Source organism: Cryobacterium frigoriphilum, assembly GCF_004403305.1.
Taxonomy (GTDB): domain Bacteria; phylum Actinomycetota; class Actinomycetes; order Actinomycetales; family Microbacteriaceae; genus Cryobacterium; species Cryobacterium frigoriphilum.
In genome coordinates this window covers 1-46,867 of sequence record NZ_SOHE01000047.1, presented here as the reverse complement: position 1 = coordinate 46,867, position 46,867 = coordinate 1, and the positions used below count along the sequence as shown (strand labels likewise).

The 46,867-nt window shown below is 63.9% G+C and carries 31 protein-coding genes and 3 pseudogenes; 28 read left to right on the top strand and 6 right to left on the bottom strand.

The window, feature by feature from the left end; genetic code table 11:
• Together E3T55_RS20610 and E3T55_RS10775 are read left to right on the top strand one after the other, a co-directional pair.
• Positions 1-294 (top strand): hypothetical protein (locus E3T55_RS20610; protein WP_206751384.1); only part of this gene is annotated, 294 nt, incomplete at its 5' end.
• A gap of 44 nt (positions 295-338) precedes the next feature.
• Positions 339-8,888, top strand: coding sequence for a beta strand repeat-containing protein (locus E3T55_RS10775; RefSeq protein WP_166791750.1), 8,550 nt, complete (start codon positions 339-341; stop codon positions 8,886-8,888).
• Between the two features lie 395 nt (positions 8,889-9,283).
• Here E3T55_RS10775 and E3T55_RS10770 read toward each other — a convergent pair whose 3' ends face one another.
• The gene (locus E3T55_RS10770) at positions 9,284-9,631 is read right to left on the bottom strand and encodes a DUF7882 family protein (RefSeq protein ID WP_134519579.1); all 348 of its coding nucleotides are present in this window, start codon (positions 9,629-9,631) and stop codon (positions 9,284-9,286) included.
• A 346-nt stretch (positions 9,632-9,977) separates the two neighbouring features.
• Between E3T55_RS10770 and E3T55_RS10765 the strand changes: the two genes are divergently transcribed.
• A complete protein-coding gene (locus E3T55_RS10765; protein ID WP_134519578.1) occupies positions 9,978-10,529 on the top strand; it encodes a hypothetical protein in 552 nt (183 codons plus the stop codon).
• 24 nt (positions 10,530-10,553) lie between these two features.
• On the opposite strand, the gene E3T55_RS10760 is transcribed toward E3T55_RS10765, so the two are convergent.
• Entirely contained in the window at positions 10,554-11,327 is a 774-nt protein-coding gene (locus E3T55_RS10760; protein WP_134519577.1) for a CPBP family intramembrane glutamic endopeptidase, read from the bottom strand.
• 103 nt (positions 11,328-11,430) lie between these two features.
• On the opposite strand from E3T55_RS10760, the gene E3T55_RS10755 reads away from it, so the two are divergent.
• From E3T55_RS10755 to E3T55_RS20270, 4 genes are all read left to right on the top strand, one after another.
• Positions 11,431-11,982, top strand: coding sequence for a type IV toxin-antitoxin system AbiEi family antitoxin domain-containing protein (locus tag E3T55_RS10755; protein WP_166791749.1), 552 nt, complete (start codon positions 11,431-11,433; stop codon positions 11,980-11,982).
• Complete coding sequence (locus tag E3T55_RS10750; RefSeq protein WP_134519575.1) at positions 11,979-12,896, top strand: nucleotidyl transferase AbiEii/AbiGii toxin family protein; 918 nt, start codon at positions 11,979-11,981, stop codon at positions 12,894-12,896. The genes E3T55_RS10755 and E3T55_RS10750 overlap by 4 nt, the downstream gene beginning before the upstream one ends.
• Before the next feature lie 247 nt (positions 12,897-13,143).
• Positions 13,144-14,604: a tyrosine-protein kinase domain-containing protein gene (locus tag E3T55_RS10745; protein WP_134519574.1), complete on the top strand. Its 1,461-nt coding sequence runs from the start codon at positions 13,144-13,146 to the stop codon at positions 14,602-14,604.
• Positions 14,604-14,747: a hypothetical protein gene (locus E3T55_RS20270; RefSeq protein WP_166791748.1), complete on the top strand. Its 144-nt coding sequence runs from the start codon at positions 14,604-14,606 to the stop codon at positions 14,745-14,747. The genes E3T55_RS10745 and E3T55_RS20270 overlap by 1 nt, the downstream gene beginning before the upstream one ends.
• A 649-nt stretch (positions 14,748-15,396) precedes the next feature.
• On the opposite strand, the gene E3T55_RS10740 is transcribed toward E3T55_RS20270, so the two are convergent.
• Complete coding sequence (locus tag E3T55_RS10740) at positions 15,397-16,878, bottom strand: HNH endonuclease signature motif containing protein (protein WP_134519573.1); 1,482 nt, start codon at positions 16,876-16,878, stop codon at positions 15,397-15,399.
• A 1,814-nt stretch (positions 16,879-18,692) separates the two neighbouring features.
• Here E3T55_RS10740 and E3T55_RS10735 point away from each other — a divergent pair.
• The 6 genes from E3T55_RS10735 to E3T55_RS10710 are packed head-to-tail and all read left to right on the top strand — an operon-like array spanning position 18,693 to position 26,085.
• The gene (locus E3T55_RS10735) at positions 18,693-20,267 is read left to right on the top strand and encodes a sugar transferase (RefSeq protein WP_134519572.1); all 1,575 of its coding nucleotides are present in this window, start codon (positions 18,693-18,695) and stop codon (positions 20,265-20,267) included.
• Complete coding sequence (locus E3T55_RS10730; protein ID WP_134519571.1) at positions 20,264-21,493, top strand: glycosyltransferase family protein; 1,230 nt, start codon at positions 20,264-20,266, stop codon at positions 21,491-21,493. The genes E3T55_RS10735 and E3T55_RS10730 overlap by 4 nt, the downstream gene beginning before the upstream one ends.
• A gap of 13 nt (positions 21,494-21,506) precedes the next feature.
• Positions 21,507-22,769, top strand: a complete 1,263-nt coding sequence (locus E3T55_RS10725) for a lipopolysaccharide biosynthesis protein (RefSeq protein ID WP_134519570.1) — start codon at positions 21,507-21,509, stop codon at positions 22,767-22,769.
• Positions 22,766-23,515, top strand: a complete 750-nt coding sequence (locus E3T55_RS10720) for a hypothetical protein (RefSeq protein WP_134519569.1) — start codon at positions 22,766-22,768, stop codon at positions 23,513-23,515. Before E3T55_RS10725 ends, E3T55_RS10720 begins: the two co-directional genes overlap by 4 nt.
• Before the next feature lie 54 nt (positions 23,516-23,569).
• Positions 23,570-24,742 carry an acyltransferase family protein gene (locus tag E3T55_RS10715; RefSeq protein ID WP_134519568.1) on the top strand — a complete coding sequence of 391 codons (1,173 nt, stop codon included), beginning with the start codon at positions 23,570-23,572 and terminating at the stop codon, positions 24,740-24,742.
• Entirely contained in the window at positions 24,739-26,085 is a 1,347-nt protein-coding gene (locus E3T55_RS10710; protein WP_134519567.1) for an O-antigen ligase family protein, read from the top strand. Before E3T55_RS10715 ends, E3T55_RS10710 begins: the two co-directional genes overlap by 4 nt.
• Here E3T55_RS10710 and E3T55_RS21260 read toward each other — a convergent pair.
• From E3T55_RS21260 to E3T55_RS10700, 3 genes and pseudogenes are all read right to left on the bottom strand, one after another.
• A pseudogene (locus tag E3T55_RS21260) lies at positions 26,044-26,289 on the bottom strand (acetyltransferase); the annotation flags it as partial. The gene E3T55_RS10710 and the pseudogene E3T55_RS21260 sit on opposite strands and share 42 nt — an antisense overlap.
• A 525-nt stretch (positions 26,290-26,814) precedes the next feature.
• Positions 26,815-27,420, bottom strand: a pseudogene (locus E3T55_RS21180) (glycosyltransferase); the annotation flags it as partial.
• A gap of 383 nt (positions 27,421-27,803) precedes the next feature.
• On the bottom strand, positions 27,804-28,367 hold the full coding sequence (locus tag E3T55_RS10700; protein ID WP_134519565.1) for an LbetaH domain-containing protein: 564 nt from the start codon (positions 28,365-28,367) through the stop codon (positions 27,804-27,806).
• Positions 28,368-28,463: 96 nt separating this feature from the next.
• On the opposite strand from E3T55_RS10700, the gene E3T55_RS10695 reads away from it, so the two are divergent.
• The 15 genes and pseudogenes from E3T55_RS10695 to E3T55_RS10635 form a co-directional block, all read left to right on the top strand.
• Complete coding sequence (locus tag E3T55_RS10695; RefSeq protein WP_134519564.1) at positions 28,464-29,729, top strand: glycosyltransferase; 1,266 nt, start codon at positions 28,464-28,466, stop codon at positions 29,727-29,729.
• A gap of 7 nt (positions 29,730-29,736) precedes the next feature.
• Complete coding sequence (locus E3T55_RS10690; RefSeq protein ID WP_134519563.1) at positions 29,737-31,542, top strand: DUF4012 domain-containing protein; 1,806 nt, start codon at positions 29,737-29,739, stop codon at positions 31,540-31,542.
• 98 nt (positions 31,543-31,640) lie between these two features.
• Entirely contained in the window at positions 31,641-32,189 is a 549-nt protein-coding gene (locus tag E3T55_RS21030; protein ID WP_134519562.1) for a sortase, read from the top strand.
• 244 nt (positions 32,190-32,433) lie between these two features.
• Positions 32,434-33,873: a tyrosine-protein kinase domain-containing protein gene (locus E3T55_RS10680; RefSeq protein ID WP_134519561.1), complete on the top strand. Its 1,440-nt coding sequence runs from the start codon at positions 32,434-32,436 to the stop codon at positions 33,871-33,873.
• An 8-nt stretch (positions 33,874-33,881) separates the two neighbouring features.
• On the top strand, positions 33,882-34,553 hold the full coding sequence (locus tag E3T55_RS10675; RefSeq protein WP_166791747.1) for an arsenate reductase/protein-tyrosine-phosphatase family protein: 672 nt from the start codon (positions 33,882-33,884) through the stop codon (positions 34,551-34,553).
• 230 nt (positions 34,554-34,783) lie between these two features.
• The gene (locus tag E3T55_RS10670) at positions 34,784-35,533 is read left to right on the top strand and encodes a hypothetical protein (RefSeq protein ID WP_134519559.1); all 750 of its coding nucleotides are present in this window, start codon (positions 34,784-34,786) and stop codon (positions 35,531-35,533) included.
• 145 nt (positions 35,534-35,678) lie between these two features.
• The gene (locus E3T55_RS10665) at positions 35,679-37,079 is read left to right on the top strand and encodes a sugar transferase (RefSeq protein ID WP_134519558.1); all 1,401 of its coding nucleotides are present in this window, start codon (positions 35,679-35,681) and stop codon (positions 37,077-37,079) included.
• Positions 37,080-37,293: 214 nt separating this feature from the next.
• Positions 37,294-38,472, top strand: a complete 1,179-nt coding sequence (locus E3T55_RS10660) for a glycosyltransferase (RefSeq protein WP_134519557.1) — start codon at positions 37,294-37,296, stop codon at positions 38,470-38,472.
• 296 nt (positions 38,473-38,768) lie between these two features.
• Positions 38,769-40,064, top strand: coding sequence for an O-antigen ligase family protein (locus E3T55_RS10655; protein WP_166791746.1), 1,296 nt, complete (start codon positions 38,769-38,771; stop codon positions 40,062-40,064).
• 342 nt (positions 40,065-40,406) lie between these two features.
• On the top strand, positions 40,407-41,372 hold the full coding sequence (locus E3T55_RS10650) for a glycosyltransferase (RefSeq protein WP_166791745.1): 966 nt from the start codon (positions 40,407-40,409) through the stop codon (positions 41,370-41,372).
• Positions 41,373-41,629: 257 nt separating this feature from the next.
• Positions 41,630-42,787, top strand: a complete 1,158-nt coding sequence (locus E3T55_RS10645; RefSeq protein ID WP_166791744.1) for a glycosyltransferase — start codon at positions 41,630-41,632, stop codon at positions 42,785-42,787.
• Between the two features lie 140 nt (positions 42,788-42,927).
• Positions 42,928-43,830: a glycosyltransferase gene (locus E3T55_RS20265; RefSeq protein WP_166791743.1), complete on the top strand. Its 903-nt coding sequence runs from the start codon at positions 42,928-42,930 to the stop codon at positions 43,828-43,830.
• The gene (locus E3T55_RS10640) at positions 43,788-45,293 is read left to right on the top strand and encodes a lipopolysaccharide biosynthesis protein (RefSeq protein WP_166791742.1); all 1,506 of its coding nucleotides are present in this window, start codon (positions 43,788-43,790) and stop codon (positions 45,291-45,293) included. The genes E3T55_RS20265 and E3T55_RS10640 overlap by 43 nt, the downstream gene beginning before the upstream one ends.
• A 401-nt stretch (positions 45,294-45,694) precedes the next feature.
• Positions 45,695-45,820 (top strand): hypothetical protein, encoded by a 126-nt coding sequence (locus E3T55_RS20950; RefSeq protein WP_255455391.1) that lies wholly within the window; start codon positions 45,695-45,697, stop codon positions 45,818-45,820.
• 120 nt (positions 45,821-45,940) lie between these two features.
• A pseudogene (locus tag E3T55_RS10635) lies at positions 45,941-46,417 on the top strand (transposase); the annotation flags it as partial.
• Positions 46,418-46,867 lie beyond the last annotated feature (450 nt).

The following is a 46,867-nucleotide window of genomic DNA, read 5'->3' as shown; positions in this document are numbered from 1 at the left end:
CTCGCACGGTCCGGGCCGCATCGGGTGACGGATGCCCCGCCCCGCGCCCGCGCATCCGTCACCGCGTACCATTCGACGGAACTTGACCACTTTTTGGGTGAAAACCGGCCCCGAGGCCCCCTGAATCCGCTCAACTCCGTCGAATGGTACGCAGCGAGCGCCGGGGCGGAGGTCACCGAGCGAGAGCGTTTTGCTTACCTCATGGCCGGCACGTCGCCAGACCACATCGCTGCCCCCAAGCGAGTGCCCGCTGAAATGCCGACTGGCCGATCACGTCTATATGCCCGACACTGACTAGGTTGCGTCATTTGTGTCGCTACATACTGGGGGATATCCACGTGAGAAGAATTCGCGCCGTTCGTCGTGCTCAGAGTCGAGTGCTCGCTTTCACCACCACGATGGCTCTGCTGCTGGGGCTCGGTTTCACCACCGCAGCCCCCGCCCTCGCGACCGAAACCCCCACCCCCGAGGCCACCGCCTCCGCCACCGTCGAGCCCACGACCGCGCCGTCGGCCGAGCCCGAGGCGACAACCCCGGCGACGCCCGCCCCCGCCGCATCCGCCACCCCCGAACCCACCCCCGAACCCACGGCCACCCCCACCGCATCCGCTGCCCCCACCCCGACCCCCACCCCCACAACAGCCCCCACCCCCGACGCCGCGGCATCCGTCGCAGCCGACGAAACCAGCCTCACCGTCTTCGGGCGCCTCGTCGACTCCGTCACCAAAGCCCCGCTCGGCGGCCTCAACGTTGAGCTGCAAATGAACTTCGGCGACGAAGACACGGTCTTCAACTCGGCGGTCACCGACACCGACGGAACGTTCACGATCGCGGATTCCCGCGCCGGCGAGTTCTACATTTTCGGCGACAATGACGCGCTCGGCTACGTGGATTTCTGGTCCGACAACACCGGCAGACTCGAGCTCGGCACCCAGCACGACGTGGGCGACATCACCGTCGTCCAGGGCGGCATCCTCAGCGGCGCAATCACCCCGCCCGCCGCACTGACCTCGCCGTTCACGAACTTCGTCACGGCTTTTCCCGCCGGCTCCAGCTCCGGATCGGGCTCCAACTCGGCGCCCATCGAGATGCTCCCCGGCACCGCCGCCACCCCGTTCACCCTCGCGGTCGTGCCCGGTAACTACAACGTGCAGCTCTCCAATGGCTACAACACTGAAGACCTCTGGTACAACAGCACCGGCAACGTCTCGACCCAGGCCGAGGCCACCCTCGTCAGTCTTGCCGCCGGGTCGGTTCTGAGTGACCTGAACGCCACCCTCAGCTACGGTGTCCGCACCATCAGCGGCACCGTGACCGATGCGCAGAATAAGCCGCTGGCCGGGGTCTACGTCTACGCCACCGACCCGGTCACCTACTCCCAGACGTCGTCGGCGACGACGGATGCCGACGGAAATTACATCCTGGGCAATCTGGGCGCGGGTTCCTTCGTCGTGTCATTCTCTCCGCTCACCGGCAGCGGAATTCGTCAGTACTACAACAACAGTGCAACGAGCACCGACGCGCAGCGGCTGGTCTTCACTGCTGGTGTGGCACAGGCCTACACCGGCATCAATGCCACGATTCAGCAGGGCAGCAGCATCAGCGGCTCCGTGACCCTGAACGACGCTCCGAGTTCGTCCGTGCAGGTGAGCGCAGAGAAGTCCAACGGCACCTCATGGAACACGAGCGTCGCAGCAGACGGAAGCTACAGCTTCATCGATCTTGCAGCAGGCGACTACACCATCAGATTCACGGCCGGCAGCGTCGTGGAGTATTACGACAACGCCACTTCACAAGCGGATGCCCAGATCATCACGGTCGTCGACGGTACCCCCGAAGACCACACGGGTATCAACGGAAGCCTTGAGGCCGCCACGATCTCCGGCACGGTCTCCGTGCCCTCGGGCTCCTACTACCAGCGCGTCGAGGTGCTCAGCAGCAGCTCCCAGGTCGTCGCGAGCGCATCCGTCAGCAACGGCTCCTATTCCGTGAGCGTCGCGCCGGGCGTCTACACCCTGCGTCTGGCCGCCTACAACTCGGTCAGCCAGTACTTCGGTGGTGTGTTCACCCCGGCCGACGCGACCACGGTGTCCGTCGAGATCGGCGATGCCTTCACGGCCGATTTCACCCCCATCGGCGGTGTGCTCACTGGCACGGTGAGCGGCTACTCGGGCGGCTCCAAGACCATTGAGGTGCTGACCGGCACGTCCACCACCGTTCTGGCGAGCGTGCAGACGGTCAACGGCGTGTACTCCGTCAACCTCCCCGCCGGCGAGTACATCGTGCGCATCAACAACGGCAGCGCCATCACGGAGTACTACGACGGCGTCTTCACTCGCTCCGCTGCCACCCCGGTGACCGTCACGACCGGCGACAGCACCACGGCGAACTTCACCCATCAGGGCGGCACCATCACGGGCGCACTCTCGGGCTTCAGCAACTCCTGGCCGACCATATCGGTGCGCGACAGCACCACGAATGCCGTGGTCGCCTCGGTCTCCACCAGCAACAGCTCCTACACCGTCGATGTGCCTGCCGGCAGCTACATCGTCTACGTGGAGACGCTCAACTCCGTCACCCAGTACTTCGACGGTGGTTTCGACATCGCCGATGCCACTGAGGTCGTCGTCACCCCGGGTGCCACCAGCACCGCGAACCTCACCAGCCACACCGGCACCATCATGGGCTCCCTCGGCGGCGACAGGTCCTCGTCCTCGAAAATCGAGGTGCTCGACGCGGTGTCCCACGATCTCGTTCTCAGCAGCTACGCCTACGGCAGCTCGTATTCGGTTGCTGTTCCCGCCGGCAGCTACATCGTGCGGCTGCTCACGTCGGGCGGAGCAACCCAGTACTTCGACAACGTCTACGCCATCGGCGCGGCGACCGTGATCGATGTCGCCCTCGGCGCATCCGTCACCGCGAACTTCCCCGCACCCGGCGGCCAGATTTCCGGCATCGCAACGGATGCCTCGGGCAGCCCCGCGGTCGGCGCCGAGGCCCGGCTCTTCCGCGCCAACGACCTCACCAACCCGTACAAGACCACCACGGTCAACGCTGACGGCAGCTACGCCTTCCCCTCGTTGTCGCCCAACAACTACGCGCTGCAGATCGACGCCGGCGAGTCTCTGTTCCTGGGAGCCTGGTACGGCTCCACGGGCAACAGGGCCGACGCGACCGTCATCGAGATCACCGACGCGACGAACTACGACGTGCCCGTGATCACGCTGACGCTGGCCGGGGGCATCTCGGGCAGCGTCAGCATGCCCGACACTTCCGCGTCGTCCTACTCCTACGTCACCATCAGCACGGCGGATGGCCAGGAGGTGCGCAGCACCTACGCCTACCCGGACAGCACCGGTCTCGCCCCCTGGACCATGAAGGGCCTGGCCGACGGCGACTACTACGCCGAATACCGCGGTTCGGGCTCGTCGACGGGCCTGTGGTGGAAGAACGCTGACTCTCTCGCATCCGCCACGGCGATCTCGGTGACCGCCGGAACACTCACCACCGGCATCGACTTCGCCGCCGCGGTGTCGATCAGCGGCACGGTCGCCAAGACCGACGGTCAGAACCTCATGAACGGCTACGTGTCGGTCTACCCCGAGGTCGGGCAAGACGGGTACTACTACTCACACAGCGTGCGCACCCTCGCCGATGGCCGGTACGCCTTCACCGACCTGGCCCCCGGCGACTACAGCGTGAGCTTCACCGAGAACGCCTGGGACAACACCGACTGGCAGACCCAGTGGTACGACAACGTGTTGACCCAGGCGGAAGCGACCCTGGTGACCGTCACGGGCGACACGCCGGCGACCGGCATCGACGCCACCCTGAAGCCCACGCCGGCCTACACCGTTTCGGGCCGGGTGACGGATGCCGCCACCGGCGACCCGATCGCCAACACCTACGTCTACGGCGGCCTGACCTCCGGCACGACCGATAACGACGGCAACTACGAGCTCACCGCGGCCGTCGGCAGCTCCAGCCTGTACACGTACAGCACCACGACGCACCTGGCGGGCAGCCTCCCGATCACCGTGTCCACTGCCGGACTGAGCGGGGCGAACATCGCCCTCGTGGGTGGATCCAGCATCTCGGGAACTGTGAGCGCCGCCAACGGTGAAATCGCCCTGGACCGCGTTGACGTGCGGGTCTACCCCGCCGACGACGTAGAGAACTCCTCGAACAGCTACACGAGCACCAGCTCAGACGGTTCCTTTTTCACAGAGGCTCTGCTGCCCGGCAGGTACCGCATCGAGTTCGTCAACAGCCAGGGACTCTACGTCACCCAGTGGTTCGACAACTCCGCCAGCGCGAACGGCAGCACGGTCGTTGAACTCGGCACCGAACCCCGTACCGACATCGACGCGAAGCTGTCCCTCGGCGGCGTGATCGTCGGCCGCATCGTGGATGCCGAAGGAAACGGAGTTCCCTACGCTCGCGTCGGTCTGGCGAGCGCTGTGAGTAACCCGGTGGCACGCTTCTTCCGCTCGCTGTTCAGCACGAATTCCACGGCTGGAGGTGAGATCCTCGGCATCGAGACCACCACCGACGGTGACGGCAACTACGAGCTGCCCACCATCGAACCGGGCAACTACGCCGTCTACGTCTACGACGACGAGCACCAGACGACCTGGTACAACGGCAAGGCCACCCTCGCCGAGGCCGACGTCATTGACGTCGTCGCCGGCGAAACGGTGACCATTAGAGAAGAGGTCGCCCCGCTCGCCGAGGGCGAAACCGCCCTGCAGCCCGAGCAGACCATCACCGCCGACTTCGCCGTGACCGAGCAGCCCGTCAACCAGAGCGTCGAAGAGGGCACCTCCGCCACCTTCACCGCGCTGGCGTCCGGCGTGCCGCTTCCCAGCATCCAGTGGCAGAGCAACGCCGATGGTGAGTGGATCGACATCGAAGGCCAGACCGGCACCAGCTACGACATCTGGAACCCCGAAGTCGGCATGTCCGGCACCCTCTACCGTGCCGTCTTCACCCACAACAACGCGGGCAACACCGAGACCCTGACCACCGATGAGGTCACCCTGACGGTCGTTCAGGCCGCCACCGCCCCCGACGCCCCGGCCACACCGACGGTCAGCGCCACCACCTACACCGGGGCGACCGTCACCTGGACCGCTCCCGGCGCGAACGGCGCGACCATCACGGGCTACGAACTCACCGTCTACCGTGCCGGCGACAACACGCCGCTGCACACGGTCCCGACCGGCACCGCCCTCACCACGAAGCTCGGCACCCTCACGGACGGCACCGCCTACGAGGTCACCGTCACGGCGACCAACAACCGCGGCACCAGCGCCGAATCCGAGCGCGCGGTGCTGACGACGCCGGTTGCCCCAACGGCTCCCGGCGCCCCCGCGGCACCCGTGCTGAGCGACGCGACCAACGGCTCGCTCCTCGTGACCTGGACGGCTCCGGCCGACAACGGCGGCGCCGATATCAGCGGCTACGAGGTCACCCTGCAGCAGGCCGGCACGGTTGTCGACAGCACGATCGTCGATGGCAGCACGGTCACCTTCTACGGCCTCACCCGCACCACCGCCTACACGGCGACCGTTGCCGCTATCAACGCCATCGGCACCGGCGCCGCGTCGAATACCTCGACCGCGGTCAGCACCCTCGCCGAGGCCCCCGCAACCCCGGCCGCCCCGACGCTGAGCGACCCGCTCACCCGCACGCTCGTTGCGACCTGGGCAGCCCCCACCGATGACGGCGGCAGCGCCATCACCGGCTACACGGTCACCCTGAGCGACGGCCAGACATCCACCACGGATGCCGCCACCCTCATCCACGCCTTCACGGGCCTCGAGCGCAACACCGCCTACACGGCGACGGTCGCCGCGACCAACGGCGCCGGTACCAGCCCCGTCTCCCCGACATCCGCTGAGTTCAGTACCCTGGCCGAGCTGCCGGGCGCGCCGACGACTGTGACCGTGGAGGCGACATCCGCTTCCGCGGCCACCGTCACCTGGCAGGCCCCCGCCGACAACGGCGGAGCGGCGATTCTGTCGTACCGGGTCGCCCTCACCGGTGACACCCAGACCCGCACCCAGACCGTGACCGCGGGCGAAACGGCGACCTTCACCGGCCTGCTGCGCGCCTCGCCCTACACGGCCATCGTCACCGCGACCAACTCGGCCGGCGAGGGCCCGGCGTCTGAAATCTCCGCGCCCGATACGACGGATGCCCTCGCCCCCGTCGCTCCGACGGGCCTGGCCCTCACGGCCACCTCGTCGACGCAGATCACGGCAACGTGGGCCGTGCCGACCGACGACGGCGGTTCCGCGATCACGAGCTACGACGTGCGTCTCTACGACGGCGACCGAAACGTGGCCTTCGCCAATGTCGACGGCACGACCACCGTCACCTTCGACCACCTCACCCGCGCCACCGTGTATACCGCCACGGTGCTGGCCAGCAATGGCATCGGCACGAGCCTGGTCTCCTCCCGGTCGGCCGAGGAACGCACCCTGCCGACCGTGCCCGACACCCCGGCCCCGCCCGTGCTCACGGCGATGTCGTCCAGTGAGCTCAGCGCGACCTGGACCGCCCCCGAAACCGGCGGCGACCCCATCACGCTGTACACGGTCGAGCTCTCGAAGGCCGGCACGGTCATCGAGACGAAGACGACGGATGGCGCCACCACGGTGAACTTCACCGGCCTGACCCACGCGACCGCCTACACGGCGACCGTGAGCGCGAGTAATGAAACCGGACTCGGAGCCGTCTCGCTCGCCTCGAACAAGCAGTTCACGAAGTCCATCGCGCCGACCGCCCCGGCCGCGCCGACGCTCGAAGCCACCTCCGCCACCGACCTGACCGTGAGCTGGGTAGCCCCGGCCAACGGTGGATCGGCCATCACCGGCTACACCGTCACCGTGCTCGCCGATGGTGACGTGGTGCAGACCCTTCCGGTCGGCGTGCAGACCTCGGTCGCCGTCGCCGGCCTCACCCGCGCCACGGAGTACACCGCGACGGTCTCGGCGACGAATGAGATCGGCACCGGCCCGCAGTCGGCGCCATCCGTTGCCGAGTCGACGTTCAGCACCGCGCCGGATGCGCCGACCATGCCGAGCCTCACGGTCGACAGCAGCACCCAGCTGACCGTGGCCTGGACCGCGCCGGCCGACGGCGGCAGCGCCATCACCGGCTACGTGGTCACCATGCACCAGAGTGGAAACACCTTCACGCGGCCGGCCGAAGCCGGCGCCACATCGCTCGCGGTCGACGGTCTCACGCGCAACACGGCCTACACGGCCTCGGTAGCGGCCACGAACGCCGAGGGCACCGGCACGGATTCGCCGACCTCCGGCGGAGCGGCCACCCTGGCCGAAACGCCGTCGGCTCCGGTCGCTCCGGTGCTCTCGGCGGCCACGTCCAATTCCCTCACGGTCACCTGGGCTGAGCCCGCCGACAAGGGCGGAATCTCGCTCTTGCCCTACACGGTCACCCTGTCCGACGGAACGACCACCACGACCATCGAAACGGCCCACAACTACACCACCACGCACACCTTCACCGGCCTCCCGCGGGCCACGGCCTTCACGGCCACGGTCACGGCGACCAACTACGCCGAACTGAGCGCGACCTCGGCCGCGTCCGCTCCGATGTCAACGCTCGCCGAGAAGCCCGGAGCGCCCGCGTCCCCCAGCATTACGGTCGAGGGCAGCACCACGGCCACCGTGACGTGGGCCGCCGCGACCGACGATGGCGGAGCATCCGTCACCGGCTACACCGTGACCCTGACCGCGGGCGACGAGATTCGCACCCAGTCGGTGCTCGGCGACGCGCGCGAGTTCGCTTTCACGGGCCTCGAGCCGAACACGCAGTACACGGCCACCGTCGCGGTGAGCAACACCATGGGTCGCGGTGAGGCCTCGGTGTCATCCGCCCCGGCGCGCACCCCTATCGGCAGCCCGTCGGCTCCGGCCGCGCCGGTGCTCAGCGATGCGACGTCGACGGCCGTCACGGTCACCTGGTCGGCACCCGCCGACACCGGTGGATCCGAGATCACGCTCTACACGGTCACGCTCTCGGACGGTACGAGCAGCACGATCGTGACGACGGATGCCCTGAGCCACACCTTCACGGGTCTCGCCTCCGCCACGGCCTACACGGCCACCGTGTCGGCCGCGAACGCCGAGCAGGTGAGCGCCACGTCCGTCGCCTCCGTTGCCGTCTCGACCCTCGAGACCCCGACGCCCACCCCCACCCCCACGGAAACGCCGACCCCGACCGAGACCCCGACCCCGACGGAAACGCCGACCCCGACGGAAACGCCGACCCCGACCGAGACGCCGACCCCGACGGAAACGCCGACCCCGACGGAAACGCCGACCCCGACCGCAACTCCGACGCCCACCGAGGTGCCTGCTCCGACAGCGACCGAGACCCCGACCGAGGCCGTGCCTCCGACCCCGGCACCGCCGACTGAGGCAGACCTCGCCACCGGCCTGCAAGACGAGATCGCCATCGACGCCGGCAGCCTCACCGCGGGAAGCCTCACCCCGGGTGACCAGGTCACGATCACGGGACTCACCCCGGGCGAGCGGTACTTCGCCTGGTTCCTGTCCACTCCGATCTCGACCAGCTGGCACACCGCATCCGCGGCGGGAACGATCACCGTCACGGTGCCGAGCACGATCAGCGGGGCGCACCGCGTGGCCGTGCAGAACGAGCTGGGAGTCATCATCGGCTGGGCCAACGTCACGATCGCGGCGGCCCCGGCCTCCGCGCACGACCAGACGGCGAGCGAACTCACCCGCACGGGAGCGAGCGCCCTGCCCATCGGTCTCACCGCCGGAACCCTGCTGATCCTGGGCCTCACAACCCTCGTGCTGGCCCGTCGCCGCCACTCCGTAGCCCGCCCCTAGCAACAACTCCGCTGAGCCGAGACCCGCCCGCCCAACCATTTCCGCTGGTTGAGCGGGCGCGCACGCCTTTCGCGCGCCCGTCGAAACCAAGGCGAGCCATCCCTCAAACCGCGGCAGCCGCCTGAATCACGGAGAAAGCACCTTCATCCACAAGACGAGGGTGCTTTCTCCGCGACTCACCCAAACTCGCCCGCCCAACCATTTCCGCTGGTTGAGATCTCGACAAGCTCGATCCGGCGGCGGGCGCGCACGCCGGTTGTTGAGCCTGCCGAAACACGCGCGCCCGTCGATACCACGGCGAGCCATCCCTCAAACCGCGGCAGCCGAGCTCTAAACCCTGCAGCCGACGGATGCCCCACCCGGCTCCACAATCCGCCTCACCGCAGTCTCGGCCCCTATCGCCGCTGCCGCGGCCGACCGCCCGCGGCGACGAGCACCGGCTCGCTCGGGGCCGGCTCGGGTACGAGCTGCAGCCCAACCGTCGAGTTCGCCGATTCCGACAGTGCTTCAATCCAGTCGCGGTTGTACGTCGTCGACACATTTTCCACGTAGCTGTACGACATCGGAATCGACGGGTTCATCCAGATCGAATTCCGTCCGCCACCCAGATCAGGGTCGACGGTCCAGCTGAAGTAGAACGACTCTCCGCGCCGCAACTTGGCGCCAACCACAAGCTGCAGGTGCGCGAGCACCCGGTCATCGAAGTGCGCCGTGATGTGCGAGTTGTAGGTCAGCTTGCCCATGCGATGCTCCCGTGATTTGGTTAAGATCACTCACGCGAACACGCGGTGACACATTTCCGACAAGTGTCCACTTCCCCCAAATCCGGACTCATCGACGTTGATGCGAAATTGATCATAGTCAAGTCCCCGGCGCGGTTGAAGACTCTCGAAATTCTACAAGTGCCCCAAATCGGGTCACATCTATTCTGGCCCCGAATACGGGGTGACCGGCCCTCGTTGAGGCCGCGTAACATACCTACGGACGGTATCTTTGATCAGGTATTCGGCTCAGCATTACCCCTCCGAGCCATCCCTCTTGACTAACCCACCGCCGAGGATATCCTTGGGCATCCCGCGGAGGTTACTCATGAAAATGAAGCCATTCAATGCTCACCCCGAGATAGACCCCGACGTTGAGAATGCCATTGCGGCGGCTCGGCGGTTGCGTGCGCTGCGTGAAGTGAGCGGGCGTGACTACATGAGATCTGTCTGCGCCGCGTTTGAGGCTGGCGCATATCAGCGTGAAATCGCTGAGGCTCTGGGCGTCTCGCAGGTGTCGATCTGTGTGCTCATCAAAAAGGCCAGGAAGCGTGGCATCCACCCGTTGCCGGCGGGCAGCGCCGGAGCCACGGCCTACGAGATTGCCGAACGGTTCGCGGCCGGTCTGATTAGCCGTGAAGTCCTGCTCAGGGAGCTGTCGGCCTGGCCCTACGTCAGCAGCGCGACACCCGACGCGACACCCGACGCGGCACTCGACCGGGCACCCGTGGAGTGGGACTCAAGCCGACACGTAATCGTGGGCGCCGGGGTCGAAGCGATCAGCCTCGCCTTCGACCACGGCCTGATTGACGCAGCAGCGCGCGACGCGATTCTCGCTGCCGCCGCTGAGGCTCGCGGCGCATCACTGGATACGGCCTGACCCCGAGCCGTCATCCAACAAATTTCAGAACAGCGCCGGCAGCACCACGAGTCCGTTGAACGTGACGTGCGCCACGATGGCACCGCCGAGACGGCCCGTCGTCGTGGCCAGAATTGCCGCGCCCACCCCGAAGACGAAGGTCGACAGGCCGATGACGAGTGCGGCATCCATGTTCTCGATTGTGACGATGTGTACGAGCGCGAAGACGAGCGCGCTCACCACGATGGCCAGTGACATCGCGACCGTGCGGCTGGCGCCGCCCTGCTGGGTGACGCCGGTCACCGCGCGCAGCACCACGCCGCGAAAGTAGAGTTCTTCCACGACGGGAGCCAGCAGCACGGGCGCCAGCAGCGCGCCGAACAGCCACCAGAAGTCGTAAACGGTCTCGCCGAATGTTGCGCCGGCCGATCCCATCTGGCCGTAGCCGGCAATTTCAATCAGGCTCGCCACGACCCGGGCGAGTAGCCCCACGGCCAGGCCCCAGAGCAGGTCGAGCGGGTGAAACCAGAAGCCGAGGTCGCGGCGCAGCGAGCGGGTGCCGTGCAGGTAGCAGGCCGCAGCGATGGCGCCGAGCAGGGGAACCCACACCGCGAGGTAGCTGAGTACGAGGCTGAGGTGCGGGTCGGTGATCCAGAACCGGGCGACGGCGGTGCTCACGAGAATCACCAGGGCGACCGCGGCCACGACGCCGGTCGCCGCGTCGGTCAGGGCTCGTGACGCTGAGAGCTCAGGCGCTGACGGGTCAGGCGCCGTTACCTCAGCTGCCGCCGCTCCAGGAACGGCCGGGGTTTCGCTCATGAGGTCCAAACTACCGCTTCGGTGGACAGACTCGGAAGTCAGCGAACTTCCGCCAAAACTATACCTAAAATGGTATAGTTTTGACACTTCGTGGAAGGGCGAGATGAGCGTTCAGGACCGGCTGTGGGAGATTGCGGTCGAGCAGTACGGCTACGTCACCACGCGCGATGCAAGGACAGTCGGGGCTAGTGCAATCGACCTGGCCAAGCTGGCCCATCGCGGGCAGCTGTCACGTGCAGCGCACGGCGTCTACCGATTTGATCAACTCCCGGTAACCGCTCGGGATGAGTTCATGCTCGCGGTTCTCTGGACCGGGTCCCGTGATGCTGCATTGAGCCACGACACAGCTCTCGCGGTCTATGACCTGTGCGATATTAATCCGAACATGATTCACTTGGCCGTCCCCAAAGGAAATCGCATACGGCGCTCAGGCGGCGACTACTACGTTGTGCATAGTGACAACCTCACTACGGAGCAAATTGGTTGGTGGGAGGGGATCCGCGCGGTCACCGTTCCCACGGCGATCGACCAAGGGATTCATAGTGGCATTCCCAGCGGGCTCCTGGAACAAGCCATCAGAAACGCCCGGGCTCTCGGCCGCGTCACCGATGAACAGCACTCCCAGCTGGTCCGGGCACTAGGGGAGCGAGCATGACCGGGAATCCATTGAATGATCTCCCGGACAAGGACAGACGCCCCTCAAGCGCGGCGATGCTCAATCGGTGGGTTCAAGATGCCCAGAAACTTGCCGGTGGCACCGGCGCAAGGACTGGGTGGATTCTCGCGTCCACGATCGTGGTTGCCGCGCTCCAACGAACGCTGGGCCCTGATGGTGATCCGCTGTTCCTGCTCAAGGGAGGCGTGTATCTGGAACACAAACTCGGACTCGCCAGCCGCGCAACGCAAGACGTGGATACCCTCTTCCGTGGAGAACTCGACCAATTTCTTTCCGCGCTCGATACTGCCTTGGCCGAGCCGTGGGGGGACATCACCCTCACCCGCTCCAATGTGTCAGTCATCGCGATCATCTCGCGCCGAGTCAAGCCCCGACGATTCCACATTGTTCTCAGTCTCAAGGGTGTGACGTGGCGCCGCATCCAAGTCGAAGTAGCCTTCCCCGAGGGCGCCATCGCGGATGCTGCCGAACGCTTCCCTGCTCCGCGGCTCGGGTATTTTGGTGTCCAGACTGCGGCGGAGTTGGCTGGCATCACTCTTGCCTACCAGGTGGCACAGAAGTTGCATGCCTGCTCTGACCCGCATCAGCCTCCTATCTTTAGCAATAGTCGAGTGCGCGACATCGTGGATCTACTCCTGATCCGCGAGACGTTTTATCCTCAGCCGACAGACCTCGGTCCGCTGCGAATTGCGGCCGAGGACGTCTTTGCGGCCAGAGCTGCCGAAGCCACGGACCTCGGATTTCCTCCACGGAGGTGGCCGCCTCTCATCGTGAGCAATCCGCTCTGGGAGGACGAATACGATCGCCCCGCAGCGGAGGTCAAAATTAGCTACTCACTGGATGATGCCATCCGGCAAGTGAATCATTGGGTAGAACAAATCAGCACGAGCTGACCTCGCGCTAACGGAAAAAGAGCCATCTCGAGGCTTGATCAGATAAGGTCTCGTGGAGTTGTGGCGATTCCGGCGCGCTGCCAGCGCCCCAGCTCGATCTGCTCGTGCGCCCCCGAAAGGGAGACTAGACAAGAGCCAATTGACCTGATTTGTGCGAAACTAAGCTGAGGCTCCGCTGAGGCCTGCCCGCGCATCGGCGCGCGGATTCACACCGTGCCCCCGTGCACTCCAGGGAAAGGCCGTAGAAGTGGAACTTCGCGACTACATCCGCATCCTGCGCAAGAGCTGGATTCTCATCGTCATCCTGACGCTCGGTTTCATCGGAGCGGCCTCGGTGTATTCCATTTTGCAGACCCCCACCTACAGCGCCACGTCCAAGGTCTTCGTCTCCACCCAGAGCAGCGGAACCACGAGCGAGCTGGCTCAGGGCAACAGCTTCACCGTGCAGCGGGTGAAGACCTACTCCGACCTCGTCAGTACCCCGATTGTCTTGCTGCCCGTCATCGCCAACCTCGAACTGGGCATCACGAGCGCGCAGTTGAGCACCAAGATCACCGCGTCGGCGCCGCTTGACACCTCGATCATCGACATCACCGTCGTCGACACCGACCCGACTCGCGCCGCCGACACCGCAAACGCGATCTCCCAGAGCCTCACCGCGGTCGTCGAGACCATCGAAACTCCCGAGGCAGCGGATGCCATCTCCCCGGTGAAGCTCACCCCCGCGCAGGAGGCGACCGTCGCCGCGGCACCGGTCAGCCCCAACGTGCCCTTGAACATCGCGCTCGGCGCACTCGTCGGCCTGGCGCTGGGCCTCGGTGTCGCCGTGCTGCGCGAGACCCTCGAGACCCGCATCCGCAATGAGCGCGACGTGACCCAGATCACCGACGTGCCGATTCTCGGTGGCATCGTCTTCGACCCGAAGGCGGGGGAGCGGCCCCTCATCGTGCACGTCGATCCGCGCAGCCCGCGGGCGGAGTCGTTCCGCACCCTGCGCACCAACCTGCAGTTTCTCGACGTGGGCCGCACCGAGCGTGCCTTCGTCGTGACGAGCTCCATCGAGAGTGAGGGCAAGAGCACGACCGGCGCCAACCTCGCCATCGCCCTCGCCGACGCTGGCAGCCGCGTACTCATCGTCGACGCCGACCTGCGGCGCCCCAAGCTCGCGGATTACATGGGCATGGAGGGTGCCGTCGGCCTCACCGATGTGCTCATCGGGCGGGCCGAGCTCGCGGATGTCATCCAGCCCTGGGGTCGCGGCGGCCTCTCGGTGCTGCCGGCCGGCATGGTGCCGCCCAACCCGAGCGAGCTGCTCGGATCCGCCCGCATGACCGCCCTCATCGCGCAGTTCAATGCGACCTTCGATGTCGTGCTCTTCGACTCTCCGCCGCTGCTTCCGGTGACGGATGCCGCGGTGCTCGCCAAAAACGTCGGCGGCGCGATCATCATCGTGGCGGCAGGGCGCACCCATAAGAACCAGTTGAAGAGTGCCATTTCGGCCCTCGACAACGTGGGTGCTCCGGTCAGTGGTCTGGTGCTCACGATGCTGCCGACCAAGGGGCCCGACGCCTATGGTTATGGGCGCTACGGATACGGGTACGGTTATGGGTACGGGTATGGCAGCGATGTCGCACCCGTTGAGGACGCTGCGGCACCCCACGGCACCCTTCCTGAACCAGTGGCTCGGCGTTCTCGGGTCAAGAATTGATGACTATCTTTCGCTCTAAGCCGCCGGTGCGCCATGTGCCCAAAGACGCTGCCCGCCACCGCCCCTGGATCATCCTCGGCATCACGCTCTTCGTGCTCTTCGACATCGCCCTCATAGCCTGGGCCGTGACCTCCCTCAACTAGCCGTCGTTCTGCGCCGCCCACCGCCTGCCCCCTCCCGTTGGTCGACCAGCGCGCGCCCCTTCCCCCTCCCGTTGGTCGACCAGGCCGCGCCCCTTCCCCCTCCCGTTGGTCGAGCAGCGCGCCTTCCCCCTCCCGTTGGTCGACCAGGCCGCGCCCCTTCCCCCTCCCGTTGGTCGACCAGGCCGCGCGCCTTCCCCCTCCCGTTGGTCGAGCAGCGCGCATGCACTTCGCGCGCGTGTCGAGACCATCGCAAGCCAATCCTCAGACCGCGGAGCGCGCCTTCCCCCTTCCGTTGGTCGAGCAGGGCGCGCGCTTTATGCGCCCGTGTCGAGACCATCGCAAGCCATTCCTCAGACCGCGGAGCGCGCCTTCCTCCCCCCTCCCGTTGGTCGAGCAGGGCGCGCGCCTTATGCGCCCGTGTCGAGACCATGGCAAGCCAATCCTCAGACCGCGGGAGCGTGCCTTCCCCCTTCCGTTGGTCGAGCAGGGCGCGCGCCTTATGCGCCCGTGTCGAGACCATCGCAAGCCAATCCTCAGACCGCGGGAGCGTGCCTTCCCTTCTTCCGTTGGTCGAGCAGCGCGCATGCACTTCGCGCGCGTGTCGAGACCATCGCAAGCCAATCCTCAGACCGCGGAAGCCCCCAACGCCTCAGCTCACACTGCGGTTGGCGCGGTGGTTTTGTGCGGGCCGCCACGTCTGGCTCGGGTCTATCCAGGCTGGGCCGAGTACTTCGGGCCTGCCGTGGGTCATGCGGATTTGCCAGCCCGAGGTGTCGATGGCGTGGTGATGTCGGTAGCAGAGGCAGACTCCGTTGGCGACTTCGGTTTTGCCGCCCTGGGCGTAGCTTTTCACGTGGTGGAGTTCGGTCCAGTACGCCGGAATGTCGCAACCCGGGATGATGCAGCCACCGTCGCGAGACATGATTGCTTTGGTCATCGCTGGGGAGAACGCCCGCCGTTTATCGCCAACTCGGAGGACCTCGTTGTTCGGGCCGAACAGGACGGGGATGAATCCGCCGCTGCAGAGGGCCTGGTCGACGGTCGTGAGCGACACCGGGGCTTCGACTCCGTCGATCCAGCCGACGCCGCGGCCGGCGTTGAGGTCGACGGCGTTGACGTGAACGGTGACGGTGGGGGCTGAGCCGCCCATCACTCCGGCTTTCGGGTCGCGGGCCGCTTCGCGGACCATGTCGCGCAGAATGTCGGCCCGCTTTTCCCCGGCGGGGCGACGGTCGATATCGACGACCTCGGTGTCAGGCACGACCTCGGACCCCTCGGACCCCTCGGTCCCGTCCAGCTCGGTCTGTCCGGCCGTGGGCAGAAACTTCACCGTCGCCCGCGCCGACAGTCGTGACGCGAAATACGTCTCGAACTCGCCGCGCAGGTCGGGGGTGACGCCGCCGAAGATTCGGTAGAGGCCTCGTTCGAATGAGCCGAAGCTGATGCTGCTCTTGGCTTCCCGGGCCTCTTCCTGGGGTGCGATGCCGTCGGGGTCGAGGCGGGCCTGCCACTCGTGCATCAATACCCGCATCCGATCGGCCGGCAACGCGATACCGGCACCCGGCAGCCCTGCGGTGTCAGCATTGAGGGCGCCCGTCGCGTTGGCGACGAGCACCCGCTCGGCGAGGTGCAGATCCGAGGGGTCGGCCTGCCGGATGACCTCTTGCAACCCTTTCGCGATGATCTCGGCCGAGTCCACGCCAATCTCCCCCGCAGCCAGTGCCGCACTCACGGTGGGAAACACGGCCGGTCGCAGCTGTCCCACCTCTGACCGCACGGACGTCAGCGCACCCAGGCTGATGCGTCGCTTCACTTCCCGCACCGACACGTGGGTGACGCTCATGATCAGGTCGAGCTTGCCCGTGCAGCCCATGCGTTCAGACAGGGTGTCGGTGCCGCCGTCGTACTCGACGTCGGCCCGGCGGGCGACATCCGCTGTTGAGGCGACGCGGGCGCCATCGAGGCGGCGGCCGAGTTGCTCGAGCCCGTCCATCAGCGCGAGCGACTCGGCATCTTCTTGTAGTGAGTAGGTCAGCCCGGTCAGGGCCTTGGCGAGCAGCTCGTTGATGTGGGCGAGCTGGTCTACCGGATTGTGGTCGGCATCTGTGTCCGACGAGAGTGTCTGTGACATATTCTCAGTTTACTCCTGAATGAAGACAAATACCAGAGAATCTCAAGAACATTTTCTGAGTCTGGTATTTATCGACACCCCAAGTAGCGGCCGATTCTGCCGGGTGATCGTGCTGCACCAGCTCCCACTGTCGGAGACAGGAACGCACCTTTCACCCCGACCCTCTCACCACCCACCGACACTCCACACCCCGCACCCCCGCGGCACTCGTCCCTGCACCCGCAGCGGGTGGCAACCACGCCAGGCCTGCAGAGCAAGGTAACAGCGGATAAACCACCAGCAAGGCTCGCCGAGTGGTCCCATAACTGGCCATTCAGGTGGTCCCATGACCTTGGCCAAAAGCCCCCTATGTTGGTCCCATATTCATGGCAGGGCTAAAGCGATTGCCATTCCACCGAACAACAACATAGTTTGGTCAGCTCGAGCGGCATCGCGGTTAGCGACCATGAGGACCGGTTGGTCCGTGTAGTGAAGATGCCCTGGTGAGCCGAGCGATGACGGTGCATTCCAAGAATGCCAAAGTGTCCACCCAGAAGCAGTGGCTACAGGGGGGTGGGTATGACTCAGACAGGGGCGCTCCATCGGTTCGGTCGATCCAGACACGCGCATCGGCTCCACTCTGGAAGTCAGTCGAAGCACCGAGTGTTGTGAAATTGAACTGCGGCAGAAGTAACGTCGATTGAGCGTTCGACATCGGGAGAGAACGTAGCAGCTTTCGATGTTGCACCGGAGGGTCCGAATTTGCGACAACCTCGTGGCTCTCGGACGCCCGGCACGGCACCCAAAGATCCATTTCGGCGCCGACACTGGCGTCATTACTGACCGCAAGCGGGCCAGTGGCACTGAGCGATGACACCATTCGCTCTCTTTCGCCCGCTCGGGGGCTCTGAACTGCACGATTGGGCGGCTATCAAAGCCTCGAATACTCACCTCGTCGCCCACACCGCCGCACAACAGAACTGCCCGTACCATTCGACGGAGTTCAGCCGCGAGCCAACTTTGTTCACCCGCAAAACTACGGGAGGTCAACCCGCGCGCGGTGATGGTGACATCCGCGCCCGGGTGGCCGCACGTGGGGCTTCGAAGAGCCCGGCAGCAATACCGAGGGCAAGGGGTTGGGCGCGCCAGCGCCCAACCCCGCGGCAGGCTCGCGAGCCCGGCAGAGCTGTTCTCGCGTTCCCGGTGCTCCAGCTCCACCCCGGTTCGCCTCGCCCCCGTACCATTCGACGGTGTTTCCCCCCCCGCCCGGCCCCTCCGGCCTCAAACCTGTCCCTGGTGCCCCAATCTCCGTCGAATGGTACGCCCACGCGTGAGGCAGACGACGGATGCCCCGTCGCCGGCCCTCGAGCCCCGCGCCCCCGTACCATTCGACGGTGTTTCCCCCCGCTAACGGCCCCTCCGGCCTCAAACCTGTCCCTGCTGCCCCAAACTCCGTCGAATGGTACGCCCACGCCTGAGGCGGTCGACGGATGCCCCGTCGCCGGCCCCGGAACCCGCCCCAGCCCAGGGCTCACGGCCGGCCCTCGAGCCCCGCGCCCCCGTACCATTCGACGGAGTTTCACCCCGAAAACGACTGTTTTCAAGCCCCGGTCACTCACCTACCAGCCAATCTCCGTCGAATGGTACGCACCCGCGCGCGGGGCCAGCGCAACACGGCTTTTGCTGAGCTGATCTCGGCTTTTCATCACATACCCCCCGATCAGGTCACAAAGACTCTGTTATCCACCCCCCATTTGGGGTACGTTATTTCAGTGGTCGGTCTCCTCGCTCCCGACAGGCACGAACCGTACCGACAGACGCAAGTGGGAAGCGATATGGCATTTGAACACCGCATACCGGGCCCGGCGTTCACGCCCACGCGCCGCCGCACCCCGCGCATAGCCGAAGCAGCCTCCGAGGCGCAGGCCGCCCGGGCACGCACCTCACCGGTACAGACCATCGGTCGGGATGCTGCCCCCGACTGGCACCGCGCCTACGCGATGCGCGTCGTGCTCACCGACTTTCTCGTTCTCATCTGGGTCGTCTTCGGCGTGCAAATCGCCTGGCTCGGCTTCTCGACCCCGGTGAATTTCAGTAACGCCACCATGACGACCCTCAGCTACTCCACGATCTCGGTGGTCACCATTCTTGCGTGGATGCTTACCCTCCGTCTCTACGGAACGCGCGAATCGCGCGTGCTCGGCACCGGCACCGCCGAATACAAGGCCATCGCCGACGGTACGCTGCGCCTGTTCGGGCTCATCGCCATCATCGCCTTCCTGGTCAAGATCGACCTGGCCCGCGGCTACATTCTCATCGCCCTGCCCCTGGGCCTCGCGATTCTGCTGTTTTCCCGCTGGATCTGGCGGCAATGGCTCGGCGCCGAACGCCGCATGGGGCGCTGCTCCTCCCAGGTATTGCTCGTCGGCTCGCAAGCCAGCGCCACCCACCTGGCCCGCGAGCTGGGTAAGCAGCCCGAGACCGGTTACCACGTCGTGGGCGCCTGCATCCCCGGCACCGTGCTCACCAAAAGCCCGCAGAACCTGCCCGACACCGATATCCCGGTCATTGGCACCCTCGACACGATCATGGTTGCCCTCACGGCGAGCGGTGCCGACACCGTGATCATCACGAGCGCCGATGAGCTGCCGCCCGAGCGGGTGCGTGAGCTCAGTTGGGGCCTCGAGCCGGGGCGCCAGCACCTGGTTGTGGCGCCGAGCCTGACCGATATCGGCGGCCCGCGCATCCACACCCGCCCGGTGGCCGGATTTCCGCTCATCCACGTGGAGACCCCGAGTTTCGAGGGGGGCAAACGGTTCGCCAAGCGCGCCTTCGACGTGGCCGGTTCGGGCCTGCTGTTGCTCGTGCTTTCCCCGGCGCTCATCGTGCTCGCCGTCTTGGTCGCCCTCACGAGCGACGGCCCGGTCTTCTACCGCCAGGAACGCGTCGGCCTCAACGGCCAGCTCTTCAACATGCTCAAATTTCGCACCATGCGCGTCAACGCCGACGATCAACTCGCGGCACTGCTCAAAGAACAGGGCACGGCCGACCGCCCGCTCTTCAAGGTGCGCAACGACCCGCGCCTCACCCGGGTTGGCGGAGCGCTGCGCAAATACTCCCTCGACGAGTTTCCTCAGCTGATCAACGTACTCAGGGGCGACATGAGCCTCGTCGGCCCCCGCCCGCAGCGCGAGGGCGAGGTCAACCTCTACGACTCCGCCGCCCACCGCCGCCTCTTCGTCAAACCCGGCATGAGCGGCCTCTGGCAGGTCAGCGGACGCTCCAACCTGAGCTGGGAAGACAGCATCCGCCTCGACCTCTACTACGTCGAAAACTGGAGCCTGACCGGCGACATCGTCATCCTCTGGCGCACCATGCGCGCCGTACTCGTGTCGGACGGTGCGATTTGACCACCCAGCGCACCACCCAGCGCACCACCCAGCGCACCACCCAGCCAACCAAGCCGGGCCGCGACGACCACCAGCCGAACTCGGCCCAGCATCACGCCCAGCCCCGCACCACCCTGATCGTAGAGAGCATCGCTCGAGGGCACCGCCTCTACTACGTGCGCCTGCTCGCGGAGGCTGCCCTGTCTCGGGGTGACGACGTGTTCATCGTGCTGCGGCCCGGTGCCACCGCCACGCCCGAATTCGCCACCCACCTCGCCGAGCTGGCCACCGAAGCCGCCACAGCCAAGCCACCCCGCCTCACCCTCCTCACCGCCACCACCTTCACCCTCCCCGCCCTGGCCGAGCTGTCCCACCGCCTGGGCACCACCCTCGTGGTCGTCCCCAACGGTGACAGCCTCACGCTCGCCCTCGGCCGCAACCCCACCTGGCGGGGGCGCGGTGAACTCTCGCTGCTCATCATGCGTGAGAGCGCCTTCCCTCAGGCGCTGCCGGGCGTGCAAGCCCTCAAAACCGTGCTGCGAACCGCTCTGATCCGGCGCGGCACCCGAGCGGCGCGGGTGCGGGTATCCGTGTTGAAGGCCGCGACGTTCACGGGCACGAGCGCCTTCGCGATCGCTCCCGACCCGGTCACCATGACGGCCACTCCCGACAGCGTTCAGTCGCTGCGCGCTTCGTGGTCCCTTCAGCAGCCGCTCTACTGGTTCGCCGTGCTCGGCGCCATCACGTGCCGCAAAAACCTGCCGACCATTGTCGCGGCGCTCGCCCTGCTGCCCACCGAGCAGCAGGCCCGGGTCGGTCTGCTGATCGCCGGTCAGATCGACGACACCGTGCGCCACAACGACGCGGACAACGCGGCCAGCACGGCCCCCCTCGCCCACCTGCTCGCCGAGCTGCGCGCGCTCCACATCGACTTTCGCCTGATTGACCGCGTGCTCACCGACCATGAGCTCGACTCCGCCGTGGCCGCCGCCGACTGCGTGGTGCTGGCCCACAGCAACGAAGGCCCGAGCGGACTCTTCGGCAAGGCCGCCGCCGCCGGCACACGCGTGCTGGCCTCCGGTGCACGATCATTAAAGACGGATGCCGCCGCCCTCCCCGCCGCCGCCACCTGGTGCCCGCTGTCCCCGGCCGAGATCGCGCAGACCATGTCAACCTGTGCGGCGCAGCCCCGACCGCTGCCTCGGCCCGGCCTCACGGCTACGGCATTCGCGCAGGCCCTGCTGTGAAGCGAACCCCGCCGTGAAACGAGACCATCGCAACGACACGCTGCCGGCCCCTGCCCAGGCCCAGCCCCAGACCCCAGCCCGGCGCGGCGTTGGCACCCAGGCCCTGGCCCTGGCCGCCTCCACCGGCAGCGCCCAGGTCCTGGTCGCGGTCATCTACGTCGTCGCCGCCCGCGACAGCTCGCCCGCCCAGTACGGCCTCATCGTCGCCGCGATCGCCATCGGCATCGTCGCCGCGGGCTTTCTCGACTTTGGAACCAACACCCTCTGGGTGCGTGAACTCACCACCGGCCGCCTCACCACCCGGCAGTTCGGCGCTCGCCTGCTCGGCAAACTCATCATCGCGGCCGTCATCTGCCTGTTCGGCGCACTCGCGGCGGTGCTGATCTTTCCGCAGACCGCGCTGTGGATGGCGGCCCCCGTCACGTTCTGCATCATGCTCAACCAGAGCATGCAGGTGGCGCTGCGCGGGGCCCGCCGCGCCGAGGTCGTGGCCCTGTCGATCGTCACCGACCGGCTCGTGGCCGTCGGCGCCTTCTTCGTGCTGATCGCCCTCGGCGGCACTAGCCGTGACGTGCTCTGGGCGGCCCTGTCGATTGGGTCACTCGCCGCGGCCGCCACCGGATGGCTGCTCACGCCCGTCGCTCTGCGCCCCCGCTTCGGTCACCCCTTCCGAAGAAGCCCCTACACGGGGTCGAGATACTTCGGGGTGTCCGGACTCGCGGTGAGTGCCCAATCGCTCGACCTGCCACTTCTCGGTCTCGTCGGCGGGGCGCCGGCGGCCGGCATCTACGGGGCCGTCAATCGCTGGACCCAGCCCCTCGGCCTGCTCGCGGCCGCCTTTGCCTCCGCGGCGGCACCGTTCATCGCTCGCTCGGGCAGTGTCGCATCCGCTGCCCGCGCGCTGCGTGCCGGGGTCTGGCTGCCCGTCGCAGCGCTCGCGCTGTGCGGAGTCATGTTCGTCATCGCACCCGTTTTCGTGCCGTTCGTGCTCGGTGACGCCTACGCCGCGTCCGTCGATGTGCTGCGGATTCTCTGCCTGGTGTCGGCCGTGTCGATCCTCTCGGCGCCGCTGCTCGTGGGCCTGCAGGCCCTCGGCCGGGAACGCTTCGCCGCCGCGGCCGTCGCCGTGGTCGTCAGCGCCCAGCTGGCCCTCGTCGCCACCCTCGGCAGCGCCTTCGGGGCGACCGGCATCGCGTGGGCCTCGCTGAGCGCACAACTTCTGCTGCTGACCCTGCTGCTTCTTGGCGTGACCCACGAATACCGGAGAACCCGATGACCCCGCCCCGCCCCCTGGTGCTGCTCACCGCGACGGTGAATCCGAACGTCGCCACCCGCCTCACCGTGCAGGCCGTCGACGAACGCCTGCGGCAGTATCAGCAGGCCCTGCCCGTGTGGGCCGAGGCCGCGCACGCCGCCGGATTCGCGCTCGCCCTGGTCGAAACCAGCGCCGCCGACCGCGACCTGCTGCTCTCACGCACGCCCGCTGCGCTCGCCGACACCGTCGCGGTGCTGCACTACACGGCCACGCCCGAACAGATCCGGCGCGGCAAGGGCGCCATTGAGATGGCCGCCATCGGCAGCGCACTGACCGAACTCTGCCTGCCCGGCGACACCACCGTCTACAAGGCCACGGGCCGGCTCACGCTCGCCAACGCCGACCAGTTGCTGCGCCCGCTGCGGCCGGGCGAGGTCGCCGCACGCATGAGCCTCAACCGCGACTACGTCGACACTCGGTTTGTCGGGGCGAGCGTCGACGTCTGGCAGCGGATGCTCGTTGCCGCCGGCACTCTCGTCGACGACGACCGAGGCGTCTACCTCGAACACGCCGTGGCATCGCAACTCGCGGCGGGCCTCGCGCTGAAACGGCTGTCCCTCGTGCGTTTCACGGCCCGGCCCGCCCTCGGGGGAGTGTCGGGGTCAACCGGCCAGGCCTATTCCGCTTCGGCGCAGAAGGCAAAGGATGCCCTACTGCGCCCGCTGGAAAGCCTGCTGAGCCGACTCGCGGCGAAAAAACAGGCATAAGAAACAGGCATAAAGACAGGCCCAGTGACCGACCGACAAGATGAGGACTTGCGCATGACCACCCAGCTCGGTTCCCGCACCGATCGAGTTCAATACCTCGACGGCATCCGCGCCATCGCCATTCTCGCGGTCATCTCCGTGCACTGGGCGCACCCGTATCTGCCCTACTTTCCTGGCGGCTACGTGGGCGTGGACATCTTCTTCGTGCTCAGCGGCTTTCTCATCACGAGCATCCTCTGGCGCGGCACCACCCCGGCAAGCCTGGCCTTCCGGTACGGTACGTTTCTGAAGCGGCGCGTTCGACGGCTGTACCCGGCGCTCATCGGGCTGCTCGCGGTGGCCACCCTCGCCATGGCCGTGCTGAACTTTCCGCAGTCCGTGTCGGGCGCCGCCGGTGACGCGCTGCTGGCATCCGTTCAGGCCGGAACCTTCGTGAAAGGCCTCGACCTGACTCAGATGGTGATGTTCGGGCACACCTGGTCGCTGTCGGTGGAGTGGATCTTCTACCTGCTCTGGCCGCTCGGCCTGTACTGGGCGCGTGGCCGCGGAGTCTCGGCCGGCCGCTTGGCGGTCGTCACCATCGCGCTCGCCGCCGCGCTGTACATCGTGGCCCTGCCCGGCACCGGCGAATGGTTCTACTACGGGCCCTTCGCCCGCTCGGGCCAGCTGCTCGTGGGCTGTGCCGCCGCGCTCTGGATGCTCTCCGCCCGGCCCCCGCGATTTGCCGTCGCTCCGTGGCTGCGCACCGTGATCCTGTTGACCGCGCTCGCCGCCCTGCTGGTGTGGGTGCTGTGGGGATCGAACGAGAAGCTGCCGCCCTACCGTTTTCTCGGGTTTCCCCTCGTCACGGTCGCGTCCGTGGCGCTCGTGGTGCTCGGCTCCGTCTGGCACGGCAACCGCGTGGTGGGGCTGTTCGAGGTGGCCCCGCTCGCGCTGCTCGGCCGGGTCAGCTACAGCCTGTACCTGTGGCATCTCGTTCCCATGCAGGTGCTGAGCCACGAGCGCCTCGGCCTGCCCATGCCGGTGCTCGCGGCCATCGGCGTTGCGCTCGCCGTGGTGCTGACCGCGCTCAGCTACCGCTTTCTGGAGGTGCCGTTTCTGCGTGCCCGCGCGCCGAAGCGCCGCTCCGGGCAGCGCCCTGCTCCACGCCTGCTTCCGGCCGAGACGACCACGGCCACAACCACAGCCACAACCACCGCCACAGCCCCCGAGGGGAGCCACCCATGACGCCCGGCCATGCCCGACCCATGGCAGCCCTGGTCTGGTTCTGCGGCGGCGCCCTGCTCGCCTTTCAGACCGGTGAGGGCCTCACGCCCACCAAGCTCGGCTACGTCATCGGAGTCATCATCTTCGTGGTGTTCGCCCTCGTGCACCTCAAGCACGACCTGCCGCCGCACCTGGTGCAACGATTTCGGCCGGCCCTGCTCGGCTGCGCCCTGCTCTCCGGCTGGATTCTGCTCGTCACCGCGTTCCATAGCCTCGCGGTGCGCGGCATCCCGTTTGAAGACTGGGCCCGGGATGCCCTCACCTACCTGCTCATTCCCGCCGGCGTGGTACTCGGCGTGAGCGCCTGCACCGTGCTGACGCTCAGGTTCGTGCGTGGCCTGACCCTGGTCATCGGCACGGTGTCGGCCCTCGCGTTCGCGGTGGCGTGGATCCAACGCCGCGGCTTTGGCGAAGTCGACAGCACCCAGTCGTTGCTGTCATCGATCGTGGCCATTTCGATCGCCCTGGCCCTGTCGTTCGGGCTGGGCCTGGCCGGGGGCCGACGCAACCTGCTCTGGATGGCGCTCGCCGCGGCGCTCGTCGTGGCCGTGCTCGTGACCGGAACCCGCACCGGTATTCTGCTGATCGTGGTGCTCGCCGGCATGGCCGGTGCGGCCCGTAAGCAGCGGGTGGGTTTCTCGCACTTGGTGCTGGGCGGTGTGGCATCCGTCGCCGCCATCGCGGTGCTGCTGCCCACGGCCGGCGCCCTGTTCTCGTCGAGAACGTTCGTCACCGATCGGCTGGCGTCGATTCTCACGGTCTTCAACTCGGATGTGTCGCAGGACTACTCCGGTGCCATTCGTGAACGCGCCTACGCCTATGCGGGGCAGATCTATGTTGAATCTCCGTTCTTCGGGCAGGGGGTGGGGGAGTTCTTTCCCAATCCGAACCCGGGGTCGGGGCTGCTCAACTTCTCCCTCGACACCCCGCTCATGTACCCGGCCAAGTTCGGGCTGTTCGGCACCATCGTGCTGTTCGTGAGCCTGGCCCTCATCGTCTACTCCCTGGTGCGCCGCATGCCCGGTGAGCCGTGGCTGCTCGAGAGCACGGCGGTGCGGGGCGCGGCCCTGTTCTGGGTGTGCCTGCTGCCCTTTGGGGCGACGACCGAAGACAAGGGCTTCGCCGTGGCGCTCGCGCTGGCGCTCGCGCTGGTGGGGGCGGCCGCCGTGGCCGGGCATCCGTCGCAGGCGGCCGACGAGCCCGCACCTGACGCACCCGGTGAACCCTTCGTCGCCGGCCCGGCAGAGCGAGCCGCGCCGCCGCTATCGAGTCTGCGTGGCCGCCGCGCGCATCCGCTTCGATAGCTCATCGAGGCCACGGCTGTGCGCCACCTCGTCGGCCGAGCCGGCGAACCGTCGCCGAATCAGCCGGGCCGGGTTACCGACCACGATCGTGAACGGTTCCACGTCACGGGTGACGACGCTGGCGGCGCCCACGATGGCGCCTTCCCCCACGGTTACGCCGCCCATCACGACGGCGCCGCCGCCGATCCACACGTCCCGGCCGATGGTGACGCGGTCACGCGGGGTGGCCGGGCGGTCGCCGGCCCAGGTCGAGAAGATGAACGGCGTTCCGATCTCGTCGATCGCGTGATCGTCACGGCCCATGATCTGCACCGACTTGCCGATCAGGGCAAAATCGCCGATGCTGCCGTCGGCTTCGACGATGGAGCGCGGGCCGATGCTCACCCAGTCGCCAATGCGCAGGTCGTGGGGGGCGCTCACGATGGCGCCGCGGCCCACGCGCAGGCTCTGACCCACGGTCACGTTCGCGCCAACGGCCAGGCGCTGCAGCACCGTGCGCACCGCGGATTCGGCGGGGCCGCGCAGCCGCCCGCGACCGGTGAGGTTTGACTCCATGGGGGTTCCAATCTCGGTAGCGGATGCCGTGCGTCGCCCCGACCCTACCTCGCGTGGCGCGTCACCCTCGAGCGCGGCCCGCAACCCCGCCGCCATGGCCTCGGCGCTGTAACGCTGCCGCACGAGGTCGCTCAGACTCGCATCCGGTGTCTGATCGCGGTGTGCCCAGAGTTTGTGCAGGCCGTCGGCGAGTGCCTGCGGTGAGTCGCTCGCGCACCAGGTCACGCCGCCGTGGTCGGCGAGCTCAATCTCGGGGGAGTGCGGTTCGTCGCGGGCCACCAGGCAGGGCACCCCGAACCCGAACGACTGGGTGAGTCCGAGGCCGGCGAACCCCGGTGACGCCGAGGCGAATGCGCCCGCGTACTCGGGCCGCAGGGCGTTGGCGCCGTCGATCCAGCCGGGCATCCGCACCCGGTCGGTCACGCCGAGCTCGGCGCACAGGGCACGCAGTGCGGCTTCGGTCTCGCCGGTACCGATCAAGACCAGCCGGGCCTCGGGCACCGCACGGCTGAACTGGGCAAAGCCGCGCACTAGCAGCTCGACCTTCTTGGCCGGCGCAAACCGGCCGACATAGATCACGTCGGTGCGCTCGCCGCCTGATGGGCCCTCGCCGCCGTGAAGGCCCTGACCGCCCTCGACAACCTCTGTACCCGCCGTCACGCTCGCCTGCCGGTAAAGGGCGTTCGGAGCCACCCACACCGGGTGGCCGGGCAGGTCGGTCGCGGCCTGTTCGCGACTGGAATAGGTATACGTGATCGTGCCGTGCGCCAACCGGCGCATCGCGCGGCGCAGCACCGCGGTCGGCGAAGCGCTGCCCTGCATCGGGTACAGGTGGCCCCACACCAGGGTGCGGCGCCCGGTCAGGCGCCGGGCCAGCAGTAGCAGCCAGGCCGACAGGCTGCGCGGGTTGAGGTCAAGCACCGCGGTTCGAGCCCGCAGCACCGCGCCCCAGCCGCCGAGCTGCAGAAAGGCCCGGTTGCCGAGCATCCGCACCAGGCGCACGCTCACGTAGCTGCCCGGCCGGATGCCGGTGGTCACCGAGGGGTCGAGGTGCGCCGGGCTGGCATACAGGGCCAGGCGTGACCCGAGTTGCTCGGTCACGAGGTCGATGCACTCCTGGCGGTAGCGCGGTATCACCGCGAGGTAGAGCACGAAGGGCGCACTCACTCGAATCGTTGTCCCAGCACCGTGCCGGCGGCGGTTCCGAAGATCGCATTGGCGGGCACGTCGCCCGACACCACGGTCCCCGGGCAGATCAGCGCCGACCGGCCGATGCGGCTACCGCCGAGCACAATGCTGCGGGTCGTGACCCAGACTCCCGGCTCAATGTGAATCGGGCGGGTGAGCAGGCCCATGTCGCGCCGGTGGGCGTGGCTGCCGGTGGTGAGAAAACTCTCCTGCGAGATGACGACATCGTGGCCGAGATAGATGTGGTCCTGGTTGTGAAACCACACGCCCTCACCGATCCAGCAGTCGTCACCGATGTGCAGCTTCCACGGAAACCGAACCCGGGTGCGCGGGCGAAAGATCACGTTGCGGCCGATCTCGGCGCCAAACAATCTCAGCACCCGCACCCGCAGGCCCGAACTGATCTGCAGCGGATTCGTCACGAACAGCAATTCGCACAGGCCCCACAGATAGACCACGGCGGCGGGCCGGTTCCAGGCGGCGCGTTCCCCGGGTGCCCGGGCGAGCGACACCACCGGTGCTTTCGAGCGTTGCGTCACGGTGCCTCCTGCCCGCGCTGGTCGTCAGGCTGGCAAAAAACAGTCTAGGTCGATACTCCCTCCCTGTGACCCCTAAACGGGGGATACTCTTTTCTCGTGACCACCCGCCCCCTGCGCATCCTGATTATCGGCCTGCACTACGCCCCCGAAGCCACCGGCAATGCCCCCTACACGACGGCGCTCGCCGAGGGTCTCACCGCACTCGGGCACTGCGTGCGCGTCATCACCGCGCATCCGCACTACCCGCAGTGGCGCATTCGCGACGGTTACGGTGCCCGCACCACCCGTGAGAGCATCCACGGTGTTCCCGTCACCCGCCTGCGCCACTACGTTCCCGCCCAACCCAGCAACCTGCAACGCCTGCTCTCCGAACTCTCCTTTGGCCTGCGCCTGCTCACCACCCGCTGGGGCCGCCCCCAGGTGCTGCTGCTCGTCTCCCCGGCACTGTTCTCCACTGCTGTGGCCCTCTCCCGTGCCCGGCTGCTGCACCGCCGCCTGCCGGTGGGCATCTGGGTGCAAGACCTCTACAGCCTGGGCCTCACCGAGACCGGCACCGGCGGCGGCCGCACCGCCGCGCTCATGCGCCGCATCGAAAGCGCCACCCTGCGTCACGCCACCGGTGTTGCCGTGATCCACGACCGCTTCAAGCTCGCTCTCGTGCGCACCCTCGGGGTGACGGATGACGCGGTGCACGTCATTCGCAACTGGACCCACCTGCCCGAGCCCCCCGCCGTCGACCGGGCCGCGGTGCGCACCGCCCACGGCTGGGCAGCGACCGACACGGTCGTGCTGCACGCCGGCAACATGGGCGTGAAACAGGGCCTCGAGAACGTCGTGGAGGCCGCCCGGCTGGCCGACGCCCGCGGCCTGCCGCTGCGGTTCGTGCTGCTCGGCAACGGCAACCAGCGCGAGGCGTTGCTCGCCCGCGCCCGGGGCATCACCCGCATTCAGTTTCTCGACGCGCTGCCCGACGCCGACTTTCAGGCCACCCTGCGCAGCGCCGACCTGCTGCTGGTGAACGAACTGCCCGGGGTCACCGAGATGTCGGTACCGAGCAAGCTGACCTCGTACTTCAGCACCGGCCTGCCGGTACTCGCCGCAACCGACGCCGGCAGCGTCACCGCCGGCGAACTCCAACTCTCGGGCGGGGGAGTGCGCGCCAACGCCGGCGACCCGGCGGCTCTCGTCGACGCCGTCATCGCGCTCGCGGCCGACCCGGGCCGGTGCCAGTCCCTCGGGGCGGCTGGCCAGAACTACTGCCACGAGAACCTCTCTCAGGCTGCGGCCCTGACCCGGTTTGACCGCTGGGCGCACTGCCTGAGCGACGAGAGCGGTCTCGGCTCCAAGGCCCGTCTGTTTTAATGCTCGTATGGTCTCCACGCCCCTGACGTCTCGCCGTTCGCGCCGCAGCGAACGGTCGCACCCGCGTCGCAAAATCGTGTTGTGGGTGGTTCTCGGGGTGCTGGCGCTCGTGGTTCTGTCCACGGCGTGGGTCGGCGTGCGAGGCTATCTCGCCAAGGGTGAGCTCGAGAGCGCCATCCCGCTGGCCTCCACCATTCAAGAGCAGATTCTCGCGGCCGACGGCGATGCGGCCGCGCAGTCCGTCGACGAGTTGCAAAGTCACTCAGCCACCGCCGCCAGCCTCACGAGCGACCCCATCTGGCGCGCCTACGAGGTGCTGCCCTGGCTGGGCCCCAACCTCACCGCGGTACGCGAGCTCGCCGGCGTCGTCGATGACGTGGCCCAGGATGCCGTGGGCCCCCTCGCTGAAGTCGCTACCACGGTCGATCTCAATGCGTTCAAGCCCGTCGACGGCGCCATTAACCTGCAGCCGCTCGTCGACGCGCAGGGCGACGTCGCCCTCGCCTCCACGGCCCTCACCGCCGCCACTACCCGGGCGTCCTCCATCGATACGACAGAAACCCTCGACGTGGTCACCAACGCGGCCACACAGCTGCAGACCACGGTAGCGACCACGGACACCACAATCGACGCCCTCAACCGTGCGGTGCAACTGCTGCCGGCCATGCTGGGCGCCGAGGGCCCCCGCAACTATGTCTTGATGTTCCAAAACCCTGCCGAGCTGCGCGCGACCGGGGGGATCGCCGGGGCGCTCGCCTTGGTTCATACCGAGAACGGACGCATCGAACTCGCCCAGCAGGCCGATAGCGGGGATTTTCCTCGTTTCGACGCCCCGGTGCTGCCGCTGACCAATGAGACCCGGGGAATCTACGGTGACATCACCGGCACTTACATTCAGAACGTGAACCTCACACCGAACTTCACGACCTCCGGCCCCCTCGCGGCCGAGATGTGGCGCTTGCAGTTCGGGGTTGCGGTCGACGGCGTGATCTCCCTTGACCCGGTCACGCTGAGCTACCTCCTCGCCGCCACCGGACCGATCACGCTGCCCACCGGAGACGTGCTCTCCGCCGACAACGTGGTGCAGTTGCTGCTCGTCGATGCGTATGCGCGCTACGACGACCCCGCCGATCAAGATGCTTTCTTTGCGGCAGCCGCGGCCTCGGTCTTCGAGGCCGTCGCCGGCGGCGGTGCCGACCCGGTGAAACTGATCGACGCGCTCGCGCGCGCCGGCGACGAGCATCGCGTGCTCGTCTACAGCGCGCACGAAGCGGAACAGTCTGCGTTGCTCGAAACGACGATCGCTGGTGCGTTACCGATCAGCACCGACGCGGTAAAACGTCTGGGCGTCTATTTCAACGATGGCACCGGCGCCAAAATGGATACCTACCTCGACGTGAAGTACGCCGTCGGTCAGGTGACCTGCCGCAATGACCTGCGCCCCGAGTTCGGCCTCGACGTGACGCTCACAAATACCGCACCCGCCGACGCTGCAACTTCGCTGCCGGAATATGTCACGGGAGGCGGTGGTTTCGGGGTGACCCCCGGCAACGTCAAGACCTTGGTTTCGGTCTACGGCTCACCTGACATGCAAAACCTCGGAGTGCTCCGCGACGATGCCGAGGTGCCCTATCACCCGGCAAGTGACGCCACCTACCCGGTCAGCACGATCGCCGTTGAACTCGCGCCTGGTGAATCGACGGTCTTGAGCTTCGACTGGTTGGGCGCCGAGCCGTTCGATGGCGACCTTGCGGTGCAGAGCACCCCGATAATTCATCTCCCCGAAACAGAGACACTGGATTTTTCCTGTTAATGTCCCCTAAAGTGGGGGTAGCTTCTTTGAAGCCAGCTTCATTCGAAGCACGCCAGTGCCCGGCGAATTCAGTTTGATCCACAGTAGGGGAATCCACCATGGCAAGAAAAACTTTCGCGGTGATCGCACTGGCGATACTCGCAGTCTTCGCAGTTCCCGCCGCAGCCAACGCTGCCGGCTATGTTCCGGCCGGCAACGTCTCCGTCTCCGGTGACGCCGTTCCCGGCGGCACAGTGACCGTTACGTTCGCTGCTGGTTCCTTCACCCCCGGTGAAGATGTGTCGTTCGCGTGCACCGGCTCCGGAACCGCGACCCTGTCGGCGTTCAAGGCCGCAACCGTGACCCTGGTCAAGACCGCCTCGGCAGCGGGCGCTGCCAGCGTGAACGTCACCCTGCCGGCCAACGCCACGGGCACCTACACCGTCACCGCCACCGGCCTCAGCTCCGGCACCGTCGGCACCGCAGCCATCACCGTCACCGCCATTGATGCGGGTACCGGCGCAGTCAACAACACCGGTGGCGGCCTCGCCAGCACCGGCTACGACGCACCCGTGCTGCTCATCTGGGGCGCCGGCGGAGCTCTCCTCCTCGGCATCGCCCTCGTAGTGGTCCTCACCATGGTCCGCCGCCAGCGCGCCACCGCCTAGGAACCGCCGCCCCTCGCCCCCAAACCCCCCGCTGGTTGAGTAGCCGACACGCTTTATGTCGGCGTATCGAAACCAAGGTGGGCCAATCTCCAACCGCAATGAAGGCCCCGAGCTCCCCAGCCCGGGGCCTTCACTCTGCCACCCCTCACACGAGGGCCAGACCTCCCCCTCACCCCAAACTATGCAAAACTAACAACGGCTCAAACCCTGGCCGAACCCCCGCACCTCAAGGAAAGGCCGCTGAGTGGAACTTCGCGACTACATCAGAATCCTGCGCAAAAGTTGGGTTCTCATCGTGCTCCTCGCCCTCGTCGGCGTCGGTGCGTCAGCCGGCTATTCCCTCTTTCAGACGCCCACCTACAGCGCCACCTCGAAGGTCTTCGTTTCGACGCAAAACGCGGGCACGACCTCGGAACTCGCCCAGGGCAACACCTTCACAGTCGCGCGGGTCAAGACATACTCCGGCCTCGTGTCGACCCCAATCGTGCTTCTTCCCGTCATCAGCGACCTCAACCTGAATGTGACTGCCGCTGAGCTGGCCAACAGTGTTACCGCTTCCGCGCCACTTGACACCTCGATCATTGACATCAATGTGTCCGACACGGACCCGGTGCGCGCGGCCGAGACGGCAAGCGCCATCTCCCAAACTTTGACCACTGTTGTTGACGACATTGAGACCTCAGCGGGCAGCGATGCAGTCTCGCCAGTGAAACTTACCCTCATCCAAGAGGCAACGGTGCCGTCCCTCCCGGTGAGTCCAAACGTGCCCCTCAACATCGCCCTCGGTGCCCTCGTTGGCCTCGCGCTCGGCCTCGGCATCGCCGTCCTGCGCGAAACCCTCGAAATCCGCATTCGCAACGAGCGCGACGTCGAGCAGATCACCGACCTCCCCATCCTTGGCGGCATCGTCTTTGACCCAAAGGCGGGGGAGCGCCCGCTCATCGTGCACGTTGACCCGCGCAGCCCGCGCGCCGAGTCGTTTCGCACCCTGCGCACCAACCTCCAGTTTCTCGATATCGAACGCGCCGATCGTTCGTTCGTCATAACGTCTTCGATCGAAGCCGAGGGTAAAAGCACCACCGGTGCCAACCTCGCCATCGCCTTGGCTGATGCCGGTAGCCGAGTGCTGCTCGTCGACGCCGACCTGCGCCGCCCCAAGCTCGCCGACTATATGGGCATCGAAGGCGCCGTGGGCCTGACCGACGTACTGGTCGGGCGCGCCGAACTCGAAGACGTAATTCAGCCCTGGGGTCGGGCGCAGCTGTTCGTACTGCCGGGCGGCCGTATACCGCCGAACCCGAGCGAACTCCTCGGCTCCGCGCGCATGACCCACCTCATCGCCGAATTTAACCGCACCTTCGACGTGGTCATCTTCGACGCGGCCCCGCTGCTGCCCGTGACCGACGCTGCGATCCTCGCGAAGAACGTAGGCGGCGCGATCATCGTCGTCGCCGCAGGCCGCACCCACAAGAACCAGCTCAAGTCCGCAATCTCGGTGCTAGACAATGTGGGCGCGCCGATCTCCGGTCTGGTCCTGACGATGCTCCCTACCAAGGGCCCCGACGCCTACGGCTACGGCCGCTACGGTTATGGCTACGGTTATGGCTACGGTTACGGCTCCGATCTAGAAGCCGAACAGGCCGCCGAAATCGAGCCCCCCCGCCGCTCCCGCGCCAAAAAGTGACACATTCGTTGGTCGAGCCTGCCGAGACCACCCCGCCCGCACGTGAGCTCACTCTCAAAGTCCTCGTCGTCTGTACAGGAAACATCTGCCGCTCGCCCTTAGCTGAACAGCTCTTGAGAGCCAAAGCTGAGGCTCTCGGCATCCCCTTGACGGTAACAAGCGCCGGCACCCGAGCAATGGTCGGCCGCCACATGACCTCCGAGGCAGCAGCCCTCTCGCTCCACTACGGTGCGCTCAACACCGAACACTCACCATCGCAGCTGACAGAGGCTCTCGTAGCTCAAGCCGACCTCATCCTCACCGCAACGCGCGAACACCGCTCCGAAGTAGTCTCCCTGCTCCCCAAATCAGTCCGCAAAACCTTCACGCTCAACCAATTCGCTCGAATGGTGCCCACTCTCGCCAACCTCGTCGAGCCCCCCATTTCGTTGGTCGAGCCTGTCGAGACCACCCCCGCACAAATCCCGCTGGTCGAGCCTGTCGAGACCCTCAAAACACTCCTCTCAAAAACAGCCGAGGCCCGTTCATTGGTCCAACCCCCAGCCGCTCTAACAGACGATGACATCACCGACCCCTACAAACAACCCCAGTCCGTCTACGACGCCGTAGCCGCCGAAATCAACCAGGCTGCAACCGCTATAGTCGAGTCATTCGCCGCGGCTCTCAACCGGTCAAAGTAATGGCCACCAAATTACGCCGCCGCCACGTCCCAAACGACGGCTACGTCCGTCGCCTCTGGATCTACTTCGCAGTCTTCGCCTTCGTTCTCGTCGACGTCTTGCTCGTTCTCTGGGCCGTCTCAGCCAGAAATGCACCAGTTGCCGCGGCACCCACGTCATCCGCGGTCACAACCGCTGAAACGCCGGCACCGACAGCAACGCCCGAGCCCGCACAATCTGCGGTCTCCTCGGTGACCACGGCAGTTGCGTCAACCCGCATCATCACGGCCCTCAACGACACAGTGGCCTGGCGTGCAACAACCGGTCCCTGCCCCGAAACCGCTGCATCCCCTGAGTACACCCTCGATGGCGGCCTCACCTGGACTTCCACCAACGCCACCGGCCCGACCGGCATCACCGCTCTTCAGTCGATCACCGTCGAAGACGACGGCATCGCCTCAATGATTGGTCTCTCCGGCGAAGGCTGCTCCCCAGAATTTATCAAGACCTTCATCGCCGGCGACAACTACCGCTCCTACCCCGACCAGCTCGACGATGCCTGGATCATCGATCCCGCAGACCGAAGTGTTTTCCAGACTGCTGGCGGTGAAATCGCCGCTCCATGTGCCGAGGTCATTGCGGTTGCCCCCAGAGATTCAAGTTCCGCCGCCGTCTTGTGCGCCGAACAAACCCTCTTTATAACAGACGATTCGGCGGCTACCTGGTCTGATCCGGTACCAATCTCGGGTGCTGTCAATCTCTCAGTAGCTGAAACCGGCTACCGCATTGCTACTGTAGGTAAGGCAGAGTGTGCTGGGGTGCAGTTGAGCACGCTTTCTGCCGAAGGAGTCATCGTCGTTACCTCGTGTGTAGACGATGAAAGGTCTGCGAGCGAACTGTCCAGCAGTATCGGTATTTCCGAGGTGGACGGTGCCTTATGGGTCTGGGTGGGAGACATCGTAAAGAAATCGTTGGACGGGGGAGCAACATGGGAATCATAGACAGTGCCTGCAATCAGGGAATTTGAACGCAAGATTAATCGCCAGGGCGACTCCCGCGCGTATTGTTCGTTCGACTGAATCGCGCGCTGAGTCTGGTTCTACGAACGTCGATCCTAATTGGCGTGCTCGCTACGCCCGCTACCTCATGATCACTGACCTGTTGGTCCTCATTTGGGTCGTCTTCGGTGTTCAGATTGCGTGGTTCGGTTTTGCCGCCGCCGATCTCACTCTCCGCGGAAGCCTCAACGAGGTCGCGATCAACTACGCCACCATTTCGGTCCTGATAATTGCTGCGTGGATGCTGGCTCTTGGGGCGTACGGCTCCCGGGGCTATCGAGTAGTTGGCACCGGCTTTCAGGAATATCGACTGGTCGCGGATGCAACAATTCGACTTTTCGGCCTGGTGGCGCTCGTCGCATTCCTGTTCAAGATCGACTTTGCACGCGGTTACATTCTCATAGCGTTCCCTCTCGGGCTGCTTGTCCTGGCCGCGTCACGCTGGATGTGGCGACAATGGTTGAACGTGCAACGCCTCAACGAGCGCTTTTCATCGCGAGTCATCCTGGTCGGCTCATTAGAGTCTGTTAGCCATCTCCAACAGGAGCTGGCGCGTCAGCCCGAGGCTGGCTATTTGGTCGTAGCTGTGTGCGTTCCGAATGGAAGTGAGCAGGGACTTCTGGGTGACACAAATATCCCGATCTCAGTCGATCTCGATTCACTCCAGATCGCTATGGACGAGTCTGCAGCAGACACTGTGATCGTGACAAGCAGCGATGAGCTTCCCCCCCAACGCATCCGAGAGCTGAGCTGGAGTTTAGAACCTGGGCGCCAGCACCTGGTTATGGCGCCGAGCCTCACTGATATCGGTGGCCCGCGCATTCACACGCGACCTGTCTCCGGGTTGCCGCTCATTCACGTCGAAACTCCACGCTATGAGGGCCGCAAGCTTTTCGCCAAAAGGTCATTTGACGTTATATCCTCTGTGGGCTTGGTTATCTTGCTGTCGCCGTTCCTCTTAATAATTGCTGTTGGCGTGCGTCTGAGCACACCGGGGCCGGTCCTTTTTCGACAGGAGCGCATCGGCATAAACGGCGAGCCCTTTCACATGTTGAAATTTCGATCAATGGTGACGGATGCCGAAGCCTTGCTTGTTGGTCTGAAGTCGAAAGAGCGCCAAGAAGGCAACGCGGTGATGTTTAAGATGAAGGACGACCCGAGGGTGACGTCAATAGGGCGATTCCTGCGCCGCTACAGCTTGGATGAACTTCCTCAGTTGTTCAATGTTCTGGGTGGAACTATGTCGCTCGTAGGCCCAAGGCCACCTCTCGAAGGCGAAGTGAGCCAGTACGAAACCCACGTTCATCGTCGCTTTCTCGTGAAGCCAGGTATCACGGGTCTGTGGCAGGTAAGCGGCCGATCGAACCTGTCATGGGAAGACACGGTACGTCTCGATCTCTACTACGTGGAAAACTGGTCCATCACGGGCGACCTTATAATCCTTTGGCGAACCGCTAAGGCCGTTGTGGCAAGGGACGGCGCCTACTAGCGCAACAATCAGGGAGTAAGCTGGGCGTCCTACGTTTGCCGTCGTCATTCCAGACGCAACGGCTCCGTGGAACTTTCGGATTCAGCATCACGGAGGGAAAGAGATCTTCCGCGTGCATCCCAGGTGACCGGTTCGCTAGGTGTTCAGCTGGTGTGCTGGGCATGTGAAGAACTCTGTAGTGTGGGCATGCAGCGATTAGGGGGAAGGTACGGAAATGCGCATTCTTCACATAACCGAAGCATTCGGCGGTGGGATAATTACTGTCCTGAATAGCATAAGTCGCGGGCAGGCCGAGAACGATGCAGAAGTCGATGTCTTTTATCTGCCACGATCGCAGGCGCCATCGGAGGAGACCGTGAGGTCGCAATTTCATCCTGACGTCCACTTACGCAGAATGTCCGTTCACAGGAGAACGCTAGTCACATATATGGCGCTCGCGCTGACCATTCGGAGAGCGATTACCTCCCGGCGATATGACGTCATCCACCTCCATTCCTCGAAAGCCGGGGTCATCGGTCGTTTGGCAATGCTCACAGCACGGAGAACGTGCAAAGTATTTTACTCACCGCACGGCTTCGCCTTCTTGCAGCTGGATATGAATCGGGGGGTCAGAACTGTCTCCCTCATGATCGAACGAATGTTGGCTCGAATCGGCGACGGTCCCATATTGACTTCTCCCTCCGAATACAGTCTTGCCCAGGAAAAGCTCCACCCGCCGAGATTATTCAATCTGAGGACTGGCATCCCCGCGAGTCAAATCCGCGCCAAGACGACAGGGTCTTCGTTCGCCGAAAGTCGACCTTTGATGGTTGCGATGGTTGGGAGGATCTGTTATCAGAAGGCGCCGTGGCGATTCGCGAAAGTCGCCGAGCGGCTTTCCGATCAGGCTTCCTTTTTCTGGATCGGTGATGGGCCTGCCGACCTCGCAGAAAAGTGGCTGGGCGGCGGTCCCGTGGTCATCACGGGATGGATGAATCCGGCTGAATTAGAAACGATGCTTGACGCGATCGACATCCTGGTCTTTCCCACACTATGGGAGGGCATGTCGCTCGCGCTCATGCAGGCACAGGCGCAGGGGATCCCCGCGATCGTGTCGAATGCCGTGGGCAATGTGGACTCTGTCGTCCACGGTGAGACTGGGTATATTTGCGATAGCGACGATGATTTTATCGAAAAGACAAGGCTGCTTCTCTCTGACAGCGGATTGCGAGAGCGCATGAGCTCCGCGTCACTTGATTGGGCTATGTTGTCATTGACAGATGAAAACGTTGGGCGCGATTCTCTGAGGATCTACGGAATGACGGTCCGGCGGGCCGTGCAGGAAAAGCCTTTTCTTTCATCAGAGACGAATGTCAGCGGCGGAAAAGTCGCTTCCAACCCAACACCAGTCTGATAGTCGGACCGCAACAACACAGTTGCGAGCTATCTCCGGCTGAAGCGGCTCGGGTCGATATGCCGGGCTAGCTACCTCAGTCAAACAACGAAGCCCGCGTTGGTCTCTGGGCGGAATTGTTGGGAATAACTGTTAGAGTCATAGAGTTTTGACGGGTTTGCCATGTTTCAACGTATCGGATCGGTAGGGTTGTAATGCATGCCCGAAGAAATACGACCTTGCAAGTCTCAACCCCTGTGCGGCCTTACCGCCTGTCTGACTTGGCAACCCGCTCAGAGGCCTTAATCTCGCTGCTAGTGATACTGCTCTGGGCGCAGTCCATTGTTCCTCTAACTCTCCAAGCTTGGTTCTTCGACAAGAGGCAGTCGCTCGCCAATGATGTCTACTCAATGGCGCCCATTCCTGCCTTGTTGACCAGTGGACTGGGCGCACTAGTACTTGTGGTCGCGGTGGCAACAATTTTTCTAGGGGTGCAGGCCCGCTCCCAACAGCGTCCACCACCGGCTGTGTTGGTCGTAGCGGTATCGCCGTGGTTATACATTGTCAGCCGGGATCTGTATGCGGGCCACACGCCCAGCTCTGCCAGCTATGCGTATCCGCTTGTTCTAACAGCGCTATGGCTCGTGAGTTCTTCTGTTGACAGAATTTTGTCGCTGCTGGGCTTGCTAGTATTTTCAACCGCTGCCCTCAGCATCTTGATGGCTGTGTTCGTGCCAGCTTCAGGCATCTATCGTTCAGCGTCTGGAATATTCGCTGAGGCCGAGAAAGAGATTCTTCCCTGGGGCCTGCTAGTCGGCATGTTTGGTAGCCCCAACAACCTGGGTCAGTATCTCGCGCTTGGTTTTGCGGCACTGTTCTTTATTAGAAATCGCTTTTTCAAGGTCCTCGCTGTCTCAGCGACAAGTTTTGCGGTGCTTTGGACGTCGTCGCGTTCCTCTGTTCTGGCCGTCGGGTGTTGTTTAGTTTTGGCTTTTATTCTCAGCAGAGCTGGTAAGCGTCCGCTGATTCGACGTTCTATTCCTTTTGTGCTCCTCGGTCTCTTGATTTACGTCGCCGCTTTGCCCTTCGTCACCACAGATCCGTCAAGTTACACCAACCGTGGACACATTTGGGCCGAGAGCTTGCGTAGCGCGCAGGCAGAGCCGGTCTTCGGTCTAGGCTCTAGTTGGTACCAGGATATTGCTGGGTATTATAATCAACTGGGCAGTCTTGCGTTCCACGGTCACAATCAAGTTGTTCAGACGATTGTCACAGGGGGGTCTGTCTTCGCGGCCCTCGTGCTTGCTCTTATATTGCTTCTTATCGTAAGGGCCTCCAAAGAAGGCCGGCACGGGCATTTCTATCCTGCGCTTTTTCTTTCTGCGCTGCTCATTAGCTGTGCTCTCGAGGTCTCCCTGGGATTCGTAGACCGGACATTTCTCTTCAGTGTGTTCTTGGTTCCGATCGCCCTGATTCTCTTCGGCCGACGAGAATTGCCAGTTCGGGTATCGACTTCACTGAACATGTCCGCGCACTCTCCTGCCTCGGGTCAGCGTGATTTGAGGAGGCCTCACGCGCCTCGCTTCAGTACAGTTCAGTGCGATGCAATGTAGTTCGGTAGGTTTCGTCGCATTCGTTCCACAAGCGATTCACGCCCGCGATATGCTCGCCGCTCAGCGTGTGCCAAACTCTAATGTAGGGACGCACGAGGGCTCCGTCCGTTCTAGAGGAAATCGACTAGAACCGGCCACTTGCGTGCTTGGCTGTGGTTAGTTTCATGGTCTTCTACTGTCGACTATTACATGCACAGTTAGAAATATTGGGGGGAAACACATCATCACACTTAACGCCGATACTGGGAAAGCACACACACACGAAGCACGTCGCAGCGTGCTTCGCCCAGGCAATGGTTGCTCGCGGACGGCGCTGGCGAGGTGAATCAAACTGACGGGACTATGAGGAGCGTCGGGGAACCTTCCTTCGCCATTTCAGTGTGCATCCCGACTTTTAACCCAGACCTCAAATACTTGAAACTGTTGCTTGAAAGTCTTGAGCGTCAGACACGGGCAGATTTCAACGTAATCGTATCTGATGACGCCAGTGCGAACGCGGATTTGATAAAGGCGGTCTTGTCTACCTGCAAACTCAATTGGCGGGCTGACTGGTCTCCCGTGAGCATCGGGATGGCGGCAAACTGGAATCGATGTGCTCAATTGGCGACGGGGCAATTTATCCTCGTAACTGGTCAGGACGACTTGCTCATGCCGGAGGCTCTTGAACAGCTTGTCTCCCAAGCTCAGGCTTCCAATTCTGATGTGGTCTTTAGCGTGCCGCACTTCGTCACCGAATCAGGCGACGAACTGCAGAATCCAAGTAGCGCCGTGACGGCGGACTCCATCTTTCCGAATGGCGACGTTCCCATGAACAACCGAGCGACCATTGTGCTGGGTCTACTGTACGGCAACGTATTTGGTGATCCGTGCAGCACGCTTATTCGCCTGGATTCTTTTCGTGCACTAGGCGGCTTTTCGACCGAATACGAACACGCTGTCGATTTAGAACTGTGGTTGCGGATGGCGGCGGGCGGAGTAGCAATTACTCGAATTTCGAAAGTAGTCGCGTCTCACCGCGCGCACCAGAAGAATGCGACGTCTGTTCACGTCAGGAGTGGAGCGTCTCAACGCGATCGAGATCGATTGGCCGTGGAGTATGAAGCGTCTGAATTTGCTGATGCCACGTGGAACCGCATCGTCGCTCGCCTGCACTTGCATCGCCTTCACGATCTGATGCGCTATAGGACGGCATCTGAGCCGATCTCGGTACGTATGCGAGGTGGAGGACGAACGCGTCTGCGGGCCATAGCAGGCGAGATAACAGAAACGTTTGGCTGGACTGAACCGATTGGGCGTTCGCTACTGTGACCTGCGCTACTTGCGGCTACCGAAATAGTTAACTGAACACTCATGGTTTAGACCGAGAGGGCCGCATTCGAATGTGACACCTGTTTCGTTCGGATGCAGGCGTCTTGGTACATCTGTTGTGCCTGCTCGGTACACCTATTTGAGCTGAATGCCTCTGAGCTCAATTTTGGTGATGTGGTCAGAGATCCTCGGTCCGCGGTACCGGTATGCCTAAGCATCTAGCAAGACCAAGTAGACACTCATCGCCGAATGCTGAAATGGACGTAGACAGTAAAATGAAGATACTTCTGGTTTCTCACAGTCCCGATCTCGTGGGAGCGGAACGAAGCCTCCTGTCCTTAGCGCAAGAATTGGTAGAGCGCGGTCACCAAGTCTCGGTTGCCGTGCCGGAGGATGGGCAACTCAGTTCGCAGCTCCTCCTCGCCTATCCCGGCGTTGTTAGGGTCATAAACATCCAGACGCACTCGTGGATGGGTCCCCGCCAATTCGGCATTATTGGCTTGGCGCGACTGGGACAATGTGCGATGGACTTAGTCGAGTACCTTCGCCTGCTCAGACGTTCTCAATTCGACCTGGTCGTAGTGAATACGGGCGTGACGCCTGCGCCGCTTCTTTCTGCGAAAATCGCCCATGTTCCAGTGGTGACCATAGTTCGTGAGAGTCTACAAACGAACCCGTCACTGAGATCGTTCTTGCCACGCCGATTGATTAGAGCCCTGATTGCCAGATGGTCCACCTCGGTAGTGTGCGTCTCAGAGTACATTCGCCAGCAGTTTGGGCATGCTTCAGTCGTTCGATATCCTCAACTTTCGACTCATTTTTTGAAGCAACTCGAGACGGCGGAATCCGGCAACGCGGGTTCGTCTGAGTTGCGCGCCGTTATTATTGGCACGGTGAATCAGGAAAAGGGGCAGCTTGATGCGGTGGCGGCGGTTGTTAACGCCCGAGAGACGGGAGCGTCCGTTCGGCTTGATATCTACGGCCCGGCATCGGATCGCCAACGCATCTGCTTGCACAGTGAGATCGAAAGACTCGGCGCCCAAGATTATGTGCAGTATCACGGAGAAATCCCGGAAACGTTCAGCGTCTTTTTAGAATCTGATATTTCGCTGGTCTGTTCGAAGAATGAGGCTTTCGGCAAAGTCACGGTTGAATCAATTCTCGTTGGCACGCCGGTGGTGGCCTACGCGCGCGGCGGGACTGTCGAAATCTTGGCGGCGGGCGGCGGATGCCTCGTGGAACCGACTGTTGCCGCGTTGACATCGGCCATCGTCGACGCCTGTCGCGATCGCGAGTTGATTCAACGTTGGCGTATTGAGTGTGCGCACCACCCGATGCGGGAGCCAATTACCGTGTCGGCACAGACCGTCGTTGACGATTTTGAACATCTCTACTCGAATCGGGTCCTGCGATGATGCGGGCGAACCAATCAAGATCGAGACCTAAAGTCGTACTCCAGGCGGTGCCGGCACCGCAAGCTGATACGAATCCCTACCTCTTGCAATTATTTCGAACGCTCCCTACGGACATTGAGGTCCGGTACCTCAGCTGGACCTTGCTCATCTTCGGACACTATGACCTGCTACACGTGCACTGGCCAGAGGTGTTCATTCGAGCTAAATCGAGGCCTCGCAGGGCTGTCAAGTATTTCCTCTTTATGCTCTTACTTCTCAGAATTAAGGGTTCGAGGATTCCGGTCGTTAGGACGCTTCACAACATGACGCCACATGAGTCGTTTGACGCTGGATTTGGTCGACGTCTGTTGAGTATGCTCGATTCTTTGACTTCGGTCTGGATAAGCCTGAATCCGATCGTCCCGGACGCGATCAAGGCTAATAGCACAATCATTCTCCATGGTCACTATCGCGATTGGTTCTCCAGCGGGATTGTCCCGACAGAACCAGGCAGGATTCTCTTCTTCGGCCTCGTGCGCCCATATAAAGGGGTTGAAGAGCTAATTCAGGCATTTCGGGCCGCCGAGAGGAGTTTGTATTCGCTGAGAATTGTCGGAAGAGCCGAATCGAGTCAAGCCGCAGAGAGCGTCGGCAAACTCGTGCTGGAAACTCCCAGAGTGACTGCACGCCTCGAGTACATATCCGATTCCGAACTGGCGGAAGAAGTGGGCCAGGCAGAACTTGTAGTTCTCCCGTACAGGCGGATGTTCAATTCTGGGTCCGCTATTCTTGCTCTGTCGCTCAATCGCCCCATCCTTGTTCCTAGAAATTCTGTCACTGTGGCTCTCGCTGATGAGGTCGGCCGGTCATGGGTTCACCTATACGACGGACAGCTTCGAGCTGACCACCTAAGCGATGCATTTGCAGCCATTGCGAGCCTGGCGGATGGGCCGCCACCAGATCTAAGTCGACGGGACTGGACAAAAGCAGGAATTGCGTTAGGCGGAATCTACAGATCTCAGTGGGCATCTTCGCTAAATCCGACGCCAAAAGAGAAAATCTAGTGTCGACGACAATCACGTCACCGGCTGGCGCGGCCCGAGGTGCCGCGGTCAGTCTCGTTGCCCAGGTTTTCCGCTTCATCATTCAGATGGTAGGCTTGGCCCTGCTCTCCCGCCTGCTTGAACCGAGTGCTTTCGGCCTCCTAGCCATGATCCTTGCGGTCGTCGGGTTGGCGACAGTCCTTGGGGATTTTGGGCTGTCCCTTGCAGCCGTGCAGGCTCCGACGTTGAGTCAGGCCCAGAAGAGTGCGCTGTTTTGGGTAAACGCACTCATTGGAGTCTTGGCTGGTGTGTGCGTATTTTGCCTAAGCGGGCCTCTGGCAATTTTTTACGAAAGGCCAGAGTTGACCGCTCTGACCCAGCTGCTAGCACTGGTCTTCTTGCTGAATGCGCTATCGGCTCAGTTTCGAGTTGAACTGACACGCCGTCTCGATTTCGTGGGTTTGGCCTGGTCAGACGCACTCGGCCCATTAGGGGGCCTAACCATCGGTGTGGGTATGGCCCTAGCTGGATTTGGCGTGTGGGCGTTGGCTTGGCAGCAGATCGCGGGAGCTGGCTTCACGCTGGCAGTCTTGGTGGTTCGAGCGAGATGGGTTCCGGGTAGTCTGCTTCCCATGCCAAACCTCCGGAATTTTTTGGCATTCGGTGTGGCGACGACGTCAACTCAAGTGTTGAACTATGCAAGCGTGAATATCGCCTCGGTCGCCGTTGGAAAAGTCCTCGGCGCATCGACTCTGGGGATCTACAGCCGTGCATTCCAAATCTTCATGTTGCCTCTCCAGCAGATGGCCGCTCCACTTACACGTGTCGCGCTACCTATTCTTTCAAGACTTGTGGGCGATGAGAGGTACAGCGCCTACGTCTGTCGGGCGCAACTTCTCATGAGTTACTCCTTGGTGCCGGCCCTTCTCGCCATGGCCTTGGTCGCCGAGCCCGTCGTCAGGTTGGTCTTAGGCCCGGGTTGGGAGGACGCCGGATCTGTTCTTCGAATTCTGTGCTTTGGTGGCGTCTTTCAAGCTCTCGGCTACACGTACTATTGGGTCTTTCTGTCCAAGGCAAGAATGGGCGTGATGTTGGGGTGCGAACTCGTCGGGCGAGTGGTCATGATTGCTCTGACACTGGCTCTGGCGAATTTCGGAATTGACTATGTTGCCGCCGCATATTCGATCGGCCTATTCATGATCTGGCTCGTTTCGAGTGCTTTCGGCCTCAGACTTGTTGGCATCTCCGCTGCAGCCCTGCTGGGCGTTACACTCCGCCCTGTGTCACTGTTCTTTGGTATTTTTGTTCTGATCGCGGGCGCGGACTGGCTCCTCGACTTTCAGCAGTACGGCGCATTTGTGCACCTCGGTATTCTGGTGACTCTTTCCATGCTCCTTTTTGCTATCGCCATTGCCGCACTCAGATCCCTTCGTTCAGATTTAGGCATCGTTCTTGCGACTGGTCGCATGGCCCTTAAGAGATAGTTGCTGGCTAGTAGCGCTGTTGTGGCGCAATTCCCGGGATTCCCCTACGTGTCAGGGTTGGGTGAGGCCAGTAGCTAAGAGCAAGTCTGCCGAATGACTTAGGGCGAGAACCAGGAAACCACCACCATTTCCAGCCCGTCTTTGATCGCCGTGCGCGACGATAGTCATTTGAGTGGCGAGTAGTCCGACTCGGTACGGTTAGTCCACGTTGTTGGTATGTGAACTCTCAGGTCATTGTTTACATCGTCACTCAGGTCTTCGTTTACAGGCTCTCTCACGGCATCGTTTACAGGTAGCAGGCGTTTAGTTGAGTATTTGCCGGCGCGGGGGCCGTTCAATATTGTCTTCGGGGGCCACGAATATTGCCTTGAGGTGCCAAGCAGTTGCGCGGCCGGGGGCCAGTGGTATCCGAACGATCGACGGGCCTGTATCTCGTCCTGGCCGGCGGCGAGATTGAGCACATCGTGGCCGTCGGTCTGGCCCGGAGCGCGGTGGGCACGATGCAGTCCCTGATCGCGTTGGCGTGAACCCGGCACCTAGGACGGCCCCGAACAGAAGTATCCGGTGGCTTCACAATACGCTACTTTCATTTCCGACAAGTGGCCCCGAAGGTCAATAACACCGGCCCCCAGGAGAGCGAATAGTCATCGTCAAGGCTGATGCTGACTGCGCTCATTCAGGGAGTGCGGGACCCAGCGGTTCTTGCTGAGTTCGCCCAACGGCGGATGCGATCCAAGATCCCGGAGTTGGTCGAGGCCCTTACTGGGCGATTCACTGAACACCATGCGTATCTCGCCCAACTGCACTTGGATCAGATCGATGCGCGGACTCTGGCGATCGAGTCACTCACGGCCCGAATCGATCTCGCCATGAAACCGTATGAGTCGGTGCGCGATGCACTCGTCACCGTTCCAGGGGTCTCCACTCTGGTTGCTGACGTTCTCATTGCTGAGACCGGAGCTGACATGACCGTCTTTCCGGACGCCGGACATCTGGCTTCATGGGCCGGCGTCTGCCCAGGTTCCAATGAGTCGGCCGGCCGAGTGAAGTCATCCAAGACCATGGCCGGGAACAAGTATCTGAAAGCGGCTCTGGGCATAGCCGCGCTGGCGGCGTCGCACAGTGGCGAGTAGCCCTTGAAGGTAGCGCTGGTCCGGCGACCTGGTCCACGTTGTTGGTACTGCCATTCCGGGGAGGTGGAACTGGCCGATGATGGCCAGCAGTCGGTGATCACGGTTGTCCAGGATCGAGAAGCTGACGCATCCCACTATCTCGTCCTAGCTGCGTCCCTCGAATCCCAAAGCGGCAATGGCTTTGCAGCTCGCTATCAACGCCCCCGTTGGGAATCCGGAACGCCCGTCGCGCTGTCGTCCTCCCAAGGAGATAAGTCTTGATGCCCGTAGTTTCAGCTCTGTGGAATATCAGTACCAACAACGTGGACTACCCGTACCAACTCGGACTACGCGCCACCTAAGTGAATATTGGCTTCCGAGGGAGCCGGGGGTGGTGCGGATGAAAGCCGTTACGCCAAACCATGAATCGTGTCGTTCAGAGCCAGAGCTGGCGTCGTTGAG

Excerpts from the sequence above, each read along its gene's own strand:
- E3T55_RS10770 (WP_134519579.1), bottom strand. The coding sequence starts at position 9,631 with ATGGGCAAGCTGACCTACAACTCGCACATCACGGCGCACTTCGATGAC.
- E3T55_RS10765 (WP_134519578.1), top strand. The coding sequence starts at position 9,978 with ATGAAAATGAAGCCATTCAATGCTCACCCCGAGATAGACCCCGACGTT.
- E3T55_RS10760 (WP_134519577.1), bottom strand. The coding sequence starts at position 11,327 with ATGAGCGAAACCCCGGCCGTTCCTGGAGCGGCGGCAGCTGAGGTAACG.
- E3T55_RS10755 (WP_166791749.1), top strand. The coding sequence starts at position 11,431 with ATGAGCGTTCAGGACCGGCTGTGGGAGATTGCGGTCGAGCAGTACGGC.
- E3T55_RS10750 (WP_134519575.1), top strand. The coding sequence starts at position 11,979 with ATGACCGGGAATCCATTGAATGATCTCCCGGACAAGGACAGACGCCCC.
- E3T55_RS20270 (WP_166791748.1), top strand. The coding sequence starts at position 14,604 with ATGACTATCTTTCGCTCTAAGCCGCCGGTGCGCCATGTGCCCAAAGAC.
- E3T55_RS10740 (WP_134519573.1), bottom strand. The coding sequence starts at position 16,878 with ATGTCACAGACACTCTCGTCGGACACAGATGCCGACCACAATCCGGTA.
- E3T55_RS10735 (WP_134519572.1), top strand. The coding sequence starts at position 18,693 with ATGGCATTTGAACACCGCATACCGGGCCCGGCGTTCACGCCCACGCGC.
- E3T55_RS10720 (WP_134519569.1), top strand. The coding sequence starts at position 22,766 with ATGACCCCGCCCCGCCCCCTGGTGCTGCTCACCGCGACGGTGAATCCG.
- E3T55_RS10715 (WP_134519568.1), top strand. The coding sequence starts at position 23,570 with ATGACCACCCAGCTCGGTTCCCGCACCGATCGAGTTCAATACCTCGAC.
- E3T55_RS10710 (WP_134519567.1), top strand. The coding sequence starts at position 24,739 with ATGACGCCCGGCCATGCCCGACCCATGGCAGCCCTGGTCTGGTTCTGC.
- E3T55_RS10690 (WP_134519563.1), top strand. The coding sequence starts at position 29,737 with ATGGTCTCCACGCCCCTGACGTCTCGCCGTTCGCGCCGCAGCGAACGG.
- E3T55_RS21030 (WP_134519562.1), top strand. The coding sequence starts at position 31,641 with ATGGCAAGAAAAACTTTCGCGGTGATCGCACTGGCGATACTCGCAGTC.
- E3T55_RS10665 (WP_134519558.1), top strand. The coding sequence starts at position 35,679 with ATGATCACTGACCTGTTGGTCCTCATTTGGGTCGTCTTCGGTGTTCAG.
- E3T55_RS10660 (WP_134519557.1), top strand. The coding sequence starts at position 37,294 with ATGCGCATTCTTCACATAACCGAAGCATTCGGCGGTGGGATAATTACT.
- E3T55_RS10650 (WP_166791745.1), top strand. The coding sequence starts at position 40,407 with ATGAGGAGCGTCGGGGAACCTTCCTTCGCCATTTCAGTGTGCATCCCG.
- E3T55_RS10645 (WP_166791744.1), top strand. The coding sequence starts at position 41,630 with ATGGACGTAGACAGTAAAATGAAGATACTTCTGGTTTCTCACAGTCCC.